The 57,671-nt window shown below is 49.3% G+C and carries 48 protein-coding genes (1 of these 48 running past the window's edge); 27 read left to right on the forward strand and 21 right to left on the reverse strand.

The genetic code is table 11. The features are described from left to right. Positions 1-595 (forward strand): carbonic anhydrase (locus tag ACOJTG_RS20065; RefSeq protein WP_420155449.1); only part of this gene is annotated, 595 nt, incomplete at its 5' end. A 132-nt stretch (positions 596-727) separates the two neighbouring features. Here the strand turns inward: ACOJTG_RS20065 and ACOJTG_RS20070 are convergent. From ACOJTG_RS20070 to ACOJTG_RS20085, 4 genes are all read right to left on the reverse strand, one after another. Continuing rightward, positions 728-1,177: a GNAT family N-acetyltransferase gene (locus tag ACOJTG_RS20070; RefSeq protein ID WP_104712382.1), complete on the reverse strand. Its 450-nt coding sequence runs from the start codon at positions 1,175-1,177 to the stop codon at positions 728-730. 155 nt (positions 1,178-1,332) lie between these two features. Beyond that, complete coding sequence (locus tag ACOJTG_RS20075; RefSeq protein WP_420155450.1) at positions 1,333-2,355, reverse strand: RluA family pseudouridine synthase; 1,023 nt, start codon at positions 2,353-2,355, stop codon at positions 1,333-1,335. A 149-nt stretch (positions 2,356-2,504) separates the two neighbouring features. Beyond that, a complete protein-coding gene (gene sufB, locus ACOJTG_RS20080) occupies positions 2,505-3,968 on the reverse strand; it encodes a Fe-S cluster assembly protein SufB (RefSeq protein ID WP_420155451.1) in 1,464 nt (487 codons plus the stop codon). A gap of 71 nt (positions 3,969-4,039) precedes the next feature. Beyond that, positions 4,040-4,519 (reverse strand): Lrp/AsnC ligand binding domain-containing protein, encoded by a 480-nt coding sequence (locus tag ACOJTG_RS20085; protein WP_094808735.1) that lies wholly within the window; start codon positions 4,517-4,519, stop codon positions 4,040-4,042. A 589-nt stretch (positions 4,520-5,108) separates the two neighbouring features. Here ACOJTG_RS20085 and ACOJTG_RS20090 point away from each other — a divergent pair. From ACOJTG_RS20090 to ACOJTG_RS20135, 10 genes are all read left to right on the forward strand, one after another. Continuing rightward, positions 5,109-6,344 carry a DUF819 domain-containing protein gene (locus tag ACOJTG_RS20090; protein ID WP_420155452.1) on the forward strand — a complete coding sequence of 412 codons (1,236 nt, stop codon included), beginning with the start codon at positions 5,109-5,111 and terminating at the stop codon, positions 6,342-6,344. A gap of 119 nt (positions 6,345-6,463) precedes the next feature. Continuing rightward, a complete protein-coding gene (locus ACOJTG_RS20095; protein ID WP_420155453.1) occupies positions 6,464-8,353 on the forward strand; it encodes a glycoside hydrolase family 88 protein in 1,890 nt (629 codons plus the stop codon). 273 nt (positions 8,354-8,626) lie between these two features. Next, complete coding sequence (locus tag ACOJTG_RS20100; protein WP_420155454.1) at positions 8,627-9,493, forward strand: EboA domain-containing protein; 867 nt, start codon at positions 8,627-8,629, stop codon at positions 9,491-9,493. A 45-nt stretch (positions 9,494-9,538) separates the two neighbouring features. Continuing rightward, positions 9,539-10,540, forward strand: a complete 1,002-nt coding sequence (locus tag ACOJTG_RS20105; protein WP_420155455.1) for a TatD family hydrolase — start codon at positions 9,539-9,541, stop codon at positions 10,538-10,540. 301 nt (positions 10,541-10,841) lie between these two features. Beyond that, positions 10,842-11,717 carry a UbiA-like protein EboC gene (eboC, locus tag ACOJTG_RS20110; RefSeq protein WP_420155456.1) on the forward strand — a complete coding sequence of 292 codons (876 nt, stop codon included), beginning with the start codon at positions 10,842-10,844 and terminating at the stop codon, positions 11,715-11,717. Between the two features lie 194 nt (positions 11,718-11,911). Continuing rightward, positions 11,912-13,060 (forward strand): 3-dehydroquinate synthase, encoded by a 1,149-nt coding sequence (locus ACOJTG_RS20115; protein ID WP_420155457.1) that lies wholly within the window; start codon positions 11,912-11,914, stop codon positions 13,058-13,060. Between the two features lie 235 nt (positions 13,061-13,295). Then, positions 13,296-14,507, forward strand: coding sequence for a metabolite traffic protein EboE (gene eboE / locus ACOJTG_RS20120; RefSeq protein WP_420155458.1), 1,212 nt, complete (start codon positions 13,296-13,298; stop codon positions 14,505-14,507). Between the two features lie 24 nt (positions 14,508-14,531). Continuing rightward, a complete protein-coding gene (locus tag ACOJTG_RS20125; protein ID WP_420155459.1) occupies positions 14,532-15,899 on the forward strand; it encodes an alkaline phosphatase family protein in 1,368 nt (455 codons plus the stop codon). Between the two features lie 193 nt (positions 15,900-16,092). Then, positions 16,093-16,491, forward strand: a complete 399-nt coding sequence (locus tag ACOJTG_RS20130) for a VOC family protein (protein WP_094808741.1) — start codon at positions 16,093-16,095, stop codon at positions 16,489-16,491. A gap of 158 nt (positions 16,492-16,649) precedes the next feature. Further along, positions 16,650-17,690, forward strand: coding sequence for a PA0069 family radical SAM protein (locus tag ACOJTG_RS20135; RefSeq protein ID WP_420155460.1), 1,041 nt, complete (start codon positions 16,650-16,652; stop codon positions 17,688-17,690). A gap of 91 nt (positions 17,691-17,781) precedes the next feature. On the opposite strand, the gene ACOJTG_RS20140 is transcribed toward ACOJTG_RS20135, so the two are convergent. After that, the gene (locus tag ACOJTG_RS20140) at positions 17,782-18,309 is read right to left on the reverse strand and encodes a hypothetical protein (protein ID WP_420155461.1); all 528 of its coding nucleotides are present in this window, start codon (positions 18,307-18,309) and stop codon (positions 17,782-17,784) included. A gap of 186 nt (positions 18,310-18,495) precedes the next feature. Beyond that, positions 18,496-21,318 (reverse strand): DNA polymerase I, encoded by a 2,823-nt coding sequence (gene polA, locus ACOJTG_RS20145; RefSeq protein WP_420155462.1) that lies wholly within the window; start codon positions 21,316-21,318, stop codon positions 18,496-18,498. 136 nt (positions 21,319-21,454) lie between these two features. On the opposite strand from polA, the gene ACOJTG_RS20150 reads away from it, so the two are divergent. After that, on the forward strand, positions 21,455-21,988 hold the full coding sequence (locus tag ACOJTG_RS20150; protein ID WP_420155463.1) for an NADPH-dependent FMN reductase: 534 nt from the start codon (positions 21,455-21,457) through the stop codon (positions 21,986-21,988). A gap of 67 nt (positions 21,989-22,055) precedes the next feature. Here the strand turns inward: ACOJTG_RS20150 and ACOJTG_RS20155 are convergent, their stop codons facing one another. Then, complete coding sequence (locus tag ACOJTG_RS20155; protein ID WP_104712415.1) at positions 22,056-22,229, reverse strand: FeoB-associated Cys-rich membrane protein; 174 nt, start codon at positions 22,227-22,229, stop codon at positions 22,056-22,058. A 53-nt stretch (positions 22,230-22,282) separates the two neighbouring features. Continuing rightward, positions 22,283-23,083 carry an inositol monophosphatase family protein gene (locus ACOJTG_RS20160; RefSeq protein ID WP_420155464.1) on the reverse strand — a complete coding sequence of 267 codons (801 nt, stop codon included), beginning with the start codon at positions 23,081-23,083 and terminating at the stop codon, positions 22,283-22,285. A gap of 212 nt (positions 23,084-23,295) precedes the next feature. On the opposite strand from ACOJTG_RS20160, the gene ACOJTG_RS20165 reads away from it, so the two are divergent. Together ACOJTG_RS20165 and ACOJTG_RS20170 are read left to right on the forward strand one after the other, a co-directional pair. Beyond that, a complete protein-coding gene (locus tag ACOJTG_RS20165; RefSeq protein ID WP_420155465.1) occupies positions 23,296-24,399 on the forward strand; it encodes an AI-2E family transporter in 1,104 nt (367 codons plus the stop codon). A gap of 74 nt (positions 24,400-24,473) precedes the next feature. Then, positions 24,474-24,920 (forward strand): hypothetical protein, encoded by a 447-nt coding sequence (locus ACOJTG_RS20170; RefSeq protein ID WP_420155466.1) that lies wholly within the window; start codon positions 24,474-24,476, stop codon positions 24,918-24,920. 86 nt (positions 24,921-25,006) lie between these two features. Here ACOJTG_RS20170 and ACOJTG_RS20175 read toward each other — a convergent pair whose 3' ends face one another. Then, positions 25,007-27,139 carry an alpha-L-fucosidase gene (locus ACOJTG_RS20175; protein ID WP_420155467.1) on the reverse strand — a complete coding sequence of 711 codons (2,133 nt, stop codon included), beginning with the start codon at positions 27,137-27,139 and terminating at the stop codon, positions 25,007-25,009. A 165-nt stretch (positions 27,140-27,304) separates the two neighbouring features. On the opposite strand from ACOJTG_RS20175, the gene ACOJTG_RS20180 reads away from it, so the two are divergent. After that, complete coding sequence (locus tag ACOJTG_RS20180; protein ID WP_420155468.1) at positions 27,305-28,267, forward strand: alpha/beta fold hydrolase; 963 nt, start codon at positions 27,305-27,307, stop codon at positions 28,265-28,267. Positions 28,268-28,367: 100 nt separating this feature from the next. On the opposite strand, the gene ACOJTG_RS20185 is transcribed toward ACOJTG_RS20180, so the two are convergent. Continuing rightward, positions 28,368-28,916: a GNAT family N-acetyltransferase gene (locus ACOJTG_RS20185; RefSeq protein WP_420155469.1), complete on the reverse strand. Its 549-nt coding sequence runs from the start codon at positions 28,914-28,916 to the stop codon at positions 28,368-28,370. Positions 28,917-28,920: 4 nt separating this feature from the next. Next, positions 28,921-29,283, reverse strand: a complete 363-nt coding sequence (locus tag ACOJTG_RS20190) for a DUF7674 family protein (protein WP_104712429.1) — start codon at positions 29,281-29,283, stop codon at positions 28,921-28,923. Between the two features lie 210 nt (positions 29,284-29,493). Between ACOJTG_RS20190 and ACOJTG_RS20195 the strand changes: the two genes are divergently transcribed. Then, the gene (locus ACOJTG_RS20195) at positions 29,494-30,432 is read left to right on the forward strand and encodes a M20/M25/M40 family metallo-hydrolase (protein WP_420155470.1); all 939 of its coding nucleotides are present in this window, start codon (positions 29,494-29,496) and stop codon (positions 30,430-30,432) included. A 166-nt stretch (positions 30,433-30,598) separates the two neighbouring features. Here the strand turns inward: ACOJTG_RS20195 and ACOJTG_RS20200 are convergent, their stop codons facing one another. From ACOJTG_RS20200 to ACOJTG_RS20210, 3 genes are all read right to left on the reverse strand, one after another. Beyond that, the gene (locus tag ACOJTG_RS20200; RefSeq protein WP_420155471.1) at positions 30,599-31,480 is read right to left on the reverse strand and encodes an SDR family oxidoreductase; all 882 of its coding nucleotides are present in this window, start codon (positions 31,478-31,480) and stop codon (positions 30,599-30,601) included. A gap of 346 nt (positions 31,481-31,826) precedes the next feature. Further along, on the reverse strand, positions 31,827-32,759 hold the full coding sequence (gene ctlX, locus ACOJTG_RS20205; RefSeq protein ID WP_420155472.1) for a citrulline utilization hydrolase CtlX: 933 nt from the start codon (positions 32,757-32,759) through the stop codon (positions 31,827-31,829). Between the two features lie 51 nt (positions 32,760-32,810). After that, the gene (locus ACOJTG_RS20210) at positions 32,811-34,241 is read right to left on the reverse strand and encodes an arginine deiminase family protein (protein ID WP_420155473.1); all 1,431 of its coding nucleotides are present in this window, start codon (positions 34,239-34,241) and stop codon (positions 32,811-32,813) included. A 346-nt stretch (positions 34,242-34,587) separates the two neighbouring features. On the opposite strand from ACOJTG_RS20210, the gene sufC reads away from it, so the two are divergent. The 10 genes from sufC to ACOJTG_RS20260 all read left to right on the forward strand — a co-directional run bounded on the left by sufC (position 34,588) and on the right by ACOJTG_RS20260 (position 45,153). Beyond that, positions 34,588-35,346, forward strand: coding sequence for a Fe-S cluster assembly ATPase SufC (sufC, locus tag ACOJTG_RS20215; protein WP_420155474.1), 759 nt, complete (start codon positions 34,588-34,590; stop codon positions 35,344-35,346). 82 nt (positions 35,347-35,428) lie between these two features. Continuing rightward, positions 35,429-36,745, forward strand: a complete 1,317-nt coding sequence (gene sufD, locus ACOJTG_RS20220; RefSeq protein WP_420155475.1) for a Fe-S cluster assembly protein SufD — start codon at positions 35,429-35,431, stop codon at positions 36,743-36,745. A gap of 180 nt (positions 36,746-36,925) precedes the next feature. Further along, positions 36,926-38,167, forward strand: a complete 1,242-nt coding sequence (locus ACOJTG_RS20225; protein ID WP_420155476.1) for a SufS family cysteine desulfurase — start codon at positions 36,926-36,928, stop codon at positions 38,165-38,167. Between the two features lie 92 nt (positions 38,168-38,259). After that, complete coding sequence (locus ACOJTG_RS20230) at positions 38,260-38,685, forward strand: SufE family protein (RefSeq protein ID WP_104710366.1); 426 nt, start codon at positions 38,260-38,262, stop codon at positions 38,683-38,685. Positions 38,686-38,780: 95 nt separating this feature from the next. After that, positions 38,781-39,092, forward strand: coding sequence for an SUF system Fe-S cluster assembly protein (locus ACOJTG_RS20235; protein ID WP_094808761.1), 312 nt, complete (start codon positions 38,781-38,783; stop codon positions 39,090-39,092). A 126-nt stretch (positions 39,093-39,218) separates the two neighbouring features. Then, positions 39,219-39,653: a BrxA/BrxB family bacilliredoxin gene (locus ACOJTG_RS20240; RefSeq protein WP_102201566.1), complete on the forward strand. Its 435-nt coding sequence runs from the start codon at positions 39,219-39,221 to the stop codon at positions 39,651-39,653. Between the two features lie 128 nt (positions 39,654-39,781). Continuing rightward, positions 39,782-42,400, forward strand: coding sequence for a penicillin-binding protein 1A (locus ACOJTG_RS20245; protein ID WP_420155477.1), 2,619 nt, complete (start codon positions 39,782-39,784; stop codon positions 42,398-42,400). A 4-nt stretch (positions 42,401-42,404) separates the two neighbouring features. Continuing rightward, positions 42,405-43,301 carry an oxygen-dependent coproporphyrinogen oxidase gene (hemF, locus tag ACOJTG_RS20250; protein ID WP_420155478.1) on the forward strand — a complete coding sequence of 299 codons (897 nt, stop codon included), beginning with the start codon at positions 42,405-42,407 and terminating at the stop codon, positions 43,299-43,301. A gap of 286 nt (positions 43,302-43,587) precedes the next feature. Further along, entirely contained in the window at positions 43,588-43,884 is a 297-nt protein-coding gene (locus tag ACOJTG_RS20255) for a hypothetical protein (protein WP_420155479.1), read from the forward strand. A gap of 198 nt (positions 43,885-44,082) precedes the next feature. Next, on the forward strand, positions 44,083-45,153 hold the full coding sequence (locus tag ACOJTG_RS20260) for a DUF2891 domain-containing protein (protein WP_420155480.1): 1,071 nt from the start codon (positions 44,083-44,085) through the stop codon (positions 45,151-45,153). Between the two features lie 5 nt (positions 45,154-45,158). On the opposite strand, the gene ACOJTG_RS20265 is transcribed toward ACOJTG_RS20260, so the two are convergent. The 4 genes from ACOJTG_RS20265 to ACOJTG_RS20280 all read right to left on the reverse strand — a co-directional run bounded on the left by ACOJTG_RS20265 (position 45,159) and on the right by ACOJTG_RS20280 (position 52,192). Continuing rightward, a complete protein-coding gene (locus ACOJTG_RS20265) occupies positions 45,159-46,097 on the reverse strand; it encodes a polysaccharide deacetylase family protein (protein WP_420155481.1) in 939 nt (312 codons plus the stop codon). Between the two features lie 419 nt (positions 46,098-46,516). After that, positions 46,517-48,277 (reverse strand): RagB/SusD family nutrient uptake outer membrane protein, encoded by a 1,761-nt coding sequence (locus ACOJTG_RS20270; protein WP_420155482.1) that lies wholly within the window; start codon positions 48,275-48,277, stop codon positions 46,517-46,519. A gap of 12 nt (positions 48,278-48,289) precedes the next feature. Continuing rightward, positions 48,290-51,478, reverse strand: coding sequence for a SusC/RagA family TonB-linked outer membrane protein (locus ACOJTG_RS20275; RefSeq protein WP_420155483.1), 3,189 nt, complete (start codon positions 51,476-51,478; stop codon positions 48,290-48,292). A 54-nt stretch (positions 51,479-51,532) separates the two neighbouring features. Further along, the gene (locus tag ACOJTG_RS20280) at positions 51,533-52,192 is read right to left on the reverse strand and encodes a DUF3826 domain-containing protein (protein WP_420155484.1); all 660 of its coding nucleotides are present in this window, start codon (positions 52,190-52,192) and stop codon (positions 51,533-51,535) included. 566 nt (positions 52,193-52,758) lie between these two features. Here ACOJTG_RS20280 and ACOJTG_RS20285 point away from each other — a divergent pair. Further along, positions 52,759-53,637: an AraC family transcriptional regulator gene (locus tag ACOJTG_RS20285; protein WP_420155485.1), complete on the forward strand. Its 879-nt coding sequence runs from the start codon at positions 52,759-52,761 to the stop codon at positions 53,635-53,637. A gap of 7 nt (positions 53,638-53,644) precedes the next feature. Here ACOJTG_RS20285 and ACOJTG_RS20290 read toward each other — a convergent pair whose 3' ends face one another. The 3 genes from ACOJTG_RS20290 to ACOJTG_RS20300 all read right to left on the reverse strand — a co-directional run. Next, positions 53,645-54,571 (reverse strand): dihydrodipicolinate synthase family protein, encoded by a 927-nt coding sequence (locus tag ACOJTG_RS20290; protein WP_420155486.1) that lies wholly within the window; start codon positions 54,569-54,571, stop codon positions 53,645-53,647. A gap of 23 nt (positions 54,572-54,594) precedes the next feature. Further along, positions 54,595-56,193, reverse strand: a complete 1,599-nt coding sequence (locus tag ACOJTG_RS20295) for a sodium:solute symporter (protein ID WP_420155487.1) — start codon at positions 56,191-56,193, stop codon at positions 54,595-54,597. Between the two features lie 227 nt (positions 56,194-56,420). After that, on the reverse strand, positions 56,421-57,671 hold the end of the coding sequence (locus tag ACOJTG_RS20300) for a malectin domain-containing carbohydrate-binding protein (RefSeq protein WP_420155488.1). It continues 1,341 nt past the right edge of the window; 1,251 of the gene's 2,592 nt are visible here — the last part of the coding sequence; the start codon falls outside the window, past its right edge; it ends in the stop codon at positions 56,421-56,423.

Consider the following 57,671-nt stretch of genomic DNA (forward strand, 5'->3'; position numbering starts at 1 on the left):
GGACTGGGTTCAGAAGAAGCTAGATATAGACCCATCCTATTTCAATGACCTATCGAAAGGACAAACGCCGGACATTCTTTACATCGGTTGTTCCGATAGCCGCGTATCCGCCGAAGAACTGATGGGTTTATCTCCGGGTGATGTCTTTGTGCTCCGGAACATCGCTAATATGGTTCCCAATACTGATTTAGGTGTAATGTCAGTGATTAACTATGCAGTGGATCACCTCAAAGTCAATCATATTGTGGTTTGCGGTCACTACTATTGCGGAGGGGTCCAGGCAGCTATGAAATCAGCTGACTTGGGAATTCTAAACCCATGGTTAAGAAATATTCGTGATGTATACCGGACTCATAAAGATGAACTCAACAAGATTGAAGACGAGGAGTCACGCTATAAGCGACTGGTAGAACTGAACGTACAGGAACAATGTATCAATGTTCTGAAAACGGCTGAGGTACAGAGAGCCCGCCGGGATCGGGATCTTACGGTTCATGGCTGGGTCTTTGACGTACACTCAGGTAAACTGATCGATTTGGAGATCGACTTTATCAAGTTACTTGAAAATATCCGGGAGATTTATCATCTCGATTAAAGTATACTGGATTGCCTACCTTCACAGTAATATTTCTCAAACAGCTCCACCCTGATGGAGCTGTTTTTGTTAATAATCCAGTAATTTAAAGCCCTTATAAACAAAAGCCCCGGCTGATACCGGGGCTTTTGTTTATAAATCGACGTGGCAGTTAATCCACTCGCCATCGAGCTTAGCTCCGAATTTCTTGTAGAATTCAATGGAAGGTTCGTTCCAGTCTAGTACCTGCCACATCAGACCCGAGCACTGGGTTTGCCGAGCTTCTTCCACGGTGGCTTCCAGAAGTCGCTTGCCTAAACCGTACCCGCGATACGCTTCTTTGATGATCAGATCTTCGAGGTACAGGCGTTTGCCTTTCCAGGTCGAATAGCGGTAGTAGTACAACGACATTCCTACCACTTCACCGTTTACTTCTGCTACAATGGTGCCGTATAAGGGCTGCTCACCAAAGCCATCTTTCAGTAACTGCTCGGGTGTATTTTTGACTTCGTGTAAAGCTTTTTCGTACTCCGCCAGCTCTACAATTAATTGATAAATCGAAGGTACATCTGCGGGCGTCGCCCGGCGAATAATCGTACTCATGGAAGCGTTTAGGGTTTGAGGTTTTCAATAGGCGTCGTTATAAATTTTCAGGTTTGATGGAAGTTTTAGTTTCCAGTGTATTCGATGACAAATGGTGCCTGAACGCCCTTACAAGCTACTGAAAACTAAAAACTCTAAACTGAAAACTTAGAACCCTACCCCTGACTATAGGCTTCCCATTTTTCCATGACGGCTACGATGTCCGGAGCTAGGTCAGAGTCAAATTGGAGCCATTCTTTGGTTTTCGGATGTTCGAAACCGATGGACTTGGCGTGCAAGGCCTGCCGGGGGCATAATGCAAAACAATTTTCGACGAATTGCCGATACCGCGTAAAGATGGTGCCTTTCACGATCCGGTCACCGCCGTACATGGCATCGTTAAACAGCGGATGGCCCAGATACCGCATGTGAGCCCGAATCTGGTGCGTACGACCCGTTTCCAGATTGCATTGAACCAGACTTACATACTTCAGGCGTTTTAGTACCTTGTAGTGCGTAACGGCAGGCTTTCCATAGTCTCCGTCGGGATACACATCCATCACTTTCCGATCCTTGGAGCTACGACCGATGTGGCCCTGAATGGTACCTGTGTCTTCTTTCGGTTCTCCCCAAACCAACGCGTAATAGGTTCGTTCGATGGTATGCTCGAAAAACTGCCGGGCCAAGTGACTCATGCTGTAATCGTTCTTGGCAACGACCATTAATCCCGAAGTATCTTTATCGATGCGGTGTACCAGCCCCGGACGAATCTCACCGTTTCGTCCCGTGGGCAGGTGTTGAAAGTGGTAAATAAGAGCATTCACCAAGGTGCCATCCCAGTTTCCGTACGCTGGATGAACGACCATACCCGCGGGTTTGTAAAGCACCAGTATATCGTCGTCTTCGTAACGAATGTCCAGTGGAATATCCTGCGGAATCAGTTCGTTTTCAGCCCGTGGGGGCTTGGGTAAGGAAATGACAATTTCATCCAGCGGTTTCACTTTATAACTGGGCTTGATTGCCTTGCCATTTATTTTGACACCTTCCGCTTCAATGCCCGCCTGAATTTTAGTACGGGTAGCGTTCGGAATTTTCTCCGTCAGAAACTGATCAATACGGGTCAATTTCTGCCCCGCATCCACCAGGATCCGGTGGTGTTCATATAATTCGTCTTCTAATTCTTCGGGTTCAGTACTCATACCCCTTCAAGTCTTTGGTAAAACAAACCCCCACCTTTGGGAAGGCAGGGGTTTTTGATTTTTGTATCAGAATTGAGCGTTATTAATGCTCCTTACAATACTGTAAAAGGTCACTCGTATGATTCGTATTCCGTCGCTACTTCTGCAGATTATCCTACGCTACCTTCCAAGCTAATTTCGAGTAGTTTCTGAGCCTCAACCGCAAATTCCATAGGCAGTTGGTTCAGTACTTCCTTGGCGTATCCGTTTACAATCAAAGCAACGGCGGCTTCGGAAGGAATACCACGTTGATTACAGTAGAACAACTGATCTTCTCCAATTTTAGAAGTAGTAGCTTCGTGCTCTACCGTTGCCGTGCTGTTTTTCACTTCGATATACGGGAACGTATGGGCTCCGCATTTATCACCCAACAGTAACGAATCACACTGGGAGAAGTTACGAGCATTTTCGGCCCGTTTCATAACTTCCACTAAACCCCGGTAGGAGTTCTGCGAGCGGCCAGCCGAGATTCCCTTCGAAACGATCCGTGATTTGGTATTCTTTCCGATGTGAATCATCTTGGTACCCGTGTCCGCCTGCTGGAAATTATTCGTAACCGCTACGGAATAAAATTCACCAATGGAGTTATCCCCTTTCAGGATAACCGAGGGGTATTTCCAGGTTACAGCCGAGCCTGTTTCCACCTGCGTCCAGGAAATTTTGGCGTTCGCACCATCGCAGATCCCGCGTTTGGTTACGAAGTTATAAATCCCTCCTTTTCCTTCTTTATCGCCGGGGTACCAGTTCTGTACGGTTGAATATTTGATCTCTGCGTTTTCAGAAGCGACCAGCTCTACGACAGCCGCGTGCAGCTGATTCTCGTCCCGCATCGGAGCCGTACATCCTTCCAGGTAACTGACGTAGCTACCTTCATCGGCGACGATCAGCGTCCGCTCGACCTGACCCGTACCTGCCGCGTTAATCCGGAAGTACGTGGAAAGCTCCATCGGGCAACGTACGCCCTTGGGAATGTAACAGAACGAACCATCGGAGAACACAGCAGCGTTCAGGGCCGCAAAGAAGTTATCTTTCGCGGGCACTACAGAACCCAAGTACTTCTTTACCAGCTCAGGATGCTCATGAATGGCTTCCGTCATGGAACAGAAAATGATCCCGCGTTCGGCCAGATCCTTTTTAAACGTCGTGGCAATAGAAACCGAGTCAATAACGGCATCTACGGCTACCCCCGAAAGACGCTCTACTCCAGCGATCCGCTCCTGCTCTTTCAGAGAAATACCCAGGCGTTCGAAGGTACGGCGTAATTCCGGATCAATATCGTCTAACGACTCCACCGTTTTCTTCTGCTTGGGAGCCGAGTAATATTTAATGCTTTGATAATCTACTTTCTGGTAATCAACGTTAGCCCAATTTGGCTCTTTCATTTCCAACCACAGGCGGTAGGCTTTCAACCGCCATTCCAGCATCCACTCGGGTTCGTTTTTCTTCGCCGAAATAAATCGTACAATATCTTCGCTAAGCCCAACTGGAGCTTCGTCAGCTTCAATCAGGGTTTCAAACCCGTATTTATATTCGGAACTGGTGATTTCTTCTAGGATATCTGCTTCCTTCGCCATGTTTGCTTGTCAGAGATTTATGCAAAAATATAACAAAACCAGCGGTAGAACGTTCCTCCGTGAGGATAAATTTACCCCTGCACGGGTTCGGCGAAGGGAACGGGCCGTGAAACGCTCTCTTCCAGCGAAATAAACGTTTCGGTTCGCTGGATTCCGGCCACTTTCTGAATTTTATCGTGCAGTACCTCCCGCAGGTGCGTCGTATCCCGGCAAACGATTTTGGCGAAAATGGAATAAATCCCCGTGGTATAGTGAATGTTCACGACTTCCGGAATCAGAGAAAGCTTTTCGGCTACTTCGGCGTACAGCGAACTTTTATCCAGATAGATACCTAGAAACGCTGAAATATCCCAGCCGAGCTTGGCGTGGTCAATCATCAGCGTAGAACCTTTCACGATCCCCATCTGCTCCATTTTCCGCATGCGAACGTGCACAGTCCCCCCCGAAACGAAAATTCGCTTGCCAATTTCAGTATAAGGCATGGTAGCGTCCTGCATGAGCAAGCCCAGAATCTTCAGGTCTACGTTATCAATCTCGTAATTTCGATCCATCGGTTTAGCAATTTCATTAATAACTAAACAATAATAAGAGCTAAAAATTAATAATATCGTAAATTTTATAAATTTTTACTGCAACTCTTGCAAAACGCTTTCCAATTGCCGTACCTTTGTCATGTCAAAAGCGACAAGCTGTTCCACACTGTAGGGTGATGAAATTGGCAGCCATGCCCTCCTGTCTCGGGGGTGAAGAGTTCGGGAAAAAATCAGTATAAAGCCGGGCAAGTCCGACTGGGGTTGACCACCAAATTTTGTGCTGTATCTAACCGCTTCGTGGAGGTTCGAATCCTTCTCCTACAGCTCTTAGTACCATTTATTCCAAAAAACATTTACAGGCATTTTTCTCACGGATCTATCGTCCGTAAGAATTTTTTGCCTATATTATTCGGAATAGCCAAGAAATGGCAGTAGTTTTATTTGGTTTTTAGTTTGTTGATGAAGTGTAATTCTGACACGCAACCTCGCTGGGGATTGCGTGTTTTTTTTGAGCGAAAAATCTACGGTTTTTGGCATTTGCCAAACGTTTACCAATGCTTTCCCTTTATTTCGCATCTTTTATTCTTCTCATTGTCCGCTTGATCTAATGATTTCAAACTACGCCGTAGTACTGGGTATTTTATGTTCCGTATTAGGACTCGTGTTTTACACTTCCACATTTCCTTCGCTGAAGAAATTTTACGAACTCGTTCCTCCCGTCTTACTATGTTACTTTATTCCAGGTTTACTTACCACAGCCGGTTTGTTTTCTCCTCAAGTCGTAGGTGATGAGTCGGCCATTTATCATGTCGTTTCGCAATACTTCCTACCCGCCACGCTGGTACTGTTCACGCTTTCCATGGACTTGAAAACGCTGAAACGGCTGGGTTTGAAAACCGTAATGGTCTTTCTGGCGGGTATTGTGGGCGTAGTGATCGGCGGCCCCATTGCGGTCTGGATCGTGAAGCAGTTCTCTCCGGCAACCGTGGGTGGAGAAGGGGCTGATGCCGTCTGGAAGGGTCTGGCTACCATTGCCGGGAGCTGGACCGGCGGCGGAGCCAATCAGGCGGCCCTGAAGGAAATATTCCGTCCTTCCGAAAAGCTGTTTTCGCAAAGCGTTGCGGTAGACATTATCATCGGTGAATTGTGGATGGCCGTGATGATCTACGGAGCGGGCAAAGCCTTGGCCATCGATCGTCTGTTCAAAGCCGACGCTTCGGCCATCAAGGACGTGCAGATTCAACTCGAAACCTATCAGGCTCAAAACGAACGTATTCCCCAATTACGGGATTTATTGATGATTCTGGGACTTGGCCTAGGAGTAACGGGGCTTGCACACGTGGTAGCGGATACCGTCGTTCCCATTCTGAAACAATATCCCGTTCTGGAACGCTTTAGCCTGACTTCCAAAGTCTTCTGGATCATATCTTTCGCTACCATCACCGGCATCCTATTGTCTTTCACCCCATTACGCCAGCTTGAACACGTGGGAGCTTCGCGGATCGGCAGCGTTTTTCTGTACATACTCATCGCTACCATTGGTTTGAAAATGGACCTCTGGGCTATCGCGGATAATCCGGGCCTGTTTGCCGTAGGTATCATCTGGATTTCCATTCATGGCTTATTCGTTCTGATAGCGGCCCGTTTCCTGAATGCTCCCTTTTTCTTCATGGCGGTGGGTTCGCAGGCAGCTATCGGCGGGCCCGCTTCGGCTCCCGTAGTAGCGGCGGCTTTCCACCCTTCCCTGGCTCCGGTAGGCGTGTTGCTGGCTATTTTAGGGTACGCCATCGGTACCTACTGCGGGTATCTGACGGGATTACTGATGCAATGGGCGGCGTATTAAGGAGTACATTGATAGCATACTGAGCGTAGGTACGAGGCGAAATTTTGTACCTACTCTAGGGGCTTTTCCCGGAAACGGGCATCTTTTAGGAAAGTGTATTCACTCCTATTTTACTTGCTATGTTTCTTCGTCGTTTGGTACTAAGCATCCTTGGTACGGTACTGGCCCTGGGTACGTACGCTCAGGAACCCTGGTCCGTGCGGATGGCTAACTCCATGCTCGCCCAGGCTGCTGATTCGTCTACGGTACAGGTTCTCAAATCCAACCACTGGAATTACGAACAGGGGGTACTGCTTAATGCCCTCAACCGGGTCTGGGAACGTACGGGCGATGGCAAATACTTTCATTACATCCAGAAAAGTATCGATGCGTACGTGAATGATCAGGGCGACATTCGCACCTATAAATTCGACGATTACAACATCGATAATATTCCTACGGGGCGTCTTCTGCTGATGCTTTACCAGCAAACGGGTAAGGAAAAGTACCTCAAAGCGGCTCAGTTTGTGCATAGTCAGCTGGAAACGCAGCCCCGTACCAAAGAAGGCGGGTACTGGCACAAAAAACGCTATCCTAATCAGATGTGGCTGGATGGCTTATACATGGCTGAACCCTTTTCTGCCGAATACGCCCTGATTTTCAAGGAGCCGAAACACTTCGACAACATTGCCAATCAGTTTATCTGGATGGAAAAGAATTCCCGCGATGAAAAAACGGGACTGCTCTACCACGCCTACGACGAAAGTCGCCAGCAAAAATGGGCCGATCCGAAAACGGGTAAGTCGCCGAACTTCTGGGGACGGGCCATTGGCTGGTACGTGATGGCTCTGGTGGACGTACTGGATTATTTCCCGATGGACCATCCCAAACGGCCGGAACTGGTAGCCATTTACAAACGATTGATGCCCGCCGTCGTCAAGTATCAGGACCCGGCCAGTGGCTGCTGGTGGCAGGTAACCGACAAAGGCGGCAAGGAAGGAAATTACCTGGAAGCGTCGGCTTCGAGCATGTTCGTGTACGGCTTGGCGAAAGGCGTCCGCACGGGTCTGCTGGATGCTTCGTACCTGAAAGCCGCCCAGAAAGGGTACGCGGGTATGCTGAAAGAATTCATCAAAACCGATGATAAGGGACTGGTACACCTCGATAAAACGGTGAGTGTGGGGGGCCTCGGCGGCGATCCGTACCGCGATGGCAGTTACGAGTATTACCTGAGCGAAAAGATTCGGCTGGATGATTTGAAAGGCGTTGGTCCCTTCATTTTGGCCAGTATCGAAGTGGAAACCATTCCGGAGCTTAGCGTGGGTAAGGGCAAAACCGTAGGGCTGGATTACTTCTTCAACAACGAGCGTACCAGCAAAGGCGAGCGTTTTCACTACACCTGGGAAGATTACCGCGACTCGGGCTATTCACTCTGGGGCAGCATTTTCCGGGATTACGGAGCTAAAACGGTATCCGTACCCGAAGCTCCGACGGCGGCTTCGCTCAAAAAACTGAACGTCTATATCATCGTTGATCCGGATACGAAAAAGGAAACGCCTCAGCCCAATTACATGACCGAGGCTTACGCCAAAGTGATTGCCGATTGGGTAAAAGGAGGTGGTACGCTGGTACTGCTGGCGAATGATACATCCAACGCGGAGATCAAAAACTTCAATATTCTGGCGGGAAAGTTTGGCATTCAATTCACCGACAAAAACGTCAACATGGTAAAAAACAACGTGTATGACCAGGGTAAGTTTGTGTTTGAGGGCAATCATCCCGTGTTCGGCAATACGAAAAAAATCTTCGTAAAAGAGGTGGTTACCCTAACGACGAAAGCCCCGGCCAAACCCGTACTGACCGCCAATGGCGACCAGATTATGGCCGTAGCTGAAGTAGGTAAAGGTCGTGTTTTTGTACTAGGGGATCCCTGGATTTATAACGAGTACCTCAACGGTAAACGCCTGCCGATGGAATTTGAAAACTTCAAAGCGGCGAAGGAGTTGAGTAAGTGGCTGTTGAAGAAGTAGTTATTGGTTGATTGTTATAAGTTGTTGGTGGGTTTGTTGAGTAAAAGGGGTTCGATCGTATGGATCTACTTAGTTAATTAAACTACCAGTCCTTTAGTCCAAGAATCCGGAAGCGGTAGAGCTTTCGGATTCTTTTGGTTTGCACCCTTCCCGGCTTCATCCCTCAAAAAACCTAGTTCAGTCGCATCAATGATATAAATCAAATAGAAACTCGAAACGCTTTGGTATTTTTGCAGGAAATGATTGAACCCGGCCCGACCGGTTTTTCTGCGTATGACTGTGCCTCTTGATTCTATACAACTACTCCGACAAAGGCTGGAGGAAATTCTGACTGAACAGCTTCCCGAGAACGGCCGGCAATGGCTATTCTCCCGCGTAGACCGCTCCAGTACTTCGGCCCTGCTCATGGCTTTTGTAGCCGCTCCCCGTTTCACGGGCAAACAACCCGTATCACTCTCGGCTGAACGTCGGCAAGAACTGGCCGAACTCCGTCCCGGATTCCGGTTAATGGCCTGGCCGCTCGACCGGGTAACGCGTCTTTATCTGTTACTACAGCTGCCTCTGGAGAATCGCGAAGCATTCATTCAAGCGGTCGAAACGCTTTTTGATACGGCGGAAATGAATGAGTTGGTCGCCTTGTACGCGTCATTGCCCGTACTACCCTACCCTGAGACCTGGCTGTTTCGGGCGACGGAAGCCGTTCGCTCCAACATGGGTCTGGTATTCGAGGCACTGGCCTTGGGAAACCCCTATCCTTCCGAACAATTTCCCGAACCAGCCTGGAACCAGCTGGTCATGAAAACCATTTTTAACGATAAATCCGTGGGCAGTATCGTTGGACTGGTGGAACGGAGCAATCCTACCCTGGCCCGGATTCTGGTTGACTTTGCTCACGAACGCTGGGCCGCTGGTCGGTACGTACCCGCCCGGGCCTGGCAGATGGTCGTACCCTTTGTCAACGAAGCGATGCTGCCCGATCTGCAGCGTTTGTTTACCTCCGACCGGGCAGTAGATCGGCAGGCCGCAGCTCTCCTTTGCAGCGAAACTAACTTCGAACCGGCCCGTGCCTTGGGGCGACAATTTCCGGTCGAACATCCGGAGCAACTGCGTTGGGAACACCTGGATACACAACTGGCTTAATGGCTTTTACTGTTTTATAATCGATTCTTCGGAATTGTACTGCTTATGTGTCAGCACGAATTAAACCCCTCCCATTTCGAGGAAAATAAAGAAGAAATTACCCACAGCAATTTGCAGTGGAATCAGTATCGCGAGTCGATTCAGGGCATGAAGTTCTTCGATCCTCACGTACACATGACCTCCCGGACTACCGACGACTATCAGGCCATGGCCGACGCCGGAATCGTGGCTCTCATTGAACCCGCCTTTTGGCTCGGGCAACCGCGTACGGGCGTGGCTTCGTTCAAGGATTATTTTAGTAGTCTGGTAGGTTGGGAACGCTTCCGTTCTTCGCAATTTGGCATCAAACACTATTGCACGATTGGTTTGAATTCCCGCGAAGCCAATAACGAAGCTCTGGCGGAACAGGTGATGGAAGTATTGCCTTTGTTCATTTACAAGGAAGGCGTGGTCGGCGTTGGCGAAATTGGCTTCGACGATCAGACGCCCGCTGAAGAAAAGTACTACCGCCTTCAGCTCGAACTGGCGAAGGAAGCCAATCTTCCCGTACAGATTCATACGCCGCACCGGGATAAAAAGCAGGGCACGGAACGCAGTATGGCCATTGCTCTCGAACACGGGCTGGATCCCGCCATGGTCATCATCGATCATAACAATGAGGAAACGGTAAAAAGTGTACTCGATCAGGGGTTCTGGGCGGCCTTTACCATTTATCCGTTTACGAAAATGGGCAATGAACGGATGGTTGAGGTAGTACGGCAATACGGCCCCGAGCGGATTATGGTCAATTCGGCCGCCGATTGGGGTATTTCCGATCCGCTGGCCGTTCCTAAAACGGCCGCGTTGATGAAAATGAAAGGTATCTCAGACGAAGCTATTCGCCTTGTCACGTACCAGAATGCACTGGATGCTTTCGGCAAAAGCGGTCAGATTTTTGAAGAAGAGTTTGGAGCCGACATCGATCAGAGTCAGAAATTTAACGGCAATACGATCCTGCGGGGTGGACAGCAGCCGCGAATCGATAAGGATTCACTATTTATTAACTAGGAATTTTTAGTTGTTGGTTGGTAGTTATGAGTTGTTAGTCATTTTGTGGAATAAGCGTTGTGAAAACAGACACCTTAGGTATTCCTCACCAGACGTTTCTTTCTGCATTGAAGACTGGGGAAGGGGTTTCAGATTTTGTCGTCTATTCCACTTATTCACTAACAACTCATAACGATCAACCAACAACCATTTTCACACCTCAAGCCGTCCATTTGTCAACCTTGTTGATTAAATTGCTAGCCTTTTCGGTTTGAACGTTTCGCATTTCATTCGATAATCGTATTAATAGCCTACTAAAGTCTTGACCATTAAGCCCTACCTCCAGTTGATGCGGCCCGCCAACATTGTTACGTCCATTGCGGATGTATGGGCGGGGGCCGCCATCGCCGGGGTACTTTCGACTGTATTTGACTGGCAACCCTTTCTTGCCCTGAGCTTTGCCACGATTGGTCTATACGGCGGTGGTGTCGTTTTCAATGATGTATTCGACGCCCAACTCGATGCCGTCGAGCGGCCCGAACGACCCATTCCCAGTGGGCAGGTACCCATCGAAGCCGCCATTTTTCAGGGGACGCTTTTGCATTTACTGGGCATCGCTGCGGCCAGTCTGTGCAGTACCGAAAGCGGTATTCTCGCGGCGGCCATTGCTGTACTTACCCTGAGTTACAATCGTTTCGCCAAACACGACTCCATCCTCGGCCCCCTCAACATGGGCTTATGCCGGGGCTTAAATCTCCTGTTAGGGATTAGTATCATTCCTGATGCCATGTTCGAATGGTATGGACTTGGATTTCTTCCCATTATTTTCATTGCAGCCGTTACCATGATTAGCCGGGGCGAAGTGCACGGCGGGCACTCGCGGACCATGTTATTCGCGGGAATTTTATTTGCCGTGGTTGAACTGGCTCAACTCTACATAGGTTATACCCAGGGACATGTATTGGAAACCGTACCGCTGGTTTTGTTACACGCCGTTATGGTATTCAGACCTCTCCTGCGAGCGTATCAGAATCCCATTGGGCCCAACATTGGCAAGGCCGTAAAAGCGGGCGTACTCTCCCTTATTTTAATGAACGCGGCCTGGTGTATGGCTTTCGGAGCCTGGCCCCTGGCCCTGGCTACTTTACTCTTGTTACCATTCTCGTTACAACTAGCCAAGTGGTTCGCCGTAACGTAGAGCGTTTTGAGTTTACCGTTTTCAGTTTAGAGTTTTCAATGTATTCCATGCGTGTAAGTCAACAAACTGTAGCATTGTTCCGAATCAAAGGTTTCTATATGCTTGTGTTGAAACCGACGGATAAGCTATCTAAAACTGAAAACTGTAAACCGAAAACTGTAAACTCATGCGGTGCACCGCTTTAAACTCAGTCCATGGAAACCATTCAGCAGCGATTTGCAGTCACCTTTTCGTATCCGGTGATCTTCACGCAGCAGTTATTTGATCCTCAGAATCCAAAACTTCGGGATTTCCTCAGTCAATACGGCGAACGTGATTTTCGCAAAAAGATATTCTTCTGTATCGATTCGGGTGTCCTAGCGGCTCATCCGACCTTACAAAGCCAGATTACGCACTATTTCGAATCTGTACCCACGCTTTCACTCGTTCCCGAATGGCTGATTATTCCCGGCGGCGAAGCGGCAAAAAACGCTCCGGCTCTGTTTGATCAGATCGTCGAGGCCGTCGATCAGTACGGCATTGACCGGCACTCGTTCGTAGCCGCCATTGGGGGGGGTGCCGTACTCGATCTGGTGGGTTACGCCGCCGCCGTATCGCATCGGGGCGTCAAACACATCCGGATTCCAACGACCGTATTATCTCAGAACGATTCGGGGGTTGGCGTGAAAAACGGGATCAATTACCGGGGTAAGAAGAACTTTCTGGGCACCTTCGCTCCGCCCGTTGCTGTCTTCAACGATACGGATTTTCTGCGTACGCTCGACGACCGCGACTGGCGTTCCGGTATTTCCGAAGCGATTAAAGTGGCTCTCATCAAGGATAAAGTCTTTTTCGAGTGGCTCGAAGCGAATGCCAAAGCTCTGGCTCAACGCAACGCAGCGGCCATGCAATACCTCATTCATCGCTGTGCCGAATTACACATGCAGCACATCAGCAGTGGCGATCCCTTTGAAAGTGGTTCCGCCCGTCCGCTGGACTTTGGGCACTGGGCGGCTCACAAGCTGGAATACCTGACCCATTTTGAAGTTCGTCACGGGGAAGCTGTAGCCATTGGCATAGCTTTGGATACCTATTACTCGCAATTGACGGGTCGTCTGTCCGAAACCGATACGCAACGCGTCATTCAGGTATTGCACGAACTGGGTTTCGAGCTATATCATCCCGCTCTGGCGGAACAGGATTCCGTCCATCTTATCAACGGATTACGGGAATTTCAGGAACACCTGGGCGGTCGCCTGACGATCACTCTACTCGATGCCATCGGCGTAGGCGTGGAGGTTCACGAAATGGATACTGTACTTATTCAGAAAGCCGTCATGGCTTTACAGGGGGAAACGGTGTAAATTAGGGTTTGCAAGTGGTGTGACGTTTGAGAAGGTTTAATTGGTTTCAGGTTTGATGATTGTCTCAGGTTTGACCATTGTTTTACTTTTGATTCAACCATTTTCCTTCATCAATCGCAAAACCCCGGAGGGTTCCCTCTCATTAGCCAGGGGTGAAACCCCTGGTACCCCAGAACCCGGTACCTTTGCACCCTGACACCCACCTAGTTCGAACCTCAAACCCAAAAGATAAGCTATGAAAACCTCCCTGGGTCATCTGACGTACTGTAGCAATATTCATCCCGGCGAACGCTGGGACGATCATTTCTCTGCTCTGCAAACCAGTATTCCACTCATTCGCCAGGCCGTTGCTCCGGACAAAGCATTTGGTATGGGCTTACGCGTGGCGGGTCTAGCCAGCAAGGATTTGCTGCTGGAAAGTAACCTGAAGCCCTTTCAGGAGTGGCTAAGTGAGCAGAAAGCCTACGTATTCACCATGAATGGTTTTCCCTACGGAGGCTTTCACGATACGCGGGTCAAAGAAGATGTTCACGCTCCCGACTGGATTCAGCCCGAGCGACGGGATTATACTATCCGGCTTTTTCAGATTCTCTCGCAGCTGTTGCCCGCGGGGATGCGGGGTGGTATCTCCACTTCGCCCCTGACCTATCGCCACTGGTGGCCAACGGAACTCACGCGAACCGAAGCTTTTCAGCAGGCTACGCACCACATGCTCGAAGTGGTGGTTGAACTGGTCCGAATCAATCAGGCGACCGGGCAGGTTCTCCACCTCGACATTGAACCCGAGCCCGATGGCTTACTGGAGAATTCAGCGGAATTTATCGAATGGTTCAACGGACAGCTCATTTTTGATGGCGTACCCTATCTCGTACAAAAAGCCGGATTAAGCGAAGCCGAAGCCGAAGCAGCCCTACGGACGCACATTCAGGTGTGTTACGACGTTTGCCATTTCGCGGTGGAATTCGAAAATCCCGACGAAGCCCTTGATCGCTTCGAAGCCGAAGGCATTGGCATTGGTAAAATCCAGATCAGTTCCGCTCTGAAAGTTGATTTTGAAAATTATGTTTCGGAGAAAATGGAGCTAATGAGTCGGTTCGACGAGCCGACCTACCTGCATCAGGTGGTAGCCCAGCACCAGGGAACGCTGTTGAAATATCCCGACCTCAACCAGGCTCTGTGGGACGGTACGCCCACGGGCGAATGGCGGATTCACTACCACGTTCCGCTGTTTGTGGAGCAATACGGCTTATTGAATTCCACCCGCGACGACATTGTTCGGGTATTGAATCGGCAGCAACGCAAGCCCTTTACCGAACATCTGGAAGTAGAAACGTATACCTGGGGAGTTCTGCCACCCGAATCGCAGTTGCCGATCGAAGAGTCGATCATTCGGGAACTGAAATGGACGCTCGCCCAGGTAGAAGGTAATGTACGTAACCTGAATTAAGCGGATTCCTGTTTTAAGAAAATCATGCAAAAGACCGTTGTAATTGATGTCGTAGGGCTTAGTCAGAGCGTCATTGGCGAGTATACGCCATTTCTGAGTAATTACCTTAAGACGAGAACTATACAAACCATTACCCCCGTACTACCTGCCGTTACGACGACTTCGCAAAGCGTGTACGTAACGGGCAAATGGCCGAGTGAAAACGGTATTGTTGCCAACGGCTGGTATGACCGCGAAGACGCCGAAGTAAAGTTTTGGAAGCAGTCCAATCACCTGGTGAAAGGCGAGAAAATCTGGGAAGCCGCCCGTAAAGTGGATCCTTCGTTTACGGTTTCCAAGATGTTCTGGTGGTACAACATGTATTCCTCGGCGGACTGGTCCGTAACGCCCCGGCCCCAGTACCACGCCGATGGCGTGAAGGCTCCCGACTGTTATAGTTATCCACCCGAACTACGGGATCAGTTACAGGCTAAACTTGGTCAGTTTCCGCTGTTTAGTTTCTGGGGACCAAACGCCAATATCAAATCCACGCAATGGATTGCCGACGCGTCGTTATTCGTGGACGAGCAGCACAATCCTACGTTAACGTTGATTTACCTACCGCACCTGGATTATTGTTTACAAAAATACGGCGTCGATTTCTCAAAAATTCAGAACGAATTAAGAGAGATCGACCGCGTACTGGAACAGCTTATTACGCATTATCAGAAGAAAAACGCCCGTATCATTCTGCTTTCGGAATACGGCATCAACGATGTAAATCGGCCCGTCCACCTGAATCGTATTTTGCGGGAAGCGGGACTGATTTCCGTCCGGCAGGAACGCTGGTATGAATTGCTGGATGCTGGGGTATCGGAAGCCTTTGCGGCCTGCGATCACCAGATTGCTCACGTGTACGTGAAAGACAAATCCCGGATTCCTTTCGTGAAACAGCTGCTGGAAAAAGTACCGGGCGTGAAATGGGTACTCGACGAGGCGGGCAAACGCGAACACCACATTGACCACGACCGGGCGGGTGATCTGGTCGTGATGGCCGAAACCGATAGCTGGTTTACCTATTATTACTGGTTCGACGATAAAAAAGCCCCGGATTACGCTCATCTGGTGGACATCCACCGTAAACCTGGCTATGACCCGGTAGAGATGTTCATGGACCCGGCCAATCCGCTGATTAAACTAAGGGCGGGGTACAAGTTAGCTCGCAAACTCATGGGCTTCCGATATCTGATGGATGTTATTCCGCTGGATGCTACGCTGGTGAAAGGATCCCACGGTGCGGTACTGGCTCCGCAGGAGTTTCATCCGGTACTAATAACCGATCAGCCCAGCGGCAAAGATCAGCTCGTGGCTACGGATGTGTACGATGTTATCTGGCAACATTTGAACAACTAGAAGACTTTTAGTAACGCTTTAGGAGTACCCCGGACCGATATTCCGGGGTACTTTTTTTGTGGTCTTCTATTAAGCAGCTACTATAATTAGATAATTTTCTATAAAAAAATTACAAATAAACATTTCAATAATTATAATATTATTTCTATTCTTGTACCTACTAAGCTGATCCTCAACTCTTACTCTTCGAGTTATGGCACAAATTAAAGCATACCTTACGTTTGGTGGAAACTGTCTGGAAGCCATGAATTTTTACCAGCAATGTTTCGGTGGTGATTTCGACTGTATGACCTACGAGAACTCTCCCATGCAGATTCCGGACGACGCAAAATCGAAGATTATGCACTCCCGACTGGTGAGCGATACGCTGGAACTGATGGCTGCCGACGACGTTCAGCATAAATCGGTCCGTTGTGGTAATATGGTTACATTGAACGTCAACTGTAACTCGAAAGATGAAATCAAACGCATTTTCAAAGTTCTAGCCCAAGGCGGTCGGGTAACCATGCCCTTACAGGATACATTCTGGGGTGCGAAGTTTGGAACGCTTACTGATAAGTACGGCATCAAATGGATGCTTAATTGTGATTAAGAGTTCATCTTCAACCTACATTTCCAGCGATCAAGAATCTTGATCGCTTTTTTTATGCTTTACCAACAAATGATCAAATTATTTAACCAAAAACAATCAAGATCTACAAATTTTAATTCATTTTCGTATACATTTGAACATAAAACACATTCAAATGTATGGAAAATTACTTGAAAGGCCGGGGTGCCCAGCTCAATACAGCCAACCGTTTTCTGAAACAACGCTACGAGGAAGAGCCCAGCGAAGTGCTGCAACCGTCTCCGCAAACGCAGTTTATTCCAGAGACGCCTAAGAAAATCATCAGTACGTTCAACAGCCCGGATTTACCCATGGGCAAATCCATTAACCCTTACCAGGGCTGCGAACACGGTTGCATTTATTGCTACGCCCGCAATTCGCACGAGTATTGGGGCTACTCGGCGGGACTGGATTTTGAAACGAAGATTATGGTGAAGCGAAACGCTGCCCCTTTGCTAGAAGAGCAGTTTCGAAAAGCGGCCTGGGTACCCACGCCCATCGAACTTTCGGGTAATACGGATTGCTACCAACCCGCCGAACGCAAATTTGAGCTGACACGAAGTTTGCTGAAGGTCTTCGCCAAGTACCGTAATCCCGTGAGCATGATTACCAAAAATGCTCTGATCTTACGTGATCTGGATGTACTCGCTGAACTGGCCGCTCACCGACTCGTCCACGTTTATATTTCGATTACTACGCTTAATGAAGAGTTACGGCAGGCCATGGAGCCGCGTACGGTTACGGCTCAAAAACGACTACAGGTCATTGAACGACTGACGGCGGCGGGTGTACCCGTGGGGGTGATGACCGCTCCCATCATTCCGGGTCTCAACGATCATGAAATTCCGAAGCTGATTGAATCGGCGGCAAACGCCGGAGCCCTTACGGCGGCCCTGACCGTCGTTCGGCTGAATGGAGCGATTGGCGAGTTATTCGAGGACTGGATTCGGAAGACCTTCCCTGACCGAGCCGATAAAGTCCTGAATCAGATTCGGGATTGTCACGGCGGGCAACTCAACGACAGTCGCTGGAACGTACGCATGATGGGTCAGGGCAACATTGCCGAGCACATTCATCAACTCCACCGGATTTCACGGCAGCGGTACATGCCCAACCGCCAGATGCCTGCGTACGACCTAACGCAGTTTCGGCGGGAAGGTATGCAGATGAAGTTATTTTGATTGTAATGGTTGATTTCCAGCAGGTTGGGACGTAAAAAAAGGCTACAAAACGGGTGTTTTGCAGCCTTTCGAACGTAATACCAAAATTTTGTTATCTAGGCTTTACATTAAATAGAAGGTAAGAGCCATCGGGTAAAACTACGCCTTTCGCACCGGCCCGAACAATAATCTCTTTGTCGAGTGCAGTCGGATTTTTAACGTTGATAACGTATTTAAAAGTCGCCGAGTTATTATCTACGGCTTCTACATTATAGGTTAAAGTTCCACCTCCACCAGCTGATACCATTGTGATCGTTTTATTATCAGCACTCAAGGTCCAGGTACCCGTTGTTACGGAATTGCTATTGTCGATTTCGGACCGTTCAAATGTTCCGTCTGCTTTGAAAGTGACATAAAACTTTGAAAAATCTACGATGTCAGGAAGATTGTCCGTACGATTTCTTTTATAAACAGACAAATTAACCGGAGCGGCTACGCCTTTTACTTCATCCGCTTGCCATGACTTCTGTAGAGCTACTTTCGTACCGTTTGATCCACCAGTATCCGTGTTATCGTCGTCTTTTTTGCAACCAAAAATGAAGGCGGCTGACAAAGCCAGTAACATTAAGCTTTTTTTCATGAGATTGTTTGTGTTCGAAAGTCATTCCGTTTCTGGCGGGTAAAACGATGGACTTCCTGGGTTTGTTTACAATGCGTTAATGGAGCTAAAAAACAGTACAAGGATGCGAGGGCAAACGCAGCAAACCGCCACGAATATAGTTTAACTTCTGATGTTCAGGGACGTATCGCTCCTAAATATCTTTGTTTAGTGAGCTTCCAGCCAGTTTTGCCCTACGCCCATGCCTGTTTCCATTTTTACCGACAAGGGCAAGGCATGCACCATTAGCTCATTTACGTGCTCCCGCAGATAGTCGAGTTCGCTCTTATGAACGTCGAAAACCAATTCATCGTGTACGGTAAGGATCATTCGGGACTTTAATTTTTCCCGCCGAATAAAATCTTGCACTTTCACCATAGCGATTTTCATGATGTCCGCCGCCGTTCCCTGAATCGGAGCATTGATGGCGTTGCGTTCGGCGTAACCCCGGTCAGTCTGGTTGCCCGAGTTGATATTCGGCAAATACCGCCGACGGCCCAGAATGGTTTCAGCGTAGCCCGTCTCACGTACCTTGGCCATGCTTTCATCCATGTATTCCTTTACCGCCGGAAATTCACGGAAATAGTTGTCAATCAATTCCTTGGCTTCGGTCCGCGATACTTCTACCTGTTGGGAAAGTCCGAAGGCCGATACCCCGTAGATGATCCCAAAATTGACCGTTTTTGCCTTCCGTCGCATGTCGGCGGTTACCTCTTCCAGCGGTACGTGAAAAACCTTGCTCGCCGTTGCCCGGTGTACGTCCAGCCCCTGATTGAAGGCTTCCGTCATACTGGTATCCCCCGAAAACGCCGCCATGATGCGTAATTCGATCTGCGAATAATCGGCGGACAAAATCACGTGATCCTCATCGCGGGCAATAAAGGCTTTCCGAATTTCCCGTCCGCGTGGCGTACGAATCGGAATGTTCTGCAAGTTTGGATTTGTGGACGACAGCCGTCCCGTAGCCGTTACGGCCTGGTTGAAACTGGTGTGCAGACGACCCGTACGCGGGGAAAGCAAGGCGGGCAAAGCATCTACGTAGGTGGATTTGAGTTTCTGTAATTCGCGGAAATCCAGAATCTTTCGTACGATTTCGTGCTTCGATTCCAGACCCAGCAACACGTCCTCGCCCGTCATGTACTGACCGGTTTTGGTCTTCTTTGCTTTGGGATCGAGGTGCAGTTTTTCGAACAAAATTTCACCCAGCTGCTTCGGGGAAGCGATATTGAATTCCTGTCCGGCCAGTTCCCAGGCCCGTTGCTGCGTATCCCGCAAATCTACGTCGAGTTGCTGCGAAAGCTCTTTCAAAAAGTCAACGTCGAGTCGTACACCCTCGGCTTCCACTTCAGCCAGTACGCGGGCCAGCGGCATTTCCACCGTCTCAAACAGTGAAACCAGCTTCGGATTTTGCAGGAGTACGGTGTTGAGTACCTCCTTGAGTTGCAGGGTAATATCGGCATCCTCAGCGGCATACTCCTTGATTTTCTCCATATCCACATCCCGCATATTCCCCTGATTTTTGCCTTTCTTACCGATCAGTTCTTCAATGGCTACGGGCGTATAATTCAGATATGTCTCAGCCAGAATATCCATGTTGTGCCGTTTTTCGGGCTCAATCAGGTAATGGGCCAGCATGGTATCGTAAAGCTTTCCTGCGACTTCCACACCGTAGTTAGCCAGAACCGTCAGATCGTATTTAATGTTCTGAGCGATTTTTTCGACGGCCTCATTTTCGAATACGGAACGAAAATCTTCCAGGATGACGAGAGCCGCCTCCCGGTTGTCGGGAACGGGCACATAGAAAGCTTCGCCCACGCGGTACGAAAAAGACATTCCAATCAAATCCGCTTCAATGGCCGACAAAGCGGTTGTTTCGGTATCGAAACAAATGGCGTCCTGCAGATTGAGGTAATGGGCCAGGGATTTCCGTAATTCTGGAGTATCGATCAACTGATAATCGTGAACCGTATCATGCACCGTCCGGCGAACCGTAGTGGTTTCCCACTGCCCCGCTACTTCCGACGTCGCTATGGCGGCTACTGGAGCGGCTCCGAACAAATCCATCTGAGCCGTTGGGGCTTTGGATTTAGCCGTTTTGGGAGCCTCAGCGGGAGCCGGTTCTTCACCCAGCAAGCGTTTACGAAGCGTACGGAATTCCAGTTCATCAAGTAAGGCTGACAGGGTTTCGCGGTTGGGCTCACATAGTTCCAGAGCTTTTTCATCGAACTCAATCGGTACATTCTGCTCAATCAGGGCCAGCTCTTTGGACAAGAGGCCCTGCTCGGCAAATGCCCGAACGTTTTCGGCCATTTTGCCCTTCAATTGATCTACGTTGGCGATCAGGTTTTCGACCGAACCGTATTCCGCAATCAGTTTTACCGCCGTTTTTTCGCCAATACCGGGAATACCGGGAATATTATCGACGGCATCGCCCATCAGGCCCAGCAAATCCACGACCTGATCGACATTACTGATGCCCCAGCGTTCACAGACCTCTTTGGGACCCATGATTTCCACGTCCTTCCCCATAAAGGCGGGCTTGTAGAGCTTCACGTGTTCCTCTACCAATTGTCCGTAGTCTTTGTCGGGTGTCATCATGTACACCTCGTAGCCGCCCGCCGCCGAAGCCTTTTTGGCCAGCGTACCAATGATGTCGTCGGCTTCGTAGCCTTCCATGATCAGTACCGGAATGCACAGAGCTTCGCACAACCGTTTGACGTACGGAATAGCAATCGTAATATCTTCGGGCTGTTGTTGCCGCTGAGCCTTGTATGCCTCAAAACGTGTATGGCGAAACGTGGGCTTCGCCGTATCAAAAGCCACCCCTAAATGCGAGGGATTTTCCTTGCGTAATACTTCGAGAAGCGTATTTGTAAAGCCAAAAACAGCACTGGTATTCAGTCCGGTAGACGTAATACGGGGCGTTTTGGCAAAAGCGAAGTGAGCCCGGTAAATAAGGGCCATCGCGTCCAGGAGAAATAGTTTTTTCATGCAACCGCTGCGTTTCTTGCCCGCAAGTTAACGCTTCGTGGCAGGCTTTCGTCACTGGTACGATTATTGCGAAAGAGGAATTTTCGTTAGATTGGATGATTGTTTCAGCCTCATCCGTTTACCTATGTTTTGCACCATGGAAAAACCGTATCAGATCCTAGCCATTTCAGGCAGCCTGCGGGCCGCCTCGACCAATACGCAAATTTTAGAGAAAATTTCCCACTGGGTACCTGATACCGTTTCGTGGCAGATCTACGAAGAGCTGGCTCAAATTCCTCCCTTCGATCCGGATTATACGGAATATCCGGCGGCCGTCGAGCAGTTTCGTACACAGTTGCTGGCAGCGGATGCACTCGTCTTTTGTTCTCCGGAATACGTATTCGGCGTACCAGGAGTTTTGAAAAACCTGCTGGACTGGACCTCGGCGTTCTCTTCCGGCGAATGGCATGAAAAACCTACGGCGGTGATTACGGCTTCGATACTGGGTGAAAAAGCCCACGAATCGTTGCGACTGACCTTAGGTATCCTGGGAGCCCGTATTCTGGAAAACACCAGTTTACTCATTTCTCACGCCCGTACGAAGATGGACAGGCCGGAAACCGAAGCCGATCTGAAAGCCGTATTAAACGCTCTGCTGCAGGAACTCACGGAGAAACCTGTACTTCAGTAAAGTTGCACTAGCATACAAAAAGCCCCAACGAAGGGAATTCGTTGGGGCTTTTCTATTTTTCTGCTCGTTAGTTCACTTTCTGGATGGGAGGCAGCTTGGACTCGTCGAATTTAATCGCTCCGCAGGACCCGCAACCTTTGGCACAACCGCCGGTTTTCCGCAGGCTGAACTGCTTTCTGAACTGATTCCCCAGGTACGCCAGGGCACCGACGAATAACATTCCGATGACGAGTGTTTCCATGCTTTCTTCTGTCTTTGAGCGTATAACGCTGAAGTCAAACCTTTTTGTTCGGACTAGGCCATACTTTCGCTAATCATGTCAATCAATTCCTGATGAATGCGACCGTTGGAACTGATGATTTCGCCACCGAAGAGGTAGTTTTCTTCGCCTTTGAAATCAGTAACCGTACCACCGGCTTCCTGTACCAGCAAGATACCAGCCGCAATATCCCAGCTATTGATGTTGTATTCAAAATAACCTTCAAACCAGCCGCGGGCCGTATACGCCAGATCAAGGGCGGCCGAGCCGATTCGCCGGAACCCGTGCGATTCTTTCGTAATCCGTAGAATCATGTTCATGTACGCTTCGGTCTTCTGATTCTGACGACTGGGGAAACCACAGGCCAGCAAACTGCTCTGTACCCGGTCTACTTTGGATACCGACAGGCGTTCTTTGTTCAACCAGGCTCCGCCGTCTTTCCAGGTATAAAACATTTCATCCCGGAAGGGCTCGTAAATGATCCCCGCTACGGGTTTGCCGCCCTGCAACAAGCCAATGCTAGTACAAAACTGCGGATAGGCGTGCAGAAAGTTTGTCGTACCATCCAGGGGATCGATTACCCAGACAAATTCCTGATCGGTGGCCTGCTCTACTGTTCCTTCTTCGGTGATGAAACCCGAACCTGGTAAAAGTCCGGCAAGTCCTTCGACTAGCCGACTTTCCGTTTCCTTATCGACGTACGAAACCAGATTAAAATTTTCGCCGTATTTGTGCTCGATTTTCGTGGGATCGAAGTGTTTGAGTTCTGCCAGCATAAATTCACCGGCAGCTTTCGCCAATTGGGTTACTTCGAGGGTAATTTTCTCAAAACTCATGCGTCATTTGGTTTAGCTACTGGAGCCACGCAAGGTTGGGCGGTTTGCGTTTTGGCGTCCTTTGACAAAGTAACACTTATTCGTACGAACATTTTCGCTGGAAGAAAGCATTTCTTTGTGTCAAATAAGCTTTTATGCAGTCTTCTACGGAATAGGGCATTATTTTTTTAAGACCTCCTGCATTTGCAAGCAGCATTTCACCCCTTCAATGTATGGCTTCTATTTACACCCCCAAACAGCAGCGTTATCTGCTCGTTTTTAGTCTTGTAGTGATTACGGGCTTCATTATCGCCGGTTTACGGCAATACATTACGGCTTTTTTCGGAGCCGGTATTTTATATGTCATTTTTCGTCCCTGGTTTACGACGCTGGTTCATAAAAAGAATTTTAATCGGACACTCGTTACGATTGGCTTACTGCTATTTTCCATCATTGTCATCATCATTCCTTTTCTAGTACTAAGCTTGCTGCTGATTGGGCGGGTTCGCTATTACAGTCAGAATTACCAGGATATTCTCAAGCTGGTGAAACGGCTGGAAGACCTGACGGGCTTTTCCATTACGGACGAAGACAATATCCAGTCGCTCATTCAGCAGGGAGCCAGTTGGGCCAGTCAACAGTTTCCTTCCATCATTGGTGGTACGCTCGACGTGCTGATTATCTTGGGTTTGCTGTTTTTTACGATGTACTACATGTTCCAGCAGGAAGAACAATTCCTGGGCGGATTGCGGCGGTACCTGCCTTTCGACAATGATACGGACGATGAACTGGGGGAAAGTCTCAAGAACATGGTGAACGCCAATATTCTGGGTCAGGGCCTGATTTCTTTAATTCAGGGCGTATTGACGGGACTTACGCTTTGGGTTTTCGATATTCCGGACGCGGCGTTCTGGGGTACCGTTTCGTTCTTTCTGAGTTTCATTCCGGTACTGGGCACTCCACTGGTCTGGGGTCCGGCCGGATTGATTGCTCTTTCGCAGGGCAATACGGGTCAGGGCGTCGGTATTCTCCTCGTCGGACTTATCGTTTTGACCAATGTCGATAACGTCCTGCGGATTGTCCTGGCCAAACGGATGGGCGATGTACACCCCCTCATTACGCTGGCGGGGGTAGTACTCGGCGTTCCCTTGTTCGGAATTCTGGGTCTGGTGATTGGTCCGTTACTCATTGCTTATCTGATCGTACTCTTCAAGGTGTTCGAACGCACTAATAAGCAATTGATCAAAGAAGAGAAACAGGAAAATAAAATCATCCAGCAGCAGGCTACGCTCGAACAGCCCGATACGCCCATCATTCCTGATCATAAACTTTTGTAAGTAACCCAGCAGTCACCTCACGCAATGATCGGCCCGGTGACTGCTGTTCATTTCTATCCTTCCCTAACTACCGCATGAAACCATTTCTTGTCTTACTATCCTTTACTTTGATTACCCTCATTGGCGTGTGGCTCTCGTCAGGAGCCTGGCACCTGCGTTTTGCGGCCAATGTGGGTATGAGTGTCATGTTATTGTTTACGGCTCTGGGCCACTTTGTCTTCTGGAAAGGGATGGCGATGATGTTGCCTCCGTTTATTCCCTTTCGAAAGATTATTGTCTGGGCAACGGGGGTACTGGAAATAGCCGCCGCTATGGGTTTGCTCTTCCCTACCTTTCGCCATACGACGGCCGTTTGGCTCATTATTTTCTTTATCCTGATTTTTCCGGCCAATGTGTACGCGGCCCTACAACGGGTGGATTACCAGAAAGCAACCTACAACGGACCCGGTACGGACTATCTCTGGCTACGAACGGGTTTACAGTTTTTCTTTATCATCTGGGTCTGGTTTTTCAGTTGGTAGCCGTTCCTGAATAAAGTCGATCCATAAGGCTACTATCCAGTATAAATGAGAAAAAGACGCGACCTGGAGATCGCGTCTCTTTCTCATTATTTAGCTTTCCATTCCAGGGAAAGATTGGGTAGTTGTAAATCCCGGTGCGGCGTGGGCGGCTCGTGTAATTGCCAGCTTAGCGTATTACTCGGTTCGAGTTTTATCCGCTGGAGGCGTTTACGGTACATGACCTGCGGCACCTGATCGCTGATGAAAACGGGTACCTGATCGTGGTAGCGGTTGTAGAGTTTAACCAGCAACTGGTTGGTTCCGGGCCGTATTTTTAGTAACACTACATCCCGCGTCGAATCCGTTTTCTCGGGGTTGTTGTGCAGTAACAGCGGTTGTCCGTTCAGCCAGACCCCTACGGCATCCCCACTTCTGATGTCTACCAGTACGGGCTGAGCTTTATCCGCCGTAATTTCCTGTAGTATAAACCAGCTTTGGGAAGGCTGAGCGGGTAGCTGATGAGCCTCGCCTTTCTTCCAATCCGTCGCCTGCCAGGGTTTTCCACTGGCGGACCAGCTTCGCGAAGGATCAATGGGAATGACGCTCGTCCAGCCAATGCCGGTATTGGCCACCTGATTCAGATAAATCGGTCCCCAGGTCAGTTTGCCCGTCTGCGGAATAGGCACTTCTTCTGCTTCATCCAGAATAACGGGTTGCGATTCACCATTGACCTGCAAATCAATACTACGGCCTTTTTCTTCTTCGGTAAACACTACCGTAGGGCTTACCGATATGGCTTTGGGCAGATCGATCTGCCAGGAATCTTTCACGACCGTTCGGTAATACGTATTATAGTCCACGCCACCCATGCTGTAGTGATGTTCGGCATTGTCGTGCTGGAGTACTACCGTTTTCTGCGTTGGATCTACCGTCAGTACGCGGGCAGGCGGTACGTTATAGCCGTTCGCAAATTCCAGCATGAGTACCGGAACGTCTTTCACCGATTTGATTTCCGCCGGTAACATGATTTGAATGTTGTTCCCCGTTCGCTTGTACGAAGCCGTTTGTTGCGGCTGTCCCAGTACGTGAATGATCTTGACCGCTCCGGTAATATTGGGCAGCGTGATGGTACGGCTGGTGGGCATTTGCAGCAGCGACAGGTACAGTTTATTCGTTCCCGAAGCCGTTACTTCCCCCCATTTAAAAGGCGTAGGAAAGGGATCAGGGCTGGTAGCGTATACCGCCTCTCCATTCTGCCGGAGCCACTTACCGATTTTTAGTAGTACGTCCTGCTCAAACGCCACGACGGAGCCATCGCCCCGGGGACCGATATTCAACAGATAATTTCCACCGCGACTGACCACTTTCAGTAAACTAGCCAGTTTTTCGCGGGCCTTGTCATCCACCGAACCGTGCTCCTGCCAGGAACGGTACCCCCAGGTTTCGTCGTAGATGGAAGCAGGCGTTTGCCAGGGCGTAGCGATTTTGTAGTTGGGATATTCATTGTCACCCATGACGCAGAAATCGCCCGCCTCGTTGCCCAGTCGTCCGCTGACCATACAGTCGGGTTGCAATTGGTGAACCAGCTCCCGCAGCTCGCGACTTTGTTGGGGCGTTTGCGAACCCATGTCAAACCAGAGCTCGGAAATGGGTCCGTAATTGGTGAGCAGTTCGCGAATCTGGTTTTTGTTGTATTCGTGGTGAGCCGCCGGAATCGGATCGGAATTACTACTGGAAATGGGGTACGCCGCCGGAAAATGCCAGTCGATGACCGAGAAATATAGCCCAAATTTGAGTCCATTCCGCTGACAAGCCTCGGCCATTTCTTTCACGACATCGCGGTGATAGGGCGTGGCATCCACCATATTGAATTTCGTGTAAGCCGATTTGAACAGGCAAAAGCCGTCGTGGTGCTTTGAGGTCAGTACGATGGAACGCATGCCTGCCGCTTTCGCCAGCAGGGCTACCGAATCCGGATTCCAGCGTTTAGGGTCGAACGTTTTGGCGACGTTCTCGTACGTATCGCTGTACAGGCCCGCAGCGTGAGCCCGAATTTGCTCGCTATACCCTCTGGACACGGGCTTGCCTTCCCATACGCCGCCTAAAACGGAGTACACCCCCCAGTGAATGAACATCGAATACTTGTCATTCTTCCAGGTTTCCAGGGCTTTTGAGGGCTGTTGAGCTAAACTGGCAAGCGTGGTACAGAAGCTAATGAGTAGTAGGTACAATCGTTTCATACAGACCGGTTGAAGGGGTTAACGTTTCTCTAGCAATAATCGAAAGGTCAGATCTTTGTTTTGATTAGGCCGTGAATTACTGATTTATTTCCGGGGATTGGAATATTTCTTTTCGTGTTTGATACTCGCCTTGTTCTAGTTAAAGCGGTCTTTCTTATCGTAATTATGAAACTGATTCGCGTACTTCTATTTCTGTTTATTCTGGTACGGTTTGCTTCATTGACTGTCGCTCAGTCGGTTGAATATCCGTACCCAGTTCAAACCGTTAGCCTCCATCAGGAGCAGAAAACGTTTCGGATGGCCTACATGGACGTACCGCCTGTGGGCAAAATTAACGCTAAAACGGCCCTACTTTTTCACGGAAAGAACTTCAATGGCGTGTACTGGCGGGATGTTATTGCTTTTCTGCAAAACGCTGGTTACCGCGTGATTGTACCCGATCAGGTGGGTTGGGGCAAATCCGATTTTCCGGATCTGCATTACAGTTTTCATGCTCTGGCCACTCATAACAAACGGTTGCTGGATTCGCTCGGTATTGATAAAGTCACCCTCATTGCTCACTCGATGGGCGGTATGCTGGCGACTCGGTTTACGCTGATGTATCCGGAAACGGTACGCGAACTGATTCTGGAAAATCCAATCGGGCTGGAAGATTACCGCACCATTGTCCCTTACCTACCCCTCGACGACGCTTACCAGAACGAACTTGCCGCCACGTACGAATCGTACAAGAAGTACCAGCAGAGTTATTATCCGCAGTGGAAACCCGCGTACGAAGAATGGGTACAGGTGCAGGCTGCCGCTCTGAAAGACCCACGATTCAAACAGATTGCCTGGGTGAATGCCCTCACCTATCAGATGATTTACGAACAGCCGATTTGTTATGAGTTCAAGAACATCCGCGTACCGACCTTACTGATTATTGGTCAGGAAGACCGCACCATTGTGGGCAAGAACCGGGTGTCCAAAGATCGGGTGAATCAGTATGGCCAGTACCCAGCCTTGGGAAAGCGTACGCAGCAGCAAATACCGGGCAGCAAGCTCGTAGCCCTGCCCGGCGTAGGTCATATTCCGCACGTACAGGATCTGGAAGCGTATCGAAAGGCTGTATTAGACTTTGTGAAGTAAACGAAAGCGGATACCCCATCCAATTTTTCCTGGGATTGCATCCCAGGCTATTCAGGTTGAACCCCTCTGGGGTATTAGGTTATTTCTTACCAGGAGGACATCAATCTTTTTTAGTGGCCGGATCGAACACCATTCCTGTACATAAGCAGTAGCGTCCTTCCGTCCGATCCAGAACGTCGTGGTTCTTACAGGCCTGACATCCTTTCCAGAAGCGGCCATCGTGCGGCAGAGCCTCGAAGGCTACAGGTTGGAAGCCCAGTCGGGAATTTACTTTCATGACCGCCGTCCCGGTAGTGATTCCAAAGATTTTAGCCTGCGGAAATAGTTTTCGGCACAGCCGAAACAGCTTCCGTTTGAGTTTCTCGGCCAGTTTCATGCCCCGAAATTCCGGAGCGACGATGAGGCCGGAATTGGAAACGAACTTACCCTCTTCGTACACATCCCAGTAACAGAAACCGGCCCAGGTGCCATCGGCATACGTCGCTACGATACCTTCGTGCTCCTGCATTTTGGTCCGGATGTACTCTGGCGAACGTTCGCCAATACCTGTACCCCGAGCCTCGGCACTTTCCTTCATGGCGATACAGATTGTGTCGGCGAAGGCGGCGTGCCGGGCCGAGGCTACTTCAATTTTAAACGCTTCTTTCATGACCTTAGGGCAGCGAATTGGAAATCTGTCGAATGTATTCACTACGTAATTGTAAAGGCATGAGGTGAATGAGCACTTCCGCACTTTCATCGTGTCGGTCGAGCAATGAGGCCAGACCGTATACGTAATTGGCACAAACCGCGTTTCTAATCTGATGGCTACCGTCAGCGAGCAGTTCATCCGCGGCTACAAAACAATGTTTGACGGCGATAAAATCGTGGTGGTCCGCAAATCGATGCGTCAGCTCGCTCAGCAGAGCCATCACTTTACAAGGGCCTAGTTCGGGCGAAATCCTCGCCAGATCGCCCTGAGCTTCGGGTACCCGGGTCCGCACCAGCGGAACCAGATCGGCATTGCGTATTTCCATACTTCAGGTAAGTTTTGCCTTTCTGGATACCAAACCAGTACCAGCCGATCAGCCTTTTTCCGAAAAAGCTGATCGTCAGCCAATTATTCAAAGCAGTACTACCTTCGCCTTTCCACTTTGATAGGATGAAATTTTCAAAATGAAAAAAAAGCGTGGCTCGACCTCTCAATCGTGGCTACTTTTGAAGTTTGTACGTAACGTCTCATTCCCGTGAAAAAACTCTTTGCTCTGCTCTGCCTGTTCAGTTCCGCTCCGCTCTTTGCTCAGGACTACCTTCCTTCGGTCGAACGCATTTCCAGTCATATCCGTACGCTGGCTTCTGACCAGATGAAAGGCCGGGGTACAGGCAGCCGGGAAAACGATAAAGCCGCTCAGTACATCACCAAAGAATTTCGCAAACTTGGTCTGCTACCGATGGGCTCCGAAGGCTACTGGCAGCCCTTTACGGCCAAAGTGAAGCGAGTCGTTGTACCGGACAGCCTGAGAAAAGCAAAAAATGTAATCGGGTTTCTCAATAATCGGGCTCCGCATACCATTGTCATTGGTGCTCATTACGATCACCTCGGTATGGGTCGTCAGGGCAGCTCGCTGGAAAAAAATCCGGAAGGAAAAATTCATAATGGAGCCGACGATAATGCCTCGGGTGTAGCGGGCTTACTGGAACTGGCTCGGTACTACGCTCAGAACGGGGTAAAAGAAGAATACAACTTTTTGTTCATTGCTTTCGGGGCCGAAGAACTGGGCTTGCAAGGTTCCCGCTATTTTCTGGCTAACCCAACCGTACCGCTGGATCAACTCAATTTCATGGTTTGTATGGACATGATTGGTCGGTACAACCCCGATCGTGGCGTGGGCGTCGGTGGCGTGGGTACGAGCGATACCTGGGCCAAAGTATTTGAAGGCGTAGACGCTTCGGTAAAGTTCTTTACGGATCGGGCGGGCAATGGCGGATCGGATAACGCCGCGTTTTACGCCAAACAGATTCCCGTTTTGTTCTTCCACACGGGTGGCCACGATGATTATCACAAACCCACCGACGACGTAGAAAAAATCGATTTTAAGTCCGAAGTAGGCATTCTCAATCTAGAAATAAAGATCATTGACAACGCTTTGAAGCAGCCGAAGATGAGCTTCACGCCGGTTAGTTAGTTTAATTGATTGTTATTAGTTGTTGGTTGATTGCTGTTGATTTTCAACCGATTGCGTAGGCCAAAAACACTAAAATTGTTGGGTGTTAGTTGTTGTCTTGTAACTAAGAACTTCTTTGGACAAAAACATAATTAATCACCAACAACCATTAACAAACAACCAACAACTACCCCTTAGTAGTACGTCGAATGGCTTGTTCGATTTCGTCCCATGTGTCATCCGGAATCGCCTCCAGAGCACTAAACTGCCCGGCCCCTTTCAGCCACTCGCCGCCATCGATCGTAAAATCCTGGCCGGTGACATAGGCCGAATAGTCCGACATCAGGTACGCGGCCAGATTCGCCAGCTCCTGATGATCACCGAGTCTTCCCAGCGGTACGCGGCTTTCGGGTTTCAATAACTCGGCAACAGGTTCGGGAACGAGTCGGTCCCAGGCTCCCTTGGTGGGAAAAGGTCCGGGAGCGATGTTATTAAGACGTATCCCATGCCGGGCCCACTCCACCGCCAGCGAACGCGTCAGGATACGAACGCCTGCTTTGGATACGGCCGAAGGTACGGTATAGCCCGTACCCGTAAAGGCGTAGCTGGTGATGATACTCAGGATGGTTCCCGGCTGATTTTGCTCGATCCAGTGCTTGCCCGCCGCCAGCGTAAAATTCACCGACCCCTGTAGAACAATACCGATGACGGTTTCGAAGGCTTTGGCACTTAACCGTTCGGTTGGACTAATGAAATTACCCGCCGCGTTGTTGACAAGTCCATCGAGTCGACCAAAGCGTTCGAGCGTTTGGCTGAGTACGTTTTCGATTTGATCATATTGCCGAACATCACAGGGTACGGCAAGTACCTGCCCACCGGTAGTTTCCATCAATTCCTGGGCCGTCGTTTCGATAACTGCCTGTTTGCGGGAACAAATCGTAACATTCGCTCCCAGCCGAAGAAACTCCCGAGCCATGGATTTGCCCAGGCCAGTACCACCGCCCGTCACCAGAATGGTTTTGCCCGTTAATGTTCCTGGAGTAAGCATGGGTTGGGTATAGAGATGCATGTAGTTAGGTTTAGGTTCTTAATTTATACGGACGATTTGGACGATGAGACCGCCCTTTTTGAGCCTGGGTTTACACAACCATCCTATCTAGTTTCTTAGGCAGAAAATTCGTACCAGTAATTTTATTAGTTGCGTTGAAGGCCGTTGGAAACTGCTCCATGATAGATACAAGTTTGGAAACTTGTACCAGGTATACCGCCTTCCGTTCCCCCGCTATAATCGAACACCCCAACCCTGAAGGGGTTCCATGTCATTAGCCCCGTATCCCATGCGGGGAACCTAAACAAAACTTCCCGAAAACCGGAAGCTTTCGGGAAGATACGTAAACACTCGAGACTATTCTGAATCAATACTTCATCGGCAGGTGAATTTCGGCAATCATGCAGCGGGCCGAGCCACCCCCGTTACCTTCAATGATGCTTAAGTCGGTATGTAAAATCTGGCAGTAATCATCCAGCGAATCAATTTGCCGGGCGGTCAGACTTTCGTAGGCCTTCGTAGACATCATCAGCACCTGTTCACCTTTGGTTGTGCGTACCTGCAGCATATTCCCCGCAAAGTGCTTCATCTGTTCCAGCGAGATTTCAACGACCTGCCGCCCCGAGGTTTCGAGCGAACTGCGTACCATAAACTTTTCATCCGGATCCGGAATGGCGTCCAGACAAACGACGGCGAACAGATCGCCAATGCACATGAGGACATTGGTATGATAAACGGGTCGCCCCATTTCATCTTCCGCATTGAACTTGACCACCTCGTAGTTCATTTGTAGAGCAAAGGCATCCAGTACTTCTTCGTGCGTCCGGGGCGAGAGGCAGGCATACGCAATTTTATACTTGCGATCCAGCACCATCGAACCCGTTCCTTCCAGAAATTTCCCTTCATTTTCAAACGCCGTTAGGTCCACGCGACGATTGATGTAGAACTGCTCTTCGATGGTACGCAGAATATCTTCCCGGCGTTCGAGTCGGCGGTTTTCCGCTTGCATGGGATACGTAATGACCGTTCCGTTGAAGTGAAAACTGACCCAGTTGTTCGGGAAAATGGAATCGGGCGTATGCGGTTCCTCTGTATCATCAATTACTAGTACGTTCATTCCTTTGGCCCGTAGTAGCCGTACCATTTCGTCGAATTCTTCGAGGGCTTTCGCCTGAGCAATGGCCTTGGTCTGGTCGGCTACGCTTAGACTCTGAAAGGCGTTAGACGAAGCCGTCTGTTCGTTGAACCCGAAGCGTACGGGCCGGATCATTAATAAATTAGAGGTGGACTGTGTTCTCATGGTTTGAGTTTGCCTGTAATACAGAAAGGCACGTTTCAGGTACTAGGTTTACTACGTTCTTAAAATGGGCATCGACATGCAGTGTGAGCCGCCGCGAGCCCGGGATAATTCGGCACTGGGCAACAAAATAAACGTGTCCGTCAGGGTTTCAGGCGAGCTGAGGCCTTTTTCAAATTCCTGAATCAGATCCGCGGCCCGAATAATCCGAAAGCCCTTTTGCCGAAACGCTTCCAGTGTTTTATCGTTCCGGTCGTAGCCAATCACTACGCCTTCTTTTAGTGCTAACAGGTTACAAGAGTCGGTCCACTGCTCGCGGGCTCCGTAGGGAAACTCGTTATTTCCTGAAAAAATAAAGGTAACCTCCTCTTCGCGACAGCCCAGGTCTTCTACGCTAATCTGCGTGAGCAGTTCCTCCAGACTAGCGAGTTCTTTGGGCGAAGTACCATCTTTATAGAACTGAACAATCTTCACATCTTCGTCCGCTTTGGGCGGAATAAGTCCGCTCATGGTCGGGTCAATCTGATCCTCCGCGTGCCGACCCTGTTTCAGTAGCGAGCCGAGCACGACCCAGACGTTTTTCTTTACCTGCGTACAGACCGTATCCAGGTGCATGTAATCCCGCTTGAAGGGAATCCGGACGACTGTAATTTTATCAACTACATTTTTTTCAAACAGAATCTTGATCGATTGCTGGGCCGCGAAAACGGTCGTTCGCTCCGATACCCCAATGACGAGGTGATTCGGAGCCACCATCATCACATCCCCACCTTCGAGCGTGGTTTTGTTGTAATTTTTCTCGTTGTCGGGCAGGAGAAAGTACAACTCATTGTCGGGCAACTCGATGATTTTTCCGCGTAAGGGTTCAAAAATCGGGTGCGTATAAAAGAGGTACTGAGCCAGCAGAGCTTCGCGGGTACGGGCCTGTTTGGCTGGTTTATTCAACAACAAATGGTCATTGATGGTAATGCCAATATCCCGCGTAAAAATAAGATTGGGTACGGGAGAAAAGAGCATTTCTCCACTCGGCGTGGTACCCGAAATTAGCGTCTTAGCCAAGTCCACGGGCGATAACTCATTCAATTCGGCCTGGGTGCTGTACCACTCGTGCTCCACGGCACAAATAGCCGCAATGAGCTTAGTCTTGATGGCTTCCTGTTCCAGAATATCGGCCAGTAGTTTCTGGAACTCAATGACTTTGTCGGAATTGAAATACTCCGGGTGATCGGGTTTATAGAAGGAACGTTTCGGATCGGCGTCAATCTGGGCAATCTTTCCCTTTACTTTTTCCGGATCCAGAAAGTACAGCAGAATTTTTACGTAATAATCGTACTCATCTTTCCGCATAGTATCCAGATGGACGATATCTTCGAAAAGCCAATCCTGAGCTTTGGAAGGTACCACCTTTCCTAACCCGGAATCGGGACTGTGAATGAGTAGCCGCTGAAGCGTGCCTACTTCACTGGCGACAAAAATGGGTTGCATACGGTTTACTTGTTTGGGGTTTTGCTCCGGGAGGGTTGTCGGCCGATTGCATCCGTAAATACGGGCTTGATCTACCCATTAATCGAACGCTACTCCCGCAAAACTCAATTACTCGGCCCGCAAGATAGAGGCTTACCGGACACTTCAAAAACAAGAAATTCGGCCTTTCGTGCCAAAACAGGCCCTATTTCGTTTAAACCCAGAAAAAAAATTCAAATCCCTTTTTCTTCCCTTTCCCAAAGAGAACCAATCCGTTGAAAAGCAAGTTATCCCTTCACATACAGCATTCTTTTGCGGAAGAACCTGTACCTTTGCACTTTGAAACATTTACCTTGACATAGCAGCTATGCTTAAAATAGAGAACCTTCAGGCATCCATTGGAGAGAAGCAGATTCTGAAAGGCATCAATCTCGAAGTGAAACCCGGTGAAGTTCACGCCATTATGGGACCCAACGGCTCGGGCAAGAGTACGCTGGCCTCCGTACTGGCCGGACGCGAAGACTACGACGTAACCGGAGGCACCGTCAATTTTGATGGCAAAGATCTGCTGGAACTAGCTCCCGAACAACGGGCCGCAGAAGGCATTTTTCTCGCATTTCAGTATCCGGTAGAAATTCCCGGCGTATCGACGACGAACTTTCTAAAAACGGCTCTCAACGAAATTCGTAAATACCGGGGCGAGGAACCCCTGGATGCCGTCAGCTTCCTCAAACGCATGAAGGAAAAGATGAAACTGGTCAATATCGATCAGTCTCTGCTGAGCCGTTCACTCAACGAAGGCTTTTCCGGCGGTGAGAAAAAACGCAATGAAGTATTCCAGATGGCGATGCTCGAACCCAAACTGGGCATCCTGGATGAAACGGATTCCGGTCTGGACATCGATGCCCTGCGTATTGTGGCCGAAGGCGTAAATACCCTACGCGATGGGGAGCGTTCGTTCATTGTCGTTACCCACTACCAACGCTTACTCGATTACATCGTTCCTGACTTCGTACACGTGCTTTACAAAGGCCGTATCGTGAAATCCGGCACGAAAGAACTGGCTCTGGAACTGGAAGAAAAAGGCTACGACTGGATCAAGGCAGAAGTGGATGCTCTGGTCTAGCCCAAGCGTACGCTTTCGTCGAGTTTATTTCTAAACGTGTTATTCATTCGAATTCGTTACGAATGACGATCCACCAACTTTAATGACTACTCCGATTGATTTTAAAGCCCAGTTGATTGCCGAGTTTCAGTTGAATGAAACGCGTATGAACGGCGAAAGTCGCAGCTCGCTACACCAGCGGCGGCGGCAGGCCCTGATGCATTTTGAGCAACTGGGATTCCCAACGATCAAGCACGAAGAGTGGAAATATTCGAACGTCAAAAATCTGGTCAATCAGGCATTTAATATTACGCCGGTGGCCTCTATTACGGACGACGATCTGGTTTCCCTCCAAATACCGAACCTGGCAGGAAATATTCTTTACTTTATAAACGGACAGTATCAGCCTCAGCTTTCGACGATTGTTTCGCCGTCGGAAGAAGTAGAGATTCTGCCCTTCACCGAAGGATACAAAAAGTATCCCGAACTGGTAGAAAAACATTTTGCTCAGTACGCCGATGATTCCAAAGATGCCTTCACGGCTCTGAATACGGCGTTTGCTCAGAATGGAGCGTTTATTTACGTACCCAAAGGTAAGGTGGTTGAAACGCCGATTATTCTTCGTTTCATTTCCGACGCCCGTACCGAGAATGTAGCCATCCAGCTCCGTAACCTAATTATTGTTGGGGATCGGGCGGAAGTGAAAGTGGCAGAATCATTCCGTACGCTGGGTGAGTTTTCTTCCTTTACCAATACAGTGACCGAAGCATTCGTGGGTGAAGAAGCTCATTTTGATCACTACAAGGTTCAGGACGAAACGCAGAAAGCCTATCACATCGGCACTACGCAGGTACAGCATAGCCGGGCCAGTCAGACGCACGACACCACGGTAACGCTCAACGGCGGCTGGATACGTAACAACCTGAATCTGGTACTGAACGGTGAACACGTAGAAGCTCACCTGAACGGTCTGTACCTGCCCAATGGCAGACAGCACATCGATAATCACACACTAGTTGATCACGCCATGCCGAATTCGTACTCGAACGAATTGTACAAAGGCATCATCTTTGATCAGGCTACGGGTGTTTTCAACGGCAAAATCTTCGTACGCGAGGATGCTCAGAAAACCAACGCCTACCAGAGCTGTAAGAATGTGCTGGCTTCTCCCGAAGCTACGATGAATACCAAGCCCCAGTTGGAAATCTACGCCGATGACGTAAAGTGTTCGCACGGTACGACGACGGGTCAGATGGACGAAGAGGCTCTTTTTTACCTGCAATCCCGCGGAGTTCCCAAAGAAAAAGGAAGGGCTCTGCTGATGCTGGCCTTTGCCGAAGACGTGGTCGAACGAATCAAAATTCCGGCCATTCGCGAGTACCTGGAAACAGCCCTCGCCAAAAAAGTAGGCGAAGTATAATCTACAGGTATACAGTAACAAACGGACCGAAACGATGGCTTGTGTTATTCACCCTTCGTTTCGGTCGTTTTTTTAGATTCGCTTTTTTCCGAAAGTGAATGCGTAGTTTCCTCGCCCAACCGAAACTCTTTTCCCAAAATCTTGATTATATCTAAGATTGACGGAGAAACGATTCCCACCATGATGACCACAACCTCCACGATTCCTTTTGACATCGAACGCATACGAGCCGACTTCCCGATTCTGGATCAGGAAATCAATGGCCGTAAGCTGGTCTATTTCGATAACGCCGCGACTACGCAAAAGCCGATTCCGGTGATTGAAGCCTTGATGAATTACTACCGGGGCTACAATGCCAATATTCACCGGGGTATTCACACGCTGGCGGAAAAAGCGACGGCTGATTTTGAAGCCTCTCGTCGGGCCGTTCGGGATTTTCTGAACGCTCCTTCGGCGGAAGAAATCATCTTCACGTCAGGTACAACCATGAGCATCAACCTCGTGGCTCAGACCTACGGACGGCACTTTCTCAAAGAAGGCGACGAAATCATTATTTCCGGATTGGAGCACCACTCCAACATTGTCCCCTGGCAAATGCTGGCAGGCGAAAAAGGCTTGACCATCCGGGCTATTCCCGTACTGGAAAATGGTGAACTCGATCTCTACACGTTCGAGGGTATGCTCTCCGAACGTACGAAGATTGTAGCGGTAAACCACGCTTCCAACTCACTGGGAACGGTCAACCCCGTCAAGGAAATCATTGCCAAAGCTCACGCGGTGGGTGCCGTGGTTCTGATCGACGGAGCCCAGGCCAGTAGCCACCTTGACATCGATGTGCAGGATCTGGACGTCGATTTCTACGCTCTTTCGGCTCATAAAATCTATGGTCCGACCGGACTGGGTGTACTGTACGGAAAACGGGCTTTACTTGAAGCCATGCCTCCGTACATGGGCGGCGGGGAAATGATCAAGGAAGTAACGTTCGAGAAAACGACGTATAACGATCTGCCCTACAAATTCGAAGCCGGTACCCCCAATATCGCCGATGTCGTAGCCCTAAAAGCGGCGATTGACTACATCACCAAGATTGGCAAACCGAACATCGCGGCTTACGAACATCAGTTGTTACAATACGCGACCGAGCAGATTGGTCAGATAGACGGCATTCGGCTGATTGGTCAGGCGAAGGAAAAGATTTCGGTACTGTCTTTCGTACTGGAAGGTGTGCACCATCAGGACATTGGTATCATTCTCGATCAGCAGGGCATTGCCGTGCGGACGGGTCACCACTGTACGCAACCCGTTATGGACCGTTTCTGCATTCTTGGAACGACTCGTGCCTCGTTTGCGATGTACAACACGATGGAAGAAATCGATAAATTAGTCGCCGGTTTGCAGCGAGTGAAAAAGCTCATGGCGTAACTTAGTTGATGGTTATTGGTTGTTCGTTGATGGTTTCCACTGATTCGATCAACTTAAAACTACCAACCACTATCAACCAACAACTACCAGATATGACGATTAACGAAACCCAGGACGAGATCATCGAAGAGTTTGAATTGTTCGACGATTGGGAAGGGAAATACGAATACATCATTGACCTCGGCAAAAAACTGACGCCTCTGGACGAGCAGTATAAGACTGAGGATCATATCATCAAAGGCTGTCAGAGCCGGGTATGGCTCCACGCAGAACTGCAGGGCGACCGGGTTATCTTTACGGCTGACTCCGACGCAATTATCGTCAAAGGTCTGATTTCTATGCTGGTGCGGGTATACTCGGGTCATACACCCGATGAAATCGTCAATTCCGATCTGTACTTCATGGAAAAAGTAGGTTTACAGCAACACCTGGCCCAAACTCGCTCCAACGGTCTGGCCTCCATGGTCAAGCAAATGAAAACCTACGGTCTGGCGTTTAGTGCCTTACAGAAGAACTGATTAGTCTTCAGTTTTCGGTTGGCAGTTTTCAGTTTATACGAGAAAACTGAAACGCAAGCTACTGAAAACTGAAAACCATAAACTGAAAACTAAAAATGACTGAATCCGAATTACGGGACAAGGTAGTAGCTGCCCTGAAAACCGTATATGACCCTGAAATTCCTGTGGATGTCTATGAGCTGGGTCTGATTTATGACATTAAAATCTTTCCGGTTAATAATGTTTATGTACTCATGACGCTCACTTCTCCGGCTTGTCCTTCCGCGGGTGAAATTCCGGGAGAAGTAGAACAGCGAGTACGCGAAATCGAAGGCGTATCCGACGTATCCGTGGAATTGACCTTCGATCCTCCCTACAGTCAGGACATGATGTCCGACGTCGCCAAATTGGAGTTAGGATTCATGTAGCATGGTTTATAGTTTTAGGTTGTTTGTTGTTAGTAAATCAGGCAACTAGTAACAACCATTAACAAACAACCAGCAACGATCAACCAATAAAAGTCTAATCACTTAATAAATCATCAAGCAATGTCAATGTACCCTGCTGAATTAGTACTACCGATGCGAATGGATATCGCGGAAGGTGGTTTCAAAGAATTACACACGGCTCAGGAAGTAGACCAAACGATGGCAGAAGCCGAAGAAGGTACTACGCTGGTATTCATCAACTCCGTATGTGGTTGCTCGGCCCGCACGGCTCGTCCCGGTGTGAAATACGCAGTGAATAACTCTCAGTTCAAACCTGATCGTTTAGCGACGGTTTTTGCAGGTGTGGATATGGAAGCTACAGCGAAAGTTCGGGAGTACACGTTACCTTATCCCCCCAGTTCACCCGCGATTGCGTTGTTCAAAGACGGTGAATTGGTACACTTCGTCGAGCGTCACCACATTGAAGGTCGTCCCGCTGAAGTGATTGCTCAGCACCTGGAAATGGTTTTCGAAGAATTTTGCAGCCCTGCTGAAGCCTAAGAAAATCAACGCCCCTGGCGAATAAAATAAAAATAAGCCCTTCCGAGTTAATATCGGAAGGGCTTATTTTTTGCTGGGAAGTGTTTAACTTCGCCCCATCCGCCCATTGGCAGGTCTATTACGCACGCATGAAAAAAATACGCGTCTTTTTCAGTACGCTCTGGAAAATCATTACGTTTCCCTTCGTCTGGATCTTTAGTAAGCTCTGGAGTCTGATTCGTATGCTGCTGGCACGAATCATCGGACAGCCCTATGTACGCTTCGAAACCAACGTATCCGACTTTTGGTTACACCGGGTTCGGGCTCCGTATCGAGCATTCCGCCGGAAACATCCCTGGCCGGGCCGCATTGCCAGTTTTGGTATCAATCTCGTCGTACTGCTGTTGGTCTACTGGTTTGTACTGGAAACGAACTTCCTGTACCTCACCGGCGAAACGCCCAGTACCGAAGAACTCGCCAACCCTGACCTGGCCGTAGCCTCCGAAATTTACACGGCGGATGGTAAACCCATCGGTCGCTTCTTCACCGAAAACCGTACGCCCGTACGGAACTTCGATGAACTTCCCAAACACATCGTCGATGCCCTGATTGCTACCGAAGATGCCCGCTTTTATGAGCACGGCGGTATTGACTGGCCGGCTATGGGTCGTGTGGCATACGGAGTTCTCACGCGTAATCAACGCGGGGGTGGTTCGACCATTACCCAACAAGTCGCGAAAAACCTCTTTAAGATTCGTAAGAAGCAGGGCATTGGCCGTAAAGGTTTGCTCGGCTCCATTCCGGTTTTGGGTCTATTTGTCATTAAGTCGAAGGAATGGCTTACGGCCATGAAACTCGAACGGCAATACTCCAAACAGGACATTTTGCTGATGTACTTCAATACGGTCGATTTTGGTTCCAACACCTACGGAATCCGGACGGCGGCCCGCGTATATTTTGGCAAGCAACCCCAGGATTTGAGTGTGCAGGAAGGTGCGGTACTGGTGGGACTTCAGAAAGCAACGACCACTTATAACCCGTTCCTGAATCCGGAACGATCCAAAGAACGCCGGAACGTAGTACTCGCTCAAATGGCCAAGTACGGTTACCTGACCGCCGCTCAGTCGGATTCCATCGCAGGCCTTGATCTGGGCGTGCGTACCGACCGCGAAAAAGCACTGCAGGAAGAAGAAGCCGTGGGTTACGAAGGCTATTTCAAGAAATACATTGCCGAAGCCGTAGCCAAGTGGGCCGAAGCCAACGACGAACGCGTTGATTTGTACACCGATGGTCTGAAAATCTACACGACGATCGACTCCCGCATGCAGTCGGATGCCATCAAGGCATTGGTTAGCAACATGCGGAAAACCCAGCGGGAATTCAAAGGACACTGGGGCTCACGTAATCCCTGGATTTACGAGAATGGTCAGGAAATCCCTAACTTCCTGGACTCCGCAGCGAAACGCACGGAAGCCTACAAGGCCCTGGCCAAACGGTACCCTAATCAGCCCGATTCTGTCTGGTATTACCTGAAAAATAGAAAGCATCCGGTACGCGTTTTTGCCTGGAATGACAAAGCCCGGACCGACGACGAACCGCAGATTACCCGGACCGAACAGGAGTTTTCCTCACTAGATTCTCTGTCGTACTACAAACGGATGTTACAGGCGGGCATGTTCGCCATGGATCCCCAAACGGGCTACATCAAGGCCTGGGTAGGTGGTTTGGACTACAATTATTTCAAGTACGATCACGTACGGCAGGCCAAACGTCAGCCGGGATCGACCTTTAAGCCGATTATGTACTGCTCGGCGATTGATGGCCCCCGGAATTTGAGTCCCTGTTATCAGGTGAAAGATCAGCCTTTTACGAAAGTATACGAGGAAAAGGGCGAAGTCAAAAAATGGTCCCCCCAAAATGCGGAAGGCTATTTCACCTATCGTGACATGACGTTACGCGAAGCCATGGCCCGTTCCATCAACTCGGTGGCCGCCCAGGTAACGGATCTGGTTACGCCCGATACGGTAGCCATGTACGCCCATAAGCTGGGAATCAAGAGCCGGATTCAGCCCGTTCCTTCGGTAGGTCTGGGTTCGGAGGATGTGTCTTTGTACGAAATGGTGCAGGCCTACGCTACGTTCCTCAACGGTGGGTTCCGGATTGAGCCGCAACTCGTCATCCGCATTGAAGATCGCGATGGCGAAGTACTGGCCGACTTCAAAGATACCGCCGTGAAAAACCGCACGCAGGTAATTCGTCCGGAATCAGCTTTCCTGTTGCGTAACATGTTGCAAGGCGGTATCACGGGTGGTGGTACTTCATCGCGACTGCTCTGGCAATTCAATCCTAAAGGCGTATCGCGGCAGACGCTGTACGATTCTTTTGGGGGTAAGACGGGTACCACATCCAACTATTCCGACGGCTGGTTCATGGGCGTAACGACCGATTTGGTAACGGGCGTCTGGGTCGGGGGCGATGACCGAAGTATTCACTTTAAAGGTCGACGCGGGGAAGGGGCTCAAACGGCCCTGCCCATTTACAAGGATTTCATGCTGCGTATTCTGAATAGCGGGGCGTATACGCTTAAACCGTTCCCGACCGAACAGGAGTTGAACCTGATTGTTACGAAGGAATATAAATCCTGCCAGACTTGGTACGCTCCGATTCAAAGTGATACTACGAATTACTTTGAAAATGATTCGCTGGAAGATCTCTTTGCTCCCCCCATCGTGGAGCCCCGGCCCGACAGTACCCTGAATTTTAATTAAACGCATGATTGATAAACATCAGATTTCCGAGTACTTCAAGGGATTACAGGATCACATCTGCCAGGAGCTGGAAAAAGCCGATGGGAAGGCCCAGTTCCGGGAAGATCACTGGGAACGTCCCGGCGGCGGCGGCGGTCGCTCGCGGGTCATTGCCGATGGAGCCGTACTCGAAAAAGGAGGCGTAGGTTTTTCCGCGGTATCGGGTGAAATCCATCCCAAGATGCGGGCTTCTCTGGGTGTCGAAGAAGGGACGGAATTCTTTGCAACGGGCGTTTCGATCGTACAACATCCGGTGAATCCGAATGTACCTATCATTCACATGAACGTCCGGTATTTTGAGCTTTCGACGGGAAGCTGCTGGTTTGGCGGGGGCATCGACCTGACCCCCCATTACGTCAATGAAGCGGACGCCCGCTGGTTTCATCAGCAATTGAAAGCAGCCTGTGACCGTTTTTCGCTGGAGTACTATCCTAAATTTAAGAATTGGGCGGACGACTATTTCTTTTCGCCGCACCGCGACGAAACGCGGGGCATTGGGGGAATTTTCTATGATTATTTGAAACCCTCCGATACGCAGAGCAAAGAACACCTGTTTGCATTTACGAAAGCCATTGGCGAATCATTCGCTCCGATTTATACCAGCCTGATGTTAAAACACCGGGATGAACCCTATACCGAAGCTCAACGCGACTGGCAGCTCCTGCGGCGGGGTCGGTACGTCGAGTTTAATCTGGTCCATGACCGGGGTACCAAATTTGGTTTGGAAACCAACGGTCGTACGGAATCCATTCTCATGAGTTTACCTCCCCTGGCCCGCTGGGAATACGATCATCACCCCGAGCCGGGCAGTGCCGAAGCTCAGACGCTGGCCTGGTTACGCAAGGGCGTAGACTGGGTATAGTCCTATTTCGTTTTTTTTTTTAGAACCCCGGATCCATTACCTAAACAGGAATGGATCCGGGGTTTTTGCTTTCTTAGCCTCCGTAGCTTCTACGGTTCATTCTCCGTTTTATACACTTCAGTCCGTATTGCTGGCATCTGGTTCGGCTTGTTCTGGAATGGCCGAGGGTATAGAGCCACTTTTGTAAAGTCGCTGGCAAAAATCTCCCTGAAAGGCCGCCACTTCAAGAGATTTGAACCGGAGATTATCCCCCTGTTTCCTTCAACCTGAAATTGTTTTGTTTACCATGAAAGCCCTCAAAAAGTACCTTGTACTGGGACTGTGTGCCCTTACGCTTACCGGCTCGCTGAGCAGTTGTGCCACCGTTTTTGGCGGACGCATCACCGATCATCAACGACGGAAACCGGGAGCGGGTGAACCCCAACGAGCCGTTCGTACCGGTGCCCTGATTGCCGATATTATTTTATTCTGGCCGGGACTCATTGTTGATTTTGCCACGGGTGCTATTTATAAACCCAATCGTAACGCTCAGGCAGCTCAACAAACGCCACCAACTACCCAGTCCGCAAAAGCTTCTCGTTAGTTTTTTACGCTCGTCCGCCTATGTGTGAGGACCGGATGAGTGGCGTAGCCAGTCGCAAAACGTTCAACCGACAACCATTTTTACCTTCAACGATCTGATTTTATTCATTGCCGCATTGCCCGGATTCGTTACGGTGATAACTTGTAACGAATCCGGGCAACCGCTTTTGGGGCCCGTTTCTTTTCCTCAATGAACGCAATGAAATACGGTATCTTCCTGGCCGGTCTAGCGATGAGTGGTCAGGTGCTGGCTCAGACCCCTTCTTTAACCGAAGCTCAGGCTTCCCATTTAGCGAGCCTACCCCTGCATTGTATCACGCAGGTACTCCCCAACAAGCCCAATCATACGTACGAATTTGAGTCGGATCTCCAACTAACGCCTCAGCAATTACACCCTTCCTTCTACGGTTGTCTGGATTGGCATTCCTCCGTACACGGACACTGGATGCTCGTACGATTGCTGAAAACGTTTCCAACCTTGCCCGAGCAGTCGGCTATTCGAGCCGTACTGGATTCGAGTTTTCAGGCCTCACGCTTGCAGGCAGAAGCGGCGTATTTCGATACCTACAAATTGGCGAAAGGCTTTGAACGTACTTACGGCTGGGCCTGGTTGCTGAAGCTGGACGAAGAGTTGCAAACCTGGAACGACCCGCAGGCCAAAGTCTGGCACCAGAATCTTCAGCCGCTCACGGCCAAAATCCTGACGCTCTGGAAAAACTTTCTGCCCAAACAAACCTACCCCAATCGCACGGGCGTGCACCCCAATACGGCCTTTGGTTTGGTGTTTGCCTTGGATTACGCCCGAACCGTCAAGGATACGGCGTTTGAAAAACTGATCATTCAGCGAAGCAAAGATTACTACGGCGGCAATACCAATGCACCGGGTTATCAGGAACCCGACGGTACGGATTTCCTTTCGCCTTCGCTGGAAGTCTGCGACCTGATGCGTCGGGTTTTACCGGCCAAGGATTTTATCGGTTGGTTCGATCGCTACTTAAGCAAGGAAAGTCTGAACACGGTGACCAAGCTTCCTTTCGTAAGCGACCGTACGGATTACTCCATCGTTCACCTCGATGGTCTTTGCCTGAGCCGGGCCTGGTGCATGAAGGGCATTGCTTCCGCCTTGCCGAAACAGGATAAGCGTCGTCAGCTACTACTCGACAGTGCTAGCGAACACCTCAGCAAGACTTTGCCACACGTGGCGGCGGGCAATTACGGTGGTGAACACTGGCTGGCCTCCTTTGCCGTGTACGCGTTGAGTGTGGAGTAAACGATTCATTTTGACAGACTGGCGGGCAAATCATACAGCAGCCAATCTTTTTTACGAATCGAGGAGGCTTTGCTTTTCACCAGTTTCACAAAATCGGCTATACCGATGGGTTCGTTGCCGTTCGGATGAATGAGAACGATACTCCCGTTCTGGGGCAATTGCCCCTTCGCCAGCCAGGCGTCGCTTCCGAGCGGTAACAAACCCAGCTTGAGGATTTCATCAAAAATGGATCGGTCAGAAATTAGTCCAGGAAAACGAAAGAAGATGGAAGGCAGTAATCCGTGGGTAATCATGGCCTGTTCATTCAGTAGCACTTCATCCTGAATGTTTGTCCCGTTTTTTAACAGGAAATTGCGGGTCAGGGGTAGCTTCGGATTGAAGTAGTGGTGAAAGGAATGGTTCACCCAGGTGATGCGTAAGTCACCGCGTTTTTCGAGGGTTTTCAGCCATTCCAGGTCATCTTCGTGGGTTTGAATCCAGAGTCCGGTGATGGTGATGGTAAGCGGGATGGGTTTCTCTTCGGGCTCGAAGGCAGCGATTAAGTCTTCGAATACGGAACGGGTTAAGGGTTTGTGAGAAGGACATAAATCCATCGTCAGGCTAAAGCCTTTTTCATTGACGTTCGTACGCTCAATACCGGCGTCCTGTAAAGGTCCTTCCCGCAACTGCTCCTGCTTCAACGCCCGACCGTAGGCCGTACCTGCAATGGTACGGGAAACAGCCTGCGGTTCCAGCGGCTGTACGACCACGTCCGGTGCGATGGAGGTTTCCAGCGTTTTCGGATTGACCATCCAGTAATAATTTTTTCCTTCCTGTTGCCAGCGACGTAAGACGAGCTGACCATTGCTCTGCCCGTTCCAAACCTGATAGTTCGTTAGTTGACCATACGCCGTAGGGACGCTTAGTACCGATAGGATCAAGACATGCCGAAGAAGTGTTTTCATATCCTTGGGGAATTCGTGTAAGTCAAGTAGTGGGTGAATTTATTAAAAGCGGTTGCTTCGTTTTCAGCGTGGAGCTATTTTATGCAAAAAAATTGCTAGTTGTACACTCTATGGAGCAATCATGAAGCCTTAATGATGTCCATGGGTGTAACCCATGGCTAATCAACTTAAACCCCTCCGGGGTTAGTCTCTACTAACTCATATTCCTTTGCTGTTCTCGCTGTTCCTGATTTGTAATCAGGAACCCATCTGTTGTGAATTTTTAATTCACGAAATTATAAATCCGGGAAAGGGGTAAAATCCTTTGTCCCCCTATGCCATGCACCGTAACCCGGAAAGCCTCCTCCATACAAGCCCTCTAAACAAACAACCCGAAAGCCTGAGGCTTCCGGGTTGTTTGTTCTTGTTGAAATTTCTTCCTACTGAACCGGATCGAAAGATCCGCCCCAGGTATTATTCTGGATGAGTCTCGGGTTATTATCAATCGCCGACTGCGGAATGGCGAAGAAGTAATATTCCGGCTTCCAGTTGATCGTATACCGCGTATCCATATCCTTGAAAGAGATCGTAAAGTATTTTCGATACGCCTCGTCCAAGTTGACGTCATTACGAGTAGTCGCGAAATCAGCGGGAACGCCCGTCGTTTTCAGGTTAATAATTACTCCGGTACGACGTTTACCGTTCAGCGTTTTTTCGATCAGTTTCCAGCGTCGCAGATCCCAGAAACGCTTTCCTTCGAAGGCAAACTCAATCTGCCGTTCGTGCAGAATGGCCTCAAAGAGCTCAGCCCGGGTCATGTTTTCCTTTAATCCGTACAAACCATTGGTACCGGCTTCGATCCCGGCCCGTTTCCGAATGGCTTTCAATTGCGTGTAGGCGTCGTCGAGTCGGTCTGCCCCTACCGCACTTTCCGCCAGATTCAGCAGCACTTCGGCAAAGCGAATTTCCATCCAGTCCGTACCCGCGAATTGTACTTCACCAATCGCAAGGCTGGGGTTAATGGCTTTCCGCGTGTAAAAACCCGTGTTACTAGCCCGTTGCTCGACGGTTTTTCCGCCGGCAAAATACGTCCAGAGCCGGTAGTTTGTATTACCATTTAAGGGCCAAGTGGCACCGTTGTAGGCAATGGTTTTTCCAAAACGAGGATCCCGGTTTTTGTAGAATAGCGTATCCGAATACGCGTACTTCGACGATTCGCCGGGCTTCTTACCATCCAGCATCGGGAAAGCTTTGACCAATTCCCAGGAAGGCTGGTTCGAGCCACCGCCCGTGCCCGTGTAGGAGGGCCGGGTCGAGTTGTCGTATCCGTTATTTTTGTTCAACTGACCGCCCGAGTTTGTATTAAAACCCGTAATGAAAACGGCTTCCGGATTATTCACTTCCTGGAACCATAGCTGATCAAATGAATCGTTCAGTTTGTAACCACTGGCCGTCAGAATCGCGTTGGCCTGTACGCTGGCATCATACGCCGCCTGCCACTTGCTCTTGACGTCGCCGGGGTTGAACTGCGGACTAGCCGCGTACAACAGCACCCGAGCCTTGAGGGCCGCGGCGGCTCCTTTCGTAATCCGACCCCAATCCGAGGTATTCCAGGTGTTGGGCAGGTACCGCATCGCCGAATCCAGGTCAGCCGTAATCTGTGTATAGGTTTCCGTCGTCGTATTCCGGGGAACAAAGGTTCCTTCCTTGGCCTCTACCCCTACCGCATACTGCGGCGTTAAGATCAGGGGTACGCCCCCGTAGATCCGTACCAGATCGAAATACCGCCAGGCCCGGAAAAAGAAAGCCTGAGCTTTCATGCGGTTTTTGGTGGACGGTTGCAGGGCTCCTTTGCTGACCTCTTCCAGAAACATATTCAACTGCCGGATTTTGGCGTAGTTGTTGGTATTGCTCAGGGCCGTTCCAAAATCGGCTACGTCATTCGGTTGAATGGTTCCTTCAAAGTATTTACTTTCTCCGTAAGACTCGTCTGATAAGTTACTGGACGTCCCCCAGGTCCCGCCCCAGGTGGGTAGGTTCTGATCGTAGAGGTAGTTCAGGCTCAGGTTCGTCAGCGTGGAATCGTTGTAAATCAGTTCCGGCGGCGTGGAACCCAGGTCGGTTTTATCCAGAGCTTTCTCGCAGCTGGTCATCAAACCCAGCAGACTACCCGCCACCATCAGTTTATGTATACCTTTCATTTCGTTCGTCAATTAAAAACCCACATTCAGACCCAGCGAAAACGACCGGATGGTCGGATAGGAATCGTAAGCTCCCTGATACGTTTTATACGTGTAGGGATTGTAAAAATTGATCGGGTTGATCGCTACCAGAAACACGCTCATGCTACTGATTCCCATATTTTTAGCTACAGGAGCGGGTAAGGCGTAGTTGATATTCAGGTTTCGCATGGCGAAGCTGAAGGAATTTCTAAACCAGAACGCCGAAGCCACACTGTACGAATCTTCGTAGAACGGATCGGGATACGCAGCGTTCGGGTTTTCTGGCGTCCAGTGATCCGTCCAGAAAGAAGGGCGGTTTACCGTGGGACGGGCCCGGGAACGAGCGGAGCCTTCTACCATGGCCTGTCCACCAAAGCTACCCCCCATCACTGCGGCCAGCGTAAAGGATTTATACGTCGTGCTTACGTTGAAACCAAAGCTGTAGTGGTTATCTTCCTTGGGCGTCAGAAAGTCCATATCCACGTCTTTCGTGATTTTTCCATCGGGTGCCGTAAACTGGCCCGAAGCATCTTTGGGACCGCGAATGTCTTTGTAATACAGCATTCCGGGTTTCGGAACGACGCCGAAGATGGTATAACCGGGATTGGCTTCCAGGTACCGATCCACTTCTTCCTGCGAACGGAACATGCCTTCGTACACGTAGCCCTGTAAGCCCATATCGGTTGAGCGGCCAGTAGGGTCTTCGTAGGTACCCAGCTTGCCGCGTTCCACGTCCACCCGCATGCGTTTGTTATCACTCCAGGCCAGGAAGGTGTTAATTTTATACGACCAGTCTTTGTTGATTTTGTCCGAATACCCCAATGAAAGTTCGAAGCCAAAGCCATTGACAATCGAGAAGTTTTCGGAAGGCAACGTCGCCCCCACCGTCAGCGGTACGGAAGAAGACAGGGCCGTCAGCATGTTGTAGCGGTGATCGTAAAAGCCATCCAGCGAAAACGACAGTCGGTTTCTGAAAAACTGAGCATCGATCCCGGCGTTGTACTTCATATTGTCATCCCAGCGAATGCCCCGGTTAGCCATGATGTTGTTGGGCACGACTCCCAGGGGACGATCGCTATTCCCACCGAATACGGCACCTTTTCCCACCTGAATGGAGTAGCTGTTCAACCAGTTGTAGGGCTTGGTAGCGTCTCCACCGGATAGACCTACGGATCCACGGATTTTCAGAAATTCGACAAAGGATACACCATTTTTAAAGAAGGGCTCTTCGGACAGCACCCAGCCCAGGGACAGGGAAGGGAAGAAACCCCAGCGATATTCGGGGGCAAAGTTGGTCGAACCATCGTACCGCAGGGCTACTTCGGCCAGGTACTTATCGTCGTAATTGTAATTGATCCGTCCGGCGTACGACAGTGTTCCAGCCTCGGTTTCGGTTTCTTCGGCGGTCTGGGCACCCGTGGCGTAACGCATGTTGTCTAAGCCGCCAATGATGGGGTTTTCCCGCAAACCGGCCAGCATATCCGTATGTCGTTCCGACTGCTCAAAAAAGGCAATCCCCGACACGTGATGTTTGCCAAACTGGCGATCATAATTCAGGTAGCCATTGAACTGATAGCTATCCACGTAACCCGGATTCAGACGAATCTGGTCGCCATTTTTCAACGGAATTGGATTACCCACAATGTCACCGCCTACGATGTGCCGATGCTCGCCCAGCATACTGAAGTTATAGACATTGTAGCGGGTACCGTACTGCTTTCCGAAGGAGTTGTCCATGGTTTTGCTATACAACACCCGAGCCTTTAATCCTTTGATAAAGGGGATGTCGTACTCCAGGTTAGCCATCACATTCAGGCCCGTATTTCGGGTCGCCGTGTAGTTGTCGGACCGCTGAATTTCGAAAAAGTGGAACGACTCCAGGTTGTTCTGGTTGCCGCCGGGTTGCAGTACGGGCAGACCGTTAACGTACGGGGGATTGAACTGAGAGGTGTACAATAACCCCCGCCTATCATTTTCGGCGTTTTCTCCACCCTGCTTCAGGTAGTACATCCGACGCTGCGACAAGTCTCCACTCAGGATAAATCCGGCTCTCAGGTTTTTGGTAACCTTTATGTCCGTACTGGCCCGGAACGTCCATTTATTCGCATTGATATTGTCGAAGTTGGCATTCTGGTAATTGTACGATACCCCGGCGTAATACGTAGCCCGCTCCGATCCTCCGCTGACGTTCACCGCGTGGCGGGTTAGTGTTGCGGGTTTCCAGGCCATTTCCAGCCAGTTGTAATTGTTGTTGCGAAAATGGTCTAGTTCGTCCTGCGTATAGTAAAGCGGATCATTGGCTGGTTTTCCCTGCGTGCGGTAATAATCGTTCAGATACGTGGCCTGCTCATACCCATTCATCATCGAGGGCAGACGAATGGCATCCGTAAAACCAATGGAACCGCTGTAATTAACTTTCGGAGCCCCCGCTTTTCCGCGTTTGGTGGCTACTACGACCACCCCCTGATTGGAACGGGCACCGTAAATGGCAGCGGCGGCATCTTTCAGTACCGAAATGGCTTCTACTTCCGAAGCATCCAGTACATTAAAATCATCTTCCGTACGAACGACGTTATCAATGACGTAAAGGGGACGTACCGTTCCTCCATCTTTAGCCAGTACAATCGGGTTCCGAACAGTTATCCCGCCATTATCGCCGGGCCGTCCGGTTCCCCCCGAGACGTTTACGCCCGGCAACTGGCCCTGCAAAGCCGCCGACAAGCTACCCACTGGCAGTTGCTGAATGGCTTTCATGTCTACCGGAGCAACAGCCCCCGTCAGACTTACCTTTTTCTGCGTACCGTACCCTACTACCACAACTTCGTCGAGTGCGGCATCATTATCTTCCATTTGTACCAGAAGGTTCGTCCGTTTGGCTACGGCTACTTCCAGCGTTTTATAGCCCACGCTACTGAAAATCAAGGTCTCCTCACCCGTAGGCAGGTTCAGTCGGAACACCCCTTTTGCATCGGTAACAGTACCGGAACTAGTTCCCTTGATGGCCACGCTCACCCCTACCAGAGGCATGCCTTTCGCATCCTGAACGGTACCGGTTGTATGAATGAATACCAAAGCTTTGCTAGCCGTAGGTTGTTTGAGTTTAGGATCTGCATAGGCATAGTCTATACATCCCACAAAACCGGGTAATAATGTACAAATGACCCTTACAATTTTTTTCATAAGATGTTTGAGGCGTAAAGAAGTAGCATCATAGTATAGCGGGAAGGTCTTTACTTAATTAACTTTATTTTTTTCTCGAGCAATACGTTCTTCCCAAGCCTTGCTGGCTTGTTTCATATCAATGCCTGAAGCCGATAGGTAGTTATTAATTTTACCTTTGTATTTACCAAACCAAGCGTGTTTCTTATTCGAAGACTCAGCATCCATGGCACGCTCACGAGCTTCGGTTAAATACGCCAGTATTTGCTTTTTTTGATCCTCCGTTAATTCCGGCAGCATTTCCTGGTATCCTTTGTAAGTAATAGGCAATACCCCATAGGTCATACCATCTTTCACTGCCTCTACCTGTTGATCTGAAAGTACTTTTCCCAACTTGGATAAATATAAAGAATGGGCTTTTTCTAAAGCTCTCATTCGCTGTTCTTCAGTCTGTTTAATCTTAACTTCTTGTATTTCTTTGGAAAGATCCGTTGCCGCTTTAATTTGTTTAATCTGAGCGTTGTATAAGTCATGCGTTGTATTCAACTGCCGATACTGGTCAACAATAATGGCTCGTACTTGTATTGAATCAGGCGTATGTAATGTGGCAACAATTTTATCAGCTCGTCTGGTAATAGTACGGGTATAGGTTTCGGCATCCTGTTGCGTAGACTGAGCTTTCACGCCCAGACTAATACCCACAAGTACTGCGATGGTTACAAAGAATTTTTTCATCTGAATCAATACAATTAAAATAGTTTCTACAAGAAATACACTGCTTACCTTAGCTCTTACATAAAGTCTTTTATTTTTATAAACACCCTTACTCCATCGGGCAGTTTATAGGAATATGAATTCATACTTACTTAAGCCATACAATAGGTTAAATCGGCTTACCTCGTAAGATTTTATAGATATTTCGCTCAAGACATATTTGAATAGTACAAATTTTGCACTTTCTAATCATACAACAGTCCTAATTCTTATCAACTTATTATAGGAAATTATCATAGAATTCATTTGAATTATTATATTTGCATTTGCTTAAGTTTTCAGGTGCTATTCTGAACGAAAGTCGTAAAGTCTTTTTACAAGAAAGATCATATAGCTCTGTAATTCAGTTCCTTATAGATGCGACTATAGAAAACGCATTACTAAAATATTTTAGTAATGCGAGCGTATTTTGTTCAATTGATCAATAGCTGGGAAGGGCAAGATTTGACAGGATTGCAAGTCAATCCTACTAAGTTCCTTACTGACGAAGCTAAACCTCTAAGAAAACCGATTAACGCCTTGCGTACATGAAGCCTCTATTTCATAAAGTCCCCGTAAAACTGGAGAGTTCCTTCAGTATTCGTCACGACATTAAACCTAATTTTGGCACGATTTGGCATTACCACCCCGAGCTGGAATTACACTACGTAGTAAAAGGCGAAGGTGTTCGATTCATCGGTGATAACATCAGCAACTTTTCGGAAGGTGAAATTGTACTATTAGGTGAAAACTTACCGCATACCTGGCGTTGTAAGGAAGAGTACTACCAGTCCGATTCAGAGCTGAACGTGGAAGCGATTGTCATTCATTTTTTACCCGATTGCCTGGGCGATTACTTATTAAAATTACCAGAAGCTTATTTGATCCCTAAATTATACGAGAAAGCCAAACGCGGCATGGTAATGACCGGAGCAGTAAAGGCAAAACTGATCGAATTAATGTACGCCGCTACTACTGCAACGGATCTCGATAAAATTATTCTTTTGTTAAAGATTCTGAAAACCTTAGCGGAGACGGACGAATATACTGCTATTGTAAGTAGTCAAAGTGCGTTTTATCAATCCAATGATATGGATACGCAACGATTAAATAAAGTCTGTGCGTATACACTGACGAACTATAAAAAAGATATTACGCTGGAAGAAATTTCGTCCATCAGTAACTTGAGTGTCACTTCCTTTTGTCGGTACTTTAAACTATTAACCAATAAGACCTACTATGACTTTTTAATCGAAATACGAATTAGTCACGCCTGTCGAGCTTTGGTCGAGAATAAAGTACCGACGGAAGTCATTTGTTTTGACTGCGGATTCAACAACGTTTCCAACTTTTACCGGCACTTTAAAAAAGTAACGGGTGTTACGCCATTAGAGTACAAACGCAAGTATTTACACCGCGTAAATTAAACAGCTACTAATACACAGCTTTCAGATCGAGTTCTTCCTTCAACTGACTATAATTCGAATACAGATTTTCTACTTCTTTGTAGATCTCGGGTGTTAGAACCCCTACGTTACGTCGGGTAAACGTAGAAATATTAAGTCCACGTTTTTGCAGAAAATATTTGGAAACGATGGGGTATACGTTGTGCATCACATCCATGTTATCAATGAGAAATTGTTGTACTTTCTGTACTTGCTCATCCGAAGAATCATAGTTCTCACAAAGCCAGACGATGAGTTCCGGTGAAAAGTTACCCTGAATACAAGACAACCCCGCCGAACCAGCCTTAAGCGAATCCACCGCGTGAACCATATAGGCATCGTATAAGCCAAAATGGGCATTGTCGGTAACACTCAGTTTTTCTTTCACCTGCTTCAGATCCAGGCAAGTATCCTTGTGGTAAATGACCCTTCCCGTGCCGACGAAACTCCTGAGTTGTTCCGGAGAAATCAGACGTTTATACGGTACTGGACATTCATAAAAACCCAGCGGAATGTGCTCGGTCAGATTCAGCAATTCAGTCACGCGGTCATTGAACACCTCATCCGAATCCTGCTCATCGGCCAGTAAGCCCGAAATCAAAATCACAGCATCGGTACCCAGGTCGTGTACCCGTCTGACAAACTCGGCCTGTTGTGGAATGGGTCCGCCAAAGGTACCCGTCGCTACCACTGGTACGGCTCCTTGCGTTACTTCCAGCACATGAGCGATAATAGCTAACCGTTCTTCATCGTTCAGTTCGAACATTTCGCTGGACAGGCAGTTGGCGAACAAGCCGGAGGCTCCGGCTTCCAGGTAGAAATTCGTCAGTTTGGTTAGAGCCGGAAAGTCAATCGAACCGTCGTTCTGAAAGGGCGTAAGCATCACGGGGATGAATCCCTTCGTAGTAGTTTTCATGTTTTGGAGAAATGTTTAAGTCTTTATAGCAACAGGCACAGAGCCGCCAGCAAGGAGACGACTACGGGTTTTTTAGAAATTTTCGTGGGTATAAATCGAGTCAGCAGCAGTCCGGTCAGGAAGATCGCCAGGGTACCAATCACGATGATCATATTCTGATGCAGGGGACTGCGAAGAAATTCGTATTCTTCAGGAAAATGTGGTGAAAAGGTCATCCAGATAATGACGAGTATGCCGATCAGCGTAGCCGTAATAGCCTCATGGTTACGGGTTTGCCGACTGATAATTCCCAGCAGAAACAGCCCCAGCATACCCGCCGCGAAAATACCCGAGAGCGTCCACCAGATGTCGAGAATACTCTTTACGCCAATCATGGCGATCCCCGCTCCCAGCCCCAGCATACCTGCCACCACTGTTGCCAGGTGTAACAACCGCAGGCTTTGTTTGCTGCTGACATTCGGGTTGATGTACCGTTTGTAAATGTCCTCGGAAAATACCGTTGCCGACGCATTCATCCCCGAACTGATGGTACTCATTGCGGCGGAAAGGATCGCCGAAACGATCAGTCCGACCAGCCCCGTTGGGATTTTAGTTACCATGAAATGGGGCATTACTTTGTCGCCGTAGTCCGAAGGTTTCAGGTTAGCCAGAGCCTGTGCCATGCTCGTACCACCCGTTGCCTGCTCCTGGGCTACCTGCATTTTGACGGCCAACAATAACTCGGGATGAGCTTCATAGTACGCAAACAGACAGGAACCAATCACAAAAAACAGCAGCGAAGCCGGAATATACAGCACCACGCAAAGCCACAGCGAGCGGGAGGCTTCGCGGGCCGAGGAGGTAGTATGGTATCGCTGGATGTAATTCTGGTCCATCCCGAAGTTGTTCAGGTTGATGAAAAATCCGTACAGCAAAACGACCCAAAAGGAAGACTGCGTGAAATCCAGCGAGAAAGTACCCAGACTAAATTTATCGTACGACTTTCCGATTTCAACGATTTTTGGTACACCACCCGGCATTTCCCGGATAATGAGGTACAGAATAATCAGGGCACCGAGGGTCTTGATGACGGCCTGTACCACTTCCGTCCAGATAACCGCTTCGATCCCTCCCATCACGGTATAAATGATGATACTGACTCCCATGACGATCATGATCATTTCCATGGAATACCCCGTCAGGGCCTGTAAACTCAGAGCAATTCCGAAAAAGATGGACCCCATTCGGGCCAGTTGCGTCAGCAGAAAACAAACGACGGCGTAGGTACGGGCCCAACTGCCGAAACGATGTTCGAGGTGGGTATAGGCCGAGATTTCGCCCGTTCGCCGGTAAAAAGGAACGAAGTAACGAGAGGCCGTATACGCCGCCAGTGGCATGGATAGACTAAAGACGAAGGCATTCCAGTTGCCGCCAAAAGCTTTGCCGGGTACACCCAGAAAGGTGTTACTACTCAGAAACGTCGCGTAGATCGACATACCAATGGCCCAGCCGGGGATCATGCCGGAGGCTTTGGTGAACTGTTCCGCGTTTTTGCTTTTCCGTGAAAAACAGAATCCTACCGCAATCATGGCTCCCAGATAGAGAGCGATAACCGTAAGATCGATCAGAGGCAAATTTTTCATAACAATCGGTAGAGGTCTGTACCTGATAAAGTCTACTTTTCTGCCGCCCGTACCGTACGCAGCTTCCCAATTTTTGCCTTTTCCCCGGCAAATCACCTTCGAATAGAGACGAAAAGGCTATATTCTTCGGAGTACTCCCGGTTTTGCCCTATTCTTTCTCACAAAGTTACCATAGCACTTTCCGAATTATTTATATGATTCTTACATCAAATTATAGCATCTTATCCTTACTGAACATCCAGTGCATCCAGGTATAACTGCTCGGCATCCAGCGTTTTCAGACGCAGCGTGTAGGTACCCGCGTTGATCATCGTTCCTGTATTCGTAGTGACGTAGGTCCATTTTCCAGGTTTGGACGGTTCCAGCTCCAGCGTTTCGGCGGGCTTCACCACCGTACCGTCTTTGAGGATCAACTCGACACTCACCTTTAATATTTTCTGAGCTGGATTATGGTACTTAAGCGTGAGTGAATACGTATCGGCCACCCCCACGGCAAGGGTCCATTCCAACACGTCACCGCTGGCTTTTTTGAAGACCATCCGCTCTTTGTCGAGGAAGACCTCCTTACCCACGCCTTGGCCTACGGGTTGGGCCTGCGTGGCTTTGTAACTCGTGGCCGCTTTTAGATCGTAGGCGGGTTCAAGGGTGTACACAGGTAGTGCGGCCAGCCAGGAGCCCGCCGCCACCGTCAGTTTTTCATTCACCTGCATTCGTTTGCGAACGACCGAATACTGCTGGGGTTCATCGGTCGTCAGGAACGTGCCCGTGGTTTCGAAACCGGGAAGTGGCGATGCCGACGCGGGTACAGCCAGAAACACATCCGCCGCTTCCGTGACCTGTACGGTTACGGCTTCGTTTCGCTGCCGTTTCAGCCAGGTGGCTCCGTACAAATGAGGGGGTAACGAAACGGCCCGAATGGATTCGTCAGCGAACAACCCATCCCCCGTATCCAGCCAGGATTCAACGCTTCCTTGGAGACTCTTCAGAATGGAGCTCGATTGCTGGGTAATTACAGCTTTGGTATCCAGAGCCGCAATGGCAATAGCCGAGATGACCGCCTGAGCGGATAGCACCTGAGGAAAAGAAACCGTCAGTTGCCCGCCCCGCACCTGTACGCGTAGCGTTTTTTTCAGCAGAGCATCGTGGCCCGCTTCCTTCCAGATGTCCAGATTTTTAAGGCGTACCTCGTCGTTGATGGCGACGTCAAACAATCGCCAGCCCGTGGCATCGAGTCCGCCGCCGGTGCCGTACCAGGGTTCAATGAAGTACAGTTCCACCTGGTATTCGCCGTCGGGAACGTTGAAGTGATAGGCCAGTTGGTCACGTCCGTAACGAAAAGTCTGAAAGAGTTTGGGGTCGGCCGTACCACGAATGGGATCAAACGTTCGTCGCTGACTGGCAAAGAAGGCGGGCATTCCCGGATACTGTTCGGTCCAGGAAGTAGAACCCCAGGCGTTTGTCTCCGTCTTTCGCTGATC

Origin of the sequence: Siphonobacter sp., assembly GCF_048595215.1 — a bacterium.
Classification (GTDB): Bacteria; Bacteroidota; Bacteroidia; order Cytophagales; family Spirosomataceae; genus Siphonobacter.

What these genes read in the sequence shown, in the direction of transcription:
- ACOJTG_RS20070 (WP_104712382.1), bottom strand. Translation starts at nt 1,177, where the DNA reads ATGAGTACGATTATTCGCCGGGCGACGCCCGCAGATGTACCTTCGATT.
- ACOJTG_RS20075 (WP_420155450.1), bottom strand. Translation starts at nt 2,355, where the DNA reads ATGAGTACTGAACCCGAAGAATTAGAAGACGAATTATATGAACACCAC.
- sufB (WP_420155451.1), bottom strand. Translation starts at nt 3,968, where the DNA reads ATGGCGAAGGAAGCAGATATCCTAGAAGAAATCACCAGTTCCGAATAT.
- ACOJTG_RS20085 (WP_094808735.1), bottom strand. Translation starts at nt 4,519, where the DNA reads ATGGATCGAAATTACGAGATTGATAACGTAGACCTGAAGATTCTGGGC.
- ACOJTG_RS20090 (WP_420155452.1), top strand. Translation starts at nt 5,109, where the DNA reads ATGATTTCAAACTACGCCGTAGTACTGGGTATTTTATGTTCCGTATTA.
- ACOJTG_RS20095 (WP_420155453.1), top strand. Translation starts at nt 6,464, where the DNA reads ATGTTTCTTCGTCGTTTGGTACTAAGCATCCTTGGTACGGTACTGGCC.
- ACOJTG_RS20100 (WP_420155454.1), top strand. Translation starts at nt 8,627, where the DNA reads ATGACTGTGCCTCTTGATTCTATACAACTACTCCGACAAAGGCTGGAG.
- ACOJTG_RS20105 (WP_420155455.1), top strand. Translation starts at nt 9,539, where the DNA reads ATGTGTCAGCACGAATTAAACCCCTCCCATTTCGAGGAAAATAAAGAA.
- ACOJTG_RS20115 (WP_420155457.1), top strand. Translation starts at nt 11,912, where the DNA reads ATGGAAACCATTCAGCAGCGATTTGCAGTCACCTTTTCGTATCCGGTG.
- eboE (WP_420155458.1), top strand. Translation starts at nt 13,296, where the DNA reads ATGAAAACCTCCCTGGGTCATCTGACGTACTGTAGCAATATTCATCCC.
- ACOJTG_RS20125 (WP_420155459.1), top strand. Translation starts at nt 14,532, where the DNA reads ATGCAAAAGACCGTTGTAATTGATGTCGTAGGGCTTAGTCAGAGCGTC.
- ACOJTG_RS20130 (WP_094808741.1), top strand. Translation starts at nt 16,093, where the DNA reads ATGGCACAAATTAAAGCATACCTTACGTTTGGTGGAAACTGTCTGGAA.
- ACOJTG_RS20135 (WP_420155460.1), top strand. Translation starts at nt 16,650, where the DNA reads ATGGAAAATTACTTGAAAGGCCGGGGTGCCCAGCTCAATACAGCCAAC.
- ACOJTG_RS20140 (WP_420155461.1), bottom strand. Translation starts at nt 18,309, where the DNA reads ATGAAAAAAAGCTTAATGTTACTGGCTTTGTCAGCCGCCTTCATTTTT.
- polA (WP_420155462.1), bottom strand. Translation starts at nt 21,318, where the DNA reads ATGAAAAAACTATTTCTCCTGGACGCGATGGCCCTTATTTACCGGGCT.
- ACOJTG_RS20150 (WP_420155463.1), top strand. Translation starts at nt 21,455, where the DNA reads ATGGAAAAACCGTATCAGATCCTAGCCATTTCAGGCAGCCTGCGGGCC.
- ACOJTG_RS20155 (WP_104712415.1), bottom strand. Translation starts at nt 22,229, where the DNA reads ATGGAAACACTCGTCATCGGAATGTTATTCGTCGGTGCCCTGGCGTAC.
- ACOJTG_RS20160 (WP_420155464.1), bottom strand. Translation starts at nt 23,083, where the DNA reads ATGAGTTTTGAGAAAATTACCCTCGAAGTAACCCAATTGGCGAAAGCT.
- ACOJTG_RS20165 (WP_420155465.1), top strand. Translation starts at nt 23,296, where the DNA reads ATGGCTTCTATTTACACCCCCAAACAGCAGCGTTATCTGCTCGTTTTT.
- ACOJTG_RS20170 (WP_420155466.1), top strand. Translation starts at nt 24,474, where the DNA reads ATGAAACCATTTCTTGTCTTACTATCCTTTACTTTGATTACCCTCATT.
- ACOJTG_RS20175 (WP_420155467.1), bottom strand. Translation starts at nt 27,139, where the DNA reads ATGAAACGATTGTACCTACTACTCATTAGCTTCTGTACCACGCTTGCC.
- ACOJTG_RS20180 (WP_420155468.1), top strand. Translation starts at nt 27,305, where the DNA reads ATGAAACTGATTCGCGTACTTCTATTTCTGTTTATTCTGGTACGGTTT.
- ACOJTG_RS20185 (WP_420155469.1), bottom strand. Translation starts at nt 28,916, where the DNA reads ATGAAAGAAGCGTTTAAAATTGAAGTAGCCTCGGCCCGGCACGCCGCC.
- ACOJTG_RS20190 (WP_104712429.1), bottom strand. Translation starts at nt 29,283, where the DNA reads ATGGAAATACGCAATGCCGATCTGGTTCCGCTGGTGCGGACCCGGGTA.
- ACOJTG_RS20200 (WP_420155471.1), bottom strand. Translation starts at nt 31,480, where the DNA reads ATGCATCTCTATACCCAACCCATGCTTACTCCAGGAACATTAACGGGC.
- ctlX (WP_420155472.1), bottom strand. Translation starts at nt 32,759, where the DNA reads ATGAGAACACAGTCCACCTCTAATTTATTAATGATCCGGCCCGTACGC.
- ACOJTG_RS20210 (WP_420155473.1), bottom strand. Translation starts at nt 34,241, where the DNA reads ATGCAACCCATTTTTGTCGCCAGTGAAGTAGGCACGCTTCAGCGGCTA.
- sufC (WP_420155474.1), top strand. Translation starts at nt 34,588, where the DNA reads ATGCTTAAAATAGAGAACCTTCAGGCATCCATTGGAGAGAAGCAGATT.
- sufD (WP_420155475.1), top strand. Translation starts at nt 35,429, where the DNA reads ATGACTACTCCGATTGATTTTAAAGCCCAGTTGATTGCCGAGTTTCAG.
- ACOJTG_RS20225 (WP_420155476.1), top strand. Translation starts at nt 36,926, where the DNA reads ATGATGACCACAACCTCCACGATTCCTTTTGACATCGAACGCATACGA.
- ACOJTG_RS20230 (WP_104710366.1), top strand. Translation starts at nt 38,260, where the DNA reads ATGACGATTAACGAAACCCAGGACGAGATCATCGAAGAGTTTGAATTG.
- ACOJTG_RS20235 (WP_094808761.1), top strand. Translation starts at nt 38,781, where the DNA reads ATGACTGAATCCGAATTACGGGACAAGGTAGTAGCTGCCCTGAAAACC.
- ACOJTG_RS20240 (WP_102201566.1), top strand. Translation starts at nt 39,219, where the DNA reads ATGTACCCTGCTGAATTAGTACTACCGATGCGAATGGATATCGCGGAA.
- ACOJTG_RS20245 (WP_420155477.1), top strand. Translation starts at nt 39,782, where the DNA reads ATGAAAAAAATACGCGTCTTTTTCAGTACGCTCTGGAAAATCATTACG.
- hemF (WP_420155478.1), top strand. Translation starts at nt 42,405, where the DNA reads ATGATTGATAAACATCAGATTTCCGAGTACTTCAAGGGATTACAGGAT.
- ACOJTG_RS20255 (WP_420155479.1), top strand. Translation starts at nt 43,588, where the DNA reads ATGAAAGCCCTCAAAAAGTACCTTGTACTGGGACTGTGTGCCCTTACG.
- ACOJTG_RS20260 (WP_420155480.1), top strand. Translation starts at nt 44,083, where the DNA reads ATGAAATACGGTATCTTCCTGGCCGGTCTAGCGATGAGTGGTCAGGTG.
- ACOJTG_RS20265 (WP_420155481.1), bottom strand. Translation starts at nt 46,097, where the DNA reads ATGAAAACACTTCTTCGGCATGTCTTGATCCTATCGGTACTAAGCGTC.
- ACOJTG_RS20270 (WP_420155482.1), bottom strand. Translation starts at nt 48,277, where the DNA reads ATGAAAGGTATACATAAACTGATGGTGGCGGGTAGTCTGCTGGGTTTG.
- ACOJTG_RS20275 (WP_420155483.1), bottom strand. Translation starts at nt 51,478, where the DNA reads ATGAAAAAAATTGTAAGGGTCATTTGTACATTATTACCCGGTTTTGTG.
- ACOJTG_RS20280 (WP_420155484.1), bottom strand. Translation starts at nt 52,192, where the DNA reads ATGAAAAAATTCTTTGTAACCATCGCAGTACTTGTGGGTATTAGTCTG.
- ACOJTG_RS20285 (WP_420155485.1), top strand. Translation starts at nt 52,759, where the DNA reads ATGAAGCCTCTATTTCATAAAGTCCCCGTAAAACTGGAGAGTTCCTTC.
- ACOJTG_RS20290 (WP_420155486.1), bottom strand. Translation starts at nt 54,571, where the DNA reads ATGAAAACTACTACGAAGGGATTCATCCCCGTGATGCTTACGCCCTTT.
- ACOJTG_RS20295 (WP_420155487.1), bottom strand. Translation starts at nt 56,193, where the DNA reads ATGAAAAATTTGCCTCTGATCGATCTTACGGTTATCGCTCTCTATCTG.